Origin of the sequence: Streptomyces alboflavus (assembly GCF_000716675.1) — a bacterium.
Lineage (GTDB): Bacteria > Actinomycetota > Actinomycetes > Streptomycetales > Streptomycetaceae > Streptomyces > Streptomyces alboflavus.
The window spans coordinates 56,421-97,959 of sequence record NZ_JNXT01000026.1 but is presented as its reverse complement, the minus strand read 5'-3'; the positions used below and the strand labels follow the sequence as shown (position 1 = coordinate 97,959).

41 protein-coding genes and 1 riboswitch (1 of these 42 running past the window's edge) are annotated in these 41,539 nt (G+C 71.9%); of the genes, 21 read left to right on the top strand and 20 right to left on the bottom strand.

Going from position 1 to position 41,539, the window contains the following annotated elements:
- Window positions 1-235 precede the first annotated feature (235 nt).
- The gene (gene dprE2, locus OO63_RS21095; protein ID WP_030360800.1) at window positions 236-991 is read left to right on the top strand and encodes a decaprenylphospho-beta-D-erythro-pentofuranosid-2-ulose 2-reductase; all 756 of its coding nucleotides are present in this window, start codon (window positions 236-238) and stop codon (window positions 989-991) included.
- Between the two features lie 28 nt (window positions 992-1,019).
- On the opposite strand, the gene OO63_RS21090 is transcribed toward dprE2, so the two are convergent.
- The 3 genes from OO63_RS21090 to trpS all read right to left on the bottom strand — a co-directional run bounded on the left by OO63_RS21090 (window position 1,020) and on the right by trpS (window position 3,997).
- Window positions 1,020-2,198, bottom strand: coding sequence for a beta propeller repeat protein (locus OO63_RS21090; RefSeq protein WP_234311312.1), 1,179 nt, complete (start codon window positions 2,196-2,198; stop codon window positions 1,020-1,022).
- 91 nt (window positions 2,199-2,289) lie between these two features.
- Window positions 2,290-2,871 carry a 2'-5' RNA ligase family protein gene (locus tag OO63_RS21085; RefSeq protein WP_030360798.1) on the bottom strand — a complete coding sequence of 194 codons (582 nt, stop codon included), beginning with the start codon at window positions 2,869-2,871 and terminating at the stop codon, window positions 2,290-2,292.
- 88 nt (window positions 2,872-2,959) lie between these two features.
- Entirely contained in the window at window positions 2,960-3,997 is a 1,038-nt protein-coding gene (gene trpS, locus OO63_RS21080) for a tryptophan--tRNA ligase (protein ID WP_051811049.1), read from the bottom strand.
- Between the two features lie 146 nt (window positions 3,998-4,143).
- Here trpS and OO63_RS21075 point away from each other — a divergent pair, with 146 nt between their 5' ends.
- From OO63_RS21075 to OO63_RS21065, 3 genes are all read left to right on the top strand, one after another.
- The gene (locus tag OO63_RS21075; RefSeq protein ID WP_051811048.1) at window positions 4,144-4,722 is read left to right on the top strand and encodes an RNA polymerase sigma factor; all 579 of its coding nucleotides are present in this window, start codon (window positions 4,144-4,146) and stop codon (window positions 4,720-4,722) included.
- 5 nt (window positions 4,723-4,727) lie between these two features.
- The gene (locus tag OO63_RS21070; RefSeq protein WP_234311311.1) at window positions 4,728-5,678 is read left to right on the top strand and encodes a hypothetical protein; all 951 of its coding nucleotides are present in this window, start codon (window positions 4,728-4,730) and stop codon (window positions 5,676-5,678) included.
- 103 nt (window positions 5,679-5,781) lie between these two features.
- On the top strand, window positions 5,782-6,498 hold the full coding sequence (locus tag OO63_RS21065) for a hypothetical protein (protein ID WP_030360794.1): 717 nt from the start codon (window positions 5,782-5,784) through the stop codon (window positions 6,496-6,498).
- Between the two features lie 91 nt (window positions 6,499-6,589).
- Here OO63_RS21065 and OO63_RS21060 read toward each other — a convergent pair whose 3' ends face one another.
- Entirely contained in the window at window positions 6,590-7,885 is a 1,296-nt protein-coding gene (locus OO63_RS21060; RefSeq protein ID WP_030360793.1) for a serine hydroxymethyltransferase, read from the bottom strand.
- 41 nt (window positions 7,886-7,926) lie between these two features.
- A riboswitch (ZMP/ZTP riboswitch) is annotated at window positions 7,927-8,017 on the bottom strand.
- Between the two features lie 194 nt (window positions 8,018-8,211).
- Here OO63_RS21060 and rocD point away from each other — a divergent pair.
- A complete protein-coding gene (rocD, locus tag OO63_RS21055) occupies window positions 8,212-9,414 on the top strand; it encodes an ornithine--oxo-acid transaminase (protein ID WP_030360792.1) in 1,203 nt (400 codons plus the stop codon).
- A 68-nt stretch (window positions 9,415-9,482) separates the two neighbouring features.
- Here the strand turns inward: rocD and OO63_RS46855 are convergent, their stop codons facing one another.
- Window positions 9,483-13,304 (bottom strand): AfsR/SARP family transcriptional regulator, encoded by a 3,822-nt coding sequence (locus tag OO63_RS46855; protein ID WP_051811041.1) that lies wholly within the window; start codon window positions 13,302-13,304, stop codon window positions 9,483-9,485.
- A gap of 387 nt (window positions 13,305-13,691) precedes the next feature.
- Here OO63_RS46855 and OO63_RS21040 point away from each other — a divergent pair, with 387 nt between their 5' ends.
- Entirely contained in the window at window positions 13,692-14,711 is a 1,020-nt protein-coding gene (locus tag OO63_RS21040) for an NADP-dependent oxidoreductase (RefSeq protein WP_030360790.1), read from the top strand.
- A complete protein-coding gene (locus tag OO63_RS21035) occupies window positions 14,711-15,409 on the top strand; it encodes an NAD(P)H oxidoreductase (RefSeq protein ID WP_078619261.1) in 699 nt (232 codons plus the stop codon). The genes OO63_RS21040 and OO63_RS21035 overlap by 1 nt, the downstream gene beginning before the upstream one ends.
- Window positions 15,410-15,486: 77 nt before the next feature.
- On the opposite strand, the gene OO63_RS21030 is transcribed toward OO63_RS21035, so the two are convergent.
- Window positions 15,487-15,837 (bottom strand): hypothetical protein, encoded by a 351-nt coding sequence (locus OO63_RS21030; protein ID WP_030360788.1) that lies wholly within the window; start codon window positions 15,835-15,837, stop codon window positions 15,487-15,489.
- A gap of 390 nt (window positions 15,838-16,227) precedes the next feature.
- Here OO63_RS21030 and OO63_RS21025 point away from each other — a divergent pair, with 390 nt between their 5' ends.
- Complete coding sequence (locus OO63_RS21025; RefSeq protein WP_030360787.1) at window positions 16,228-17,637, top strand: condensation domain-containing protein; 1,410 nt, start codon at window positions 16,228-16,230, stop codon at window positions 17,635-17,637.
- A gap of 56 nt (window positions 17,638-17,693) precedes the next feature.
- On the opposite strand, the gene OO63_RS21020 is transcribed toward OO63_RS21025, so the two are convergent.
- Window positions 17,694-17,972 carry a YciI family protein gene (locus OO63_RS21020; RefSeq protein ID WP_030360786.1) on the bottom strand — a complete coding sequence of 93 codons (279 nt, stop codon included), beginning with the start codon at window positions 17,970-17,972 and terminating at the stop codon, window positions 17,694-17,696.
- Window positions 17,973-17,995: 23 nt separating this feature from the next.
- Between OO63_RS21020 and OO63_RS21015 the strand changes: the two genes are divergently transcribed.
- A complete protein-coding gene (locus OO63_RS21015; protein ID WP_078619260.1) occupies window positions 17,996-18,715 on the top strand; it encodes a Crp/Fnr family transcriptional regulator in 720 nt (239 codons plus the stop codon).
- 165 nt (window positions 18,716-18,880) lie between these two features.
- Window positions 18,881-19,213, top strand: coding sequence for a hypothetical protein (locus OO63_RS21010; protein ID WP_030360784.1), 333 nt, complete (start codon window positions 18,881-18,883; stop codon window positions 19,211-19,213).
- A gap of 31 nt (window positions 19,214-19,244) precedes the next feature.
- On the opposite strand, the gene OO63_RS21005 is transcribed toward OO63_RS21010, so the two are convergent.
- The gene (locus OO63_RS21005; RefSeq protein ID WP_030360783.1) at window positions 19,245-19,799 is read right to left on the bottom strand and encodes a mycothiol transferase; all 555 of its coding nucleotides are present in this window, start codon (window positions 19,797-19,799) and stop codon (window positions 19,245-19,247) included.
- 183 nt (window positions 19,800-19,982) lie between these two features.
- On the opposite strand from OO63_RS21005, the gene OO63_RS21000 reads away from it, so the two are divergent.
- Window positions 19,983-20,882: an SAM-dependent methyltransferase gene (locus OO63_RS21000; RefSeq protein WP_106983444.1), complete on the top strand. Its 900-nt coding sequence runs from the start codon at window positions 19,983-19,985 to the stop codon at window positions 20,880-20,882.
- Between the two features lie 96 nt (window positions 20,883-20,978).
- Here the strand turns inward: OO63_RS21000 and OO63_RS20995 are convergent, their stop codons facing one another.
- Entirely contained in the window at window positions 20,979-21,956 is a 978-nt protein-coding gene (locus OO63_RS20995) for an RNA polymerase sigma-70 factor (RefSeq protein WP_078619259.1), read from the bottom strand.
- A 231-nt stretch (window positions 21,957-22,187) separates the two neighbouring features.
- Here OO63_RS20995 and OO63_RS20990 point away from each other — a divergent pair, with 231 nt between their 5' ends.
- The gene (locus tag OO63_RS20990; protein WP_030360780.1) at window positions 22,188-22,673 is read left to right on the top strand and encodes a carboxymuconolactone decarboxylase family protein; all 486 of its coding nucleotides are present in this window, start codon (window positions 22,188-22,190) and stop codon (window positions 22,671-22,673) included.
- 41 nt (window positions 22,674-22,714) lie between these two features.
- Here OO63_RS20990 and OO63_RS20985 read toward each other — a convergent pair whose 3' ends face one another.
- Complete coding sequence (locus tag OO63_RS20985) at window positions 22,715-23,110, bottom strand: RidA family protein (RefSeq protein WP_030360779.1); 396 nt, start codon at window positions 23,108-23,110, stop codon at window positions 22,715-22,717.
- Window positions 23,111-23,279: 169 nt separating this feature from the next.
- On the opposite strand from OO63_RS20985, the gene OO63_RS20980 reads away from it, so the two are divergent.
- The gene (locus OO63_RS20980; protein WP_030360778.1) at window positions 23,280-24,254 is read left to right on the top strand and encodes a helix-turn-helix transcriptional regulator; all 975 of its coding nucleotides are present in this window, start codon (window positions 23,280-23,282) and stop codon (window positions 24,252-24,254) included.
- Between the two features lie 51 nt (window positions 24,255-24,305).
- Window positions 24,306-24,743, top strand: coding sequence for a helix-turn-helix domain-containing protein (locus OO63_RS43655; RefSeq protein WP_078619258.1), 438 nt, complete (start codon window positions 24,306-24,308; stop codon window positions 24,741-24,743).
- Here OO63_RS43655 and OO63_RS20975 read toward each other — a convergent pair.
- The 4 genes from OO63_RS20975 to OO63_RS20960 form a co-directional block, all read right to left on the bottom strand.
- Window positions 24,686-25,093: an SCO4402 family protein gene (locus tag OO63_RS20975; RefSeq protein WP_199819525.1), complete on the bottom strand. Its 408-nt coding sequence runs from the start codon at window positions 25,091-25,093 to the stop codon at window positions 24,686-24,688. The two genes, OO63_RS43655 and OO63_RS20975, sit on opposite strands and share 58 nt — an antisense overlap.
- On the bottom strand, window positions 25,090-26,451 hold the full coding sequence (locus OO63_RS43650; RefSeq protein ID WP_078619257.1) for a pre-toxin TG domain-containing protein: 1,362 nt from the start codon (window positions 26,449-26,451) through the stop codon (window positions 25,090-25,092). The genes OO63_RS20975 and OO63_RS43650 overlap by 4 nt, the downstream gene beginning before the upstream one ends.
- Window positions 26,452-26,571: 120 nt before the next feature.
- A complete protein-coding gene (locus tag OO63_RS20965; protein WP_428835930.1) occupies window positions 26,572-27,129 on the bottom strand; it encodes an IS630 family transposase in 558 nt (185 codons plus the stop codon).
- Between the two features lie 12 nt (window positions 27,130-27,141).
- On the bottom strand, window positions 27,142-27,903 hold the full coding sequence (locus OO63_RS20960) for a class I SAM-dependent methyltransferase (protein ID WP_030360774.1): 762 nt from the start codon (window positions 27,901-27,903) through the stop codon (window positions 27,142-27,144).
- A gap of 153 nt (window positions 27,904-28,056) precedes the next feature.
- On the opposite strand from OO63_RS20960, the gene OO63_RS20955 reads away from it, so the two are divergent.
- The gene (locus OO63_RS20955; RefSeq protein WP_030360773.1) at window positions 28,057-28,938 is read left to right on the top strand and encodes a hypothetical protein; all 882 of its coding nucleotides are present in this window, start codon (window positions 28,057-28,059) and stop codon (window positions 28,936-28,938) included.
- A gap of 83 nt (window positions 28,939-29,021) precedes the next feature.
- Here OO63_RS20955 and OO63_RS20950 read toward each other — a convergent pair whose 3' ends face one another.
- Both OO63_RS20950 and OO63_RS20945 read right to left on the bottom strand, forming a co-directional pair.
- Window positions 29,022-30,050 carry an SGNH/GDSL hydrolase family protein gene (locus OO63_RS20950; protein ID WP_030360772.1) on the bottom strand — a complete coding sequence of 343 codons (1,029 nt, stop codon included), beginning with the start codon at window positions 30,048-30,050 and terminating at the stop codon, window positions 29,022-29,024.
- A 393-nt stretch (window positions 30,051-30,443) separates the two neighbouring features.
- A complete protein-coding gene (locus OO63_RS20945) occupies window positions 30,444-30,881 on the bottom strand; it encodes an ATP-binding protein (protein ID WP_106983443.1) in 438 nt (145 codons plus the stop codon).
- A gap of 144 nt (window positions 30,882-31,025) precedes the next feature.
- On the opposite strand from OO63_RS20945, the gene OO63_RS20940 reads away from it, so the two are divergent.
- Window positions 31,026-31,862: a helix-turn-helix domain-containing protein gene (locus tag OO63_RS20940; RefSeq protein ID WP_030360770.1), complete on the top strand. Its 837-nt coding sequence runs from the start codon at window positions 31,026-31,028 to the stop codon at window positions 31,860-31,862.
- Window positions 31,859-32,086: a DUF397 domain-containing protein gene (locus tag OO63_RS20935; RefSeq protein WP_030360769.1), complete on the top strand. Its 228-nt coding sequence runs from the start codon at window positions 31,859-31,861 to the stop codon at window positions 32,084-32,086. The genes OO63_RS20940 and OO63_RS20935 overlap by 4 nt, the downstream gene beginning before the upstream one ends.
- Here OO63_RS20935 and OO63_RS20930 read toward each other — a convergent pair.
- Entirely contained in the window at window positions 32,073-33,527 is a 1,455-nt protein-coding gene (locus OO63_RS20930; protein WP_030360768.1) for an MFS transporter, read from the bottom strand. The genes OO63_RS20935 and OO63_RS20930 overlap by 14 nt on opposite strands.
- 125 nt (window positions 33,528-33,652) lie before the next feature.
- Between OO63_RS20930 and OO63_RS20925 the strand changes: the two genes are divergently transcribed.
- Together OO63_RS20925 and OO63_RS42320 are read left to right on the top strand one after the other, a co-directional pair.
- Complete coding sequence (locus tag OO63_RS20925) at window positions 33,653-34,219, top strand: TetR/AcrR family transcriptional regulator (protein ID WP_030360767.1); 567 nt, start codon at window positions 33,653-33,655, stop codon at window positions 34,217-34,219.
- Window positions 34,220-34,373: 154 nt separating this feature from the next.
- Window positions 34,374-35,258 (top strand): hypothetical protein, encoded by an 885-nt coding sequence (locus OO63_RS42320; RefSeq protein WP_051910162.1) that lies wholly within the window; start codon window positions 34,374-34,376, stop codon window positions 35,256-35,258.
- Window positions 35,259-35,597: 339 nt separating this feature from the next.
- On the opposite strand, the gene OO63_RS20915 is transcribed toward OO63_RS42320, so the two are convergent.
- Window positions 35,598-37,586, bottom strand: coding sequence for a tetratricopeptide repeat protein (locus OO63_RS20915; RefSeq protein ID WP_051811037.1), 1,989 nt, complete (start codon window positions 37,584-37,586; stop codon window positions 35,598-35,600).
- Complete coding sequence (locus OO63_RS20910; RefSeq protein WP_030360764.1) at window positions 37,583-37,960, bottom strand: hypothetical protein; 378 nt, start codon at window positions 37,958-37,960, stop codon at window positions 37,583-37,585. Before OO63_RS20910 ends, OO63_RS20915 begins: the two co-directional genes overlap by 4 nt.
- Before the next feature lie 378 nt (window positions 37,961-38,338).
- Here OO63_RS20910 and OO63_RS20905 point away from each other — a divergent pair, with 378 nt between their 5' ends.
- Window positions 38,339-38,773: a hypothetical protein gene (locus OO63_RS20905; RefSeq protein WP_030360763.1), complete on the top strand. Its 435-nt coding sequence runs from the start codon at window positions 38,339-38,341 to the stop codon at window positions 38,771-38,773.
- Between the two features lie 151 nt (window positions 38,774-38,924).
- Entirely contained in the window at window positions 38,925-39,794 is an 870-nt protein-coding gene (locus OO63_RS20900) for a polysaccharide deacetylase family protein (RefSeq protein ID WP_030360762.1), read from the top strand.
- A 25-nt stretch (window positions 39,795-39,819) separates the two neighbouring features.
- On the opposite strand, the gene OO63_RS20895 is transcribed toward OO63_RS20900, so the two are convergent.
- Window positions 39,820-41,539 carry the 3' portion of an MMPL family transporter gene (locus OO63_RS20895; protein WP_030360761.1) on the bottom strand. Its footprint extends 497 nt past the window's final position, so 1,720 of the gene's 2,217 nt are visible here — the last part of the coding sequence; the start codon falls outside the window, past its right edge — the gene reads right to left on this strand; the stop codon is at window positions 39,820-39,822.

Sequence of the window (41,539 nt, the reverse complement as noted above, 5' to 3'; positions counted from 1 at the left end):
AACTTGCACCACCTGACCAACAGCCCGGCACACCCCAGCCCGCCCGGCACGTTTCAGCCCGTCCGGCGCTTGAGGACGAGGCGCGAAGCGCCGATTCGAGGGCGGACCGTCCCACCCGAAGGGAACACCCACCCCCGGGGCCCAGGGGCGGAGCCCCGGTTTCGGGAAGGGGCGGGACTGGGGAATGCCCCGCAGGGCCCACCACCCCGCACCCGACACCCCCCCAAGGACCCCCATGAAAGACGCCTTCGGCACCCCCCAGTCCCTCCTGATCCTCGGCGGCACGTCCGAAATCGCCCTGGCCACAGCCACCCGCCTGGCAACCCGCAGAACCCGCAAGATCTGGCTGGCAGGCCGCCCCTCCCCCGCCTTGGAGAAGGCGGCCCAGCAACTCCGCGACCAGGGCGCGGACACCACCACGATCCCCTTCGACGCCCTGGACGCGGAGTCCCACGCCGACACCCTCGGCACCCTCTTCGCGGAGCACGACGTCGACATGGTCCTGCTGGCGTTCGGCATCCTGGGCGACCAGGCGAAGGACGAGGACAACCCCTTGGCGGCGGTCAGGGTCGCGCAGACGAACTACACGGGGGCGGTCTCAGCGGGCCTGGTCTGCGCCCGCGCCCTCCAGACGCAGGGCCACGGCTCCCTGGTGGTCCTGTCCTCCGTGGCGGGCGAACGCGCCCGCAGGGCCAACTTCATCTACGGCTCCAGCAAGGCGGGCCTGGACGCCTTCGCCCAGGGCCTGGGCGACGCCCTGCACGGCACGGGCGTGCACGTCATGGTCGTACGCCCCGGATTCGTACGGTCGAAGATGACGGCGGGCCTGGAGGAGGCGCCGATGGCGACGACGCCGGAGGCCGTGGCAGAGGCCATCGAGACGGGCCTGCGCCGCCGCTCGGAGACGGTGTGGGTCCCGGGGGCACTGCGCGTGGTGATGTCGGCACTGCGCCACGTACCGCGCCCGGTCTTCCGCCGCCTGCCGGTCTGAGACCTCACGCCCGAGGAACAACCCCGCCTCAGGGCTCGAACACAGCCACCACAGGCAGCACCAACGGATTTCCGCTCTGCATCACGTACACCTTCCCGCCGCCCACGAACCGCTTCGTCCCGGGCACCCGCACCACCCCCTCGAACCACAGCTGCTGCTTGCCGCCGGAGGTGACCGCGCCGGTGGCGGGCAGCCGCTGCCAGGGGACCTTGCGGCAGGAGCCGTCGGCGGTGCGGAAGCGGTGGCGTTCGAGGAGGAGGCCGCCCGCGCCGTCGTGCGCGACGGGCGGCCGGGACAGGCAGGGGTCGGTGTCGGCGTCCGGCTCCTGCCGCCAGCGGGCGCCGTCCCAGCGGAGCAGGACGCGCTCGGTGGCGGGCCCGGTCGGCGTCTCGCCGTGGTCGAAGGAGTGCACGCCGTACGCCCACACCTCGTCGCGGGACACGGCGAGCACCCCGTCGAGGGAGGCGCCGGGCTCCGGCGGGACGGGGTCGGGGAAGCGGAACGCGGGCGTCGGCGTGAGCTTCCAGGCGCGGGCGCGGGCGTCCCAGCGCATGGCGGCGGGCTGCGTCTGTTCGCCCCCGGCGCCGCCCACGCCGGGCCCGCTGTCGCGGTACCCGACGGCCCACACGTGGTCCCCGGAACTCCCGTCGAGCCTGTTGGCGACGGCGGGCAGCGAGGTGGCGGTCCAGCGGGCGCCGTCCCAGTGCGCGGCCCGGCCGCCGACGAGCGCCCACACGTCGTCGGGCGCGAAGGCCCTGAGGCTGCCGACGGCGCCCTCGACGGGCGGCTTCGGGACGGCGCGCCAGCGGGTGCCGTCCCAGCGGGCGATGCGGGAGCCGCCCGCGGGGGCGACGCCGTGGAGCCACACGTTGTCGGGCCCGGACGCGTCGAGCCGGGGCTGGGAGACGCGTCCGCCGAGTGCGGCGGGCAGCGGGGTGCGCCGCCACGTGGTGCCGTCGTAGCGCAGGAGGTAGGGGTCGGGCCGGGCCACGCCCTGGTCGGTGCCCGCGGCCCAGATGGCGTCGTCGGCGGCTGCCGCGACGGCCTCCACCGTGCCGCTGCCCCGCTTGTCGATGTGGACGATCTTCCAGGAGCCCTCGGCGGACCCGGTCCCGCCCGGGGCGCGCGAGCGGTCCGCGTCGCCCGCGGAGCCACCGCCGTCCCCGCCGCACCCGGCCAGGAGCAGCACCCCGGCGATCGCGCTCACCACGGCTCTGTACGCCTTCACCGAAGCCCCCCGTCCGGCACCACTCGGGTCCTTCCGGGTCGCTCCCGATGTCCTCCCGAGCCCCGCCCGGTCAGCGGGCGGGCAGCGTACCCCGCGCGGCGGGGGCGCCCGCCTGCGGGGGAACCGTCGTCCCTCCGAAGACGAATTCGCGCAGCTTGCGCCAGACGCCGTCGGCGCCCTGCTCGTACAGCGCGAAGCCGGTGCAGGGCCACTCGGCCTCGTACTCGGCGAGCTCTTCGTACGCCCGGTCCATGGCTTCTTCGGCGATGCCGTGGGCGACGGTGACATGCGGGTGGTACGGGAACTGCAGTTCCCGTACGAGCGGACCTGAGGTGTCGCGGACTCTCTCCTGGAGCCACGAGCAGGCCGAGCCGCCCTCGACGACCTGTACGAAGACAACGGGCGACAGCGGCCGGAAGGTTCCCGTCCCGGAGAGCCGCATCGGGAACGGCCGCCCGGCGGCGGCGACCGCCGTCAGGTGGTCCTCGATGGCGGGCAGCGCCCCGGACTCCACCTCGGTCGGCGGCACCAGCGTGACGTGCGTGGGGATGCCGTGGGCTGCGGGGTCCCCGAAGCCGGCGCGCAGCTCCTGGAGCAGGCTGCCGTGTGGCTCCGGGACCGCGATCGACACACCGATCGTTACGGTCCCCACGTCGTACTCCTGTCGTCGTGTGGTGGGCAGGGGTCGCCGCCGTGCCGGACGGCGGGGTCGTGCTCGGTCGGGTCGCTCCGGGTGGAGCTCAGTGCTTGGCGGGCAGGAAGCCCACCCTGTCGTACGCCTGGGCCAGGGTCTCCGCCGCGACGGCACGAGCCTTCTCCGCGCCCTTGGCCAGGATCGAGTCGAGCGTCTCCGGGTCGTCCAGGTACTCCTGGGTGCGGTCCCGGAAGGGGGTCACGAACTCGACCATGACCTCGGCGAGGTCGGTCTTCAGCGCACCGTAGCCCTTGCCGGTGTACTTCTGCTCAAGTTCCGCGATACCGGTGCCCGTGAGCGTGGAGTAGATGGTCAGGAGGTTGCTGACGCCCGGCTTGTCCACGGGGTCGTACTTGATCACCGTGTCGGTGTCGGTGACCGCGCTCTTGACCTTCTTCGCGGTGGCCTTGGGCTCGTCGAGCAGGTTGACGAGGCCCTTCGGCGTGGACGCCGACTTGCTCATCTTGATCGCCGGGTCCTGCAGGTCGTAGATCTTCGCCGTCTCCTTGAGAATGTACGGCGAGGGGACCGTGAACGTCTGCCCGAAGCGGCCGTTGAAGCGCTCCGCGAGGTCCCGGGTCAGCTCGATGTGCTGGCGCTGGTCCTCGCCGACCGGCACCTCGTTGGCCTGGTAGAGCAGGATGTCCGCGACCTGGAGGACCGGGTACGTGAACAGGCCCACCGACGCGCGGTCGGCGCCCTGCTTGGCCGACTTGTCCTTGAACTGCGTCATGCGGCTGGCCTCGCCGAAGCCGGTGAGGCAGTTCATGACCCAGGCGAGCTGGGCGTGCTCGGGGACGTGGCTCTGGACGAACAGCGTGCAGCGCTCGGGGTCGAGCCCGGCGGCGAGGAGCTGGGCGGCGGCGAGGCGGGTGTTCGCGCGCAGCTCGGCCGGGTCCTGCGGGACCGTGATCGCGTGCAGGTCCACGACCATGTAGAAGGCGTCGTGGGACTCCTGCAGGGCCACCCACTGGCGGACGGCGCCGAGGTAGTTGCCGAGGTGGAACGAGCCTGCGGTGGGCTGGATTCCGGAGAGCACGCGGGGTCGGTCACCGGCGGGGAGGCGGGGACGTTCAGAGGCCATGCTCAGCATTCTCTCAGGTGTCGCCCGTTGGTCGGGAACTGGTGCGTGACGGGTGGGAACCGATTCGGTCCGGGCGGTGTACCAAGAGTGTGAGTGCACGGGGGAAGGCTCTTCGGGAGGCTCCGGGGAGCCCGGAGGGGCGGGCGCTGGAGGGGGACGGCATCGGCGTCGACGAGGCGGCGGTCATCGCACGGGTGCGCGCCGGCGAGCCGGAGGCGTACGCCGAGCTGGTGCGCGCCTTCACTGGCGTGGCGCTGCGCGCGGCGGCGGCCCTCGGCGCGGGCTCGGACGCCGAGGACGTGGTGCAGCAGTCCTTCTTCAAGGCCTATTGCGCGCTGGGGCGGTTCCGGGACGGCTCGGCGTTCAAGCCGTGGCTGCTCGCGATCGTCGCCAATGAGACGAGGAACACAGTGCGTTCGGCGGCGCGACAGCGCTCGGTGGCGGGCCGCGAGGCCGCGCTGACGGAGCCCGAGCCACTGATAGCGGAGTCGGCGGACCCGGCCGTGGCGGCCCTGGAGCGGGAGCGCAGGGCGGCACTCCTGGCCGCCCTGGACCGCCTGGGCGAGGACCACCGCCTGGTCGTGACGTACCGCTATCTCCTGGAGATGGACGAGACGGAGACGGCCCAGGCCCTGGGCTGGCCGAGGGGCACGGTGAAGTCCCGGCTGAACCGGGCCCTGCGCAAGCTGGAGCGACTCCTTCCGGAAGGGGGTGAGGGGAGGTGAGGGGCATGGATGACGCGGACGGCACGGACGACGCCGAGGGCACGGACAACGCCGAGGGCGCTGAGGGCGCGGAGGGCGCTGAGGGCGCGGGGCGTTCCGGTGGCGCGGGGCTGCCTGCGGAGCTGCGGGCGCTGGGGCGTTCGCTGGACCGGCACGCGGGCGAGGAGACGATGGTCGAGCGGGTCCTCGCGCAGATATTGGCTGAGGGAGCCGCGGTCCCCGCGCCCGAGCCGCCGGGCCGGGGCGAGCGGATCCGCGAGGGCCTGCGGCGCGCGCGGCGGGGGCTGCGGGCCCGGTGGCGGGCGGTCGTCGCGTCCGTGTGCGGCCTGCTGACCGTGCTCGCGCTGACACCTCCCGTGCGGGCGGCGGTCTTCGACTGGTTCGACTTCGGCGGGGTCGAGGTGCGGTACGACCCTTCGCCGCCGCCGTCCGGAGCGCCCGTGCCGGAGTGCGGGGCGCCGTCGGTGTCCCTTGCGCGGGCCGAGCGGGAGGCCGGGTTCCGGCCGGTCGTGCCGGGGGCGCTCGGGGAGCCGGACGCGGTGGTGGTGACGCGGGAGCCCGCGGGGCGCTCCCTGATCACGCTGTGCTGGCGCGAGGGCGGCGGGACGGTCCGGCTGGACGAGTTCCCGGCCCCGCTCGACCCGGGCTTCACGAAGCTGGTGCCGGGCATGCCCGAGCGGATCGACCTCGGCCGCGGCACGGCCCTGTGGTTCGCCCGCCCGCACCGCCTTGAGCTGTGGCTCCTGGACCCGGACGGGGCGAGCTGGAAGCGGGCGGTGCGGCCCGCGGGCCCGACGCTGCTGTGGACGGACGACCGGCGGCTGACGCTGCGGCTCGAAGGGGTGGCGTCGAAGGCGCGGGCGGTGGAGATCGCGAAGTCGGTGCCGGGGAGCGGTGCGGGGACGGGGCCCGGGGCGAGGACAGGTTCCGAGGAGGGGACGGCGCCCGGGAATTAGTTCGGATCGGGTGGCCGTGGAGTGGAACCCGCGAGGGCCGGGCGGTGTACCAGAAGTGAGGCGGCGCGGAGGGACCGTGCCGGGGAGCCGCAGGGGGTCGGACATGCGAACGGCAAGGGGACTGACCGGGCTGGCCGCGGCGCTGGCCGTGGTGCTGTGGTGCGCGCCGTGGGCGGCGGCGGGCGGGCCGACGAGCGTGCTGCTCACATCGCCGGAGAGCGCCGAGACGGCGTCGTTGTACAGAGAGGGGAAAGAGGGGAAGCGCTATGCCGAGCTGGAGACCCTGCTCGGCCCCACGGCCGAGGGTGAGCGCGAGCAGCCGCCGGGCCTGAGCCTCGGCGCCACCCGCCAGATCAATGTGACCTGGCTGGTGCACGACGTGCGGCCGTGGCGGGTGGACCGGGTGTATCCGGAGCCGTCGGCGGCGAAGGACGCGGCGCTATGGATCCACACGTCGACGGACCCGGAGACGATGAACGGGTTCTGGCACAGGTCCCCGGACCCGTCGGCCCTGCGGTCCCTCCTCAAGGATCTGGGCCTGATGGCCAAGCTGTCCGAGCGGAATCACGCGGGCATCCGCCCGAGCGAGGCGGCGCCTGCGGTGCCCGAGAGCCCGGCACCGGCCAGGGCGGCGGCCCCGGACACGGACGGCGCGGGTAGTGCGGACGGCCGGGGCTCCGGCGGCGGGGACGGCTCGGCCTGGCACTGGGCGATACCGAGCGCGGCGGCGGGGGCGGCGGCCGGAGCCGCCGTGATGTACCGCCTCCGCCGCCGCGACCACGGGGAGGAGCCCCCGCGCCAGGAGCTGCTCGACGCCTGAGCCGTCCGCGCGCGGACCCGTCCCCCGCGCGGAGCCGTCCGCCGCCCGGGAGCCGCCCGCGCCGGGCCGGTCCGGCGGTGGGCAGGCCCGGTCAGGCCGTGGGCAGACCGGGGGCCGGGAAGGCGGTCATCAGCTCGGCGACCTCGCCGCGGATCTTCAGGAGGGCGTCCTCGTCGCCGGTCCCGGCGGCGCGGACCCCGCGGTCGATCCAGTCGGCGACGGCGGCCATGTGCTCGGTGCCGAGTCCGCGGGACGTCAGGGAGGGGGTGCCGATGCGGACGCCGGAGGGGTCGAACGGCTTCCTGGGGTCGTAGGGGACGGTGTTGTAGTTGACGACGATCCCGGCGCGGTCGAGGGCCTTCGCGGCGACCTTGCCGGGGACGTCCTTGGAGGTGAGGTCCATCAGGACGAGGTGGTTGTCGGTGCCGCCGGAGACGAGGTCGAAGCCGCGGGCGAGGAGGGCTTCGGCGAGGGCCTTGGCGTTGGCGACGACGGCGTGGGCGTAGCTGCGGAAGGAGGGTTGGGCGGCTTCGTGGAGGGCGACGGCGATGGCGGCGGTGGTCTGGTTGTGGGGGCCGCCCTGGAGGCCGGGGAAGACGGCCTTGTCGATGGCCTTGGCGTGTTCCTCGCGGGCCAGGAGCATGGCGCCGCGGGGGCCGCGCAGGGTCTTGTGGGTGGTCGTGGAGATCACGTCGGCGTACGGCACGGGTGAGGGGTGGGCGCCACCGGCGACGAGTCCGGCGATGTGGGCGATGTCGGCGACGAGGACGGCCCCGGACTCGCGGGCGATCTCGGCGAAGGCGGCGAAGTCGATGGTGCGGGGCAGGGCGGTGCCGCCGCAGAAGATCAGCTTGGGCCGTTCCTTCAGGGCGAGTTCACGGACGGCGTCGAAGTCGACGAGGCCGGTGTCCTGCCGCACGGCGTACTGCACGCCGCGGAACCACTTGCCGGTGGCGGAGACGCCCCAGCCGTGGGTGAGGTGGCCGCCCATCGGCAGGGCCATGCCCATGACGGTGTCGCCGGGCTCGGCGAAGGCGAGGTAGACGGCGAGGTTGGCCGGGGAGCCGGAGTAGGGCTGGACGTTGGCGTGGTCGGTGCCGAAGAGGGCCTTGGCGCGGGCGACGGCGAGGCGCTCGACCTGGTCGATGTTCTGCTGGCCCTCGTAGTAGCGGCGGCCCGGGTAGCCCTCGCTGTACTTGTTCTGCAGGACGGTGCCGGAGGCTTCGAGGACGGCGGTGGAGACGTAGTTCTCGCTGGGGATCAGGCGGAGGGTGTCGGCCTGGAGGCGTTCCTCGGCGGTGACGAGGGCGGCGAGTTCGGGGTCGGTGGCGGTGAGGGCGGGGTGCTGGTGGGCAGAGGTCTGCTGGTGGGCAGGGGTTTGCGTCATGGCGTCCTCCGGGGCGAGCGGTGAGATGTCCGGTCGTGGTCCCGGGGTGCCCAGGCGGGCGGCACCTCGAAGGGGTTGCCTCGCACGGCTTCCCCAGGGTCGTTTCCCTGTGCGCCAGTCGCCGTGCTGTGAAAAACCAGCCTATCGGGCACTCCACTGTGTCGTGGTCCTTCGTCCATGCCCTTCGTCGAGGATGCGAGCGACGATAGGACAGGACACGTACCTGTCCTGTCAGGTCCTGTCCCGTACCGGAAGAACGCGCACCGCGCCGTGAACAGCCGGAAGAAAGCGCACAACGACGTGCGCACGCGAGAAACGGAGCCCCCGTGACTGCTACGGAAGACCTCATCGCCTCGGCCGAAGCGCACAGTGCGCACAACTACCACCCGCTGCCCCTCGTGGTCGCCTCGGCGGAGGGCGCGTGGATGACGGACGTGGAGGGCCGTCGCTATCTGGACATGCTCGCCGGGTACTCGGCGCTGAACTTCGGGCACGGCAACCGCCGCCTGATCGAGGCGGCCAAGGAGCAGCTCGAGCGGGTGACGCTGACGTCGCGGGCGTTCCACCACGACCGGTTCGCGGAGTTCTGCACGCGCCTGGCCGAGCTGTGCGGCAAGGAGATGGTGCTGCCGATGAACACGGGCGCGGAGGCCGTGGAGACGGCGGTGAAGACGGCCCGGAAGTGGGGATACCGGATCAAGGGGGTGCCGGACGGCCGGGCCAGGATCGTGGTGGCGAGCGACAACTTCCACGGCCGTACGACGACGATCGTCAGCTTCTCCACGGACCCGGAGGCCCGCGCGGACTACGGCCCGTACACGCCGGGTTTCGACATCGTGCCGTACGGCGATCTGGACGCGCTGCGCGAGGCGGTCACGGACGACACGGTGGCGGTGCTCATCGAGCCGATCCAGGGCGAGGCGGGGGTCCTGGTGCCGCCGCCCGGTTATCTCCCCGGCGTCAGGGAGCTGACCAGCGACTACAACATCCTGTTCATCGCGGACGAGATCCAGTCGGGGCTCGGCAGGACGGGCCGGACGTTCGCGTGCGACCACGAGGGCGTGGTGCCGGACATGTACGTCCTCGGCAAGGCGCTCGGCGGCGGGGTGGTGCCGGTGTCGGCGGTGGTGGCGGACGCGGACGTGCTCGGGGTGTTCCGGCCGGGTGAGCACGGGTCGACGTTCGGCGGGAACCCGCTGGCGTGCGCGGTGGCCCTGGAGGTCGTCGCGATGCTGAACACCGGCGAGTTCCAGCAGCGGGCGACGGAGCTGGGCGACCATCTGCACGCCGAGCTGCGCCTCCTCGTGGGCTCCGGCAAGGTCACGCAGGTGCGCGGGCGCGGCCTGTGGGCGGGCGTCGACATCGACCCGGCGCACGGCACGGGCCGGGAGATCTCCGAGAAGCTGATGGACCTCGGGGTCCTGGTGAAGGACACGCACGGTTCGACGATCCGGATCGCGCCGCCGCTGGTGATCAGCAAGGAGGATCTGGACTGGGGTCTTGATCAGTTGCGGGCGGTGCTCGGGTAGTTCGGGGGCGGGTGGGGGCTCGGGTGCGGAGACCCCCACCTCAGCCCCGGGCTCCCCGGGGACGGGGGCTATCTGGCGGCCCCTGTGGTGCTCTTCTCGTACGCGGTCTCGTACGTCGCCTCGTACGCCGTCTTGTACGCCGTCTCGAAGGCCGTCGGGTCGAGGGCCGTGCGGGCGCGGGCGGCGGCGCGGTCGACGTCGGTGTGTTCGGCCGGGGGCAGTGGGGAGTTCTCGGCGGCGCGGAGGGCGGCGGCCTCGCCGAGGAGGGCGGCGGCGTGGAGGTGGTCGCCGGCCAGGGAGCGGGCGCCCGCGAGGCCTTCGAGGGCGAGGGCCACGGCCCGGTTGTCGCCGGTGCCGCGGGCGACGTCCAGGCCCTCGCGGTGCAGGGCCTCGGCGCGCGGGGCGTCGCCGCGCTGCTCGGCGACGTAGCCGAGCTGGGCGAGGATCAGCGCGTTGCCGGAGTCGACGCCGAAGCGGCGGTTGAAGTCGAGCCAGCGCAGCAGGTGGTGTTCGGCGGTGTCGAGGTCCCCGCGGCGGCGGGCGCCGAGGGCCAGGCCCACCTCGGCGAACTGCTGCGCGGGCCGGTGGGACTGGCGGACGGCGATGCGGGCGGCCCGTTCGTGGTACGCGGTGGCGCGGGTGTCGTCGCCGGTGAGGAGGGCGAGGCGGCCGAGGCGGGACAGGCGGAAGGAGACGTCGATCCAGAGTTCCAGCTCTTCGGCGATGGCCATGCCCTCGTGCTGGAGGCGGGCGGCCTCGTCGTAGTCGGCGGCGATCTCGGCGAGGATGCCGAGCTGTTCGGAGGACTGCAACTGCCCCCAGCGGTCACCGAGTTCCGCGAAGAGGGCGGCGCTGCGGGTGGCGTCGGCACGCAGGGCGGGCAGGTCGCCGGAGTACACGGCGCGGGTGGCGCGGACGCTGAGGGTGGCGGCCTCGCCCCAGCGGTCGCCCGCGGCGCGGAACTCGTCGAGCAGCGCGTCGACGCGGGCCGCCTCCTGCTCGGTGCGCTCGAAGCCGCAGCGGGCGAAGGCGAGCAGCCAGCGGGACCGGGGGGTGGCGCCATGCGCGGGCCCGCCGCCCTCGGGTGCGGCTCCCCCGGGGTCGCAGTCCGCGCCGTACGCGCAGGTCTCCTCGCCGGTGAGGAGGCTGAAGGCGCCGAGGGCGGCGGAGGCGGTGGCTCGGGCGCCGCTTCTGTACGGGGTGCGGTCGTCGTGCGGGGTGCCGTCCCCGTGGCGGGTGCCATCCCCGTGCCGGGTGCCATCCCCGTGCCGGGTCCCGTCCCCGTGCCGGGTGTCGTCGCTGAGCGGAGTCCCACCCCCGTGCCAGGTACCACCCCCGTACCGGGTCCCGTCGCTGTGCCGGGTGTCGTCGCTGTGCGGGGCCCCGTCCCCTTGCCGGGCCCCGCCTCCGTTCCGGGCGCGCTCAGGGTGCGGGCTGTGCTCCGGGTGCTGGCGCAGGGCAAGGCGGAGCCAGCGTTGGGCCTCGCTGAGGCGGCCGCGCAGGAACCAGTACCAGGTCAGGGAGTTGGCCAGGCGGAGGGTGAGGGCGGGGTCGGGGCGGGTGGTGGACCAGTCGAGGGCGGCGCGGAGGTTGACCGTCTCGGCGTCCAGGCGGCGCAGCCAGCGGCGCTGGTCGGGGCCCGTGAGGGCGGGGGCGGCGCGTTCGGCGAGGTCGGCGTAGTGGAGGGCGTGGCGGTGGCGCAGGTCGGCCGACTCGCCTGCCTCCGCGAGGCGTTCGAGGCTGTAGGCGGTGACGGACTCCAGCATGCGGTGGCGGAGGGTGCCGTCGGGGGCGGGGCCCGCGGGGGCGAGGAGGGAGCGGTCGGCGAGGCGGGTCACCAGGTCGAGGACGGAGGTGGTGGCCGGGGCGTCGGCCTGGGCGGTGGTGCCCGTGTCCCCGGTGTCGGGCAGGGCGAGGACGCCCAGACCACCGGAGTCGGCCCAGGCGGTGCCGTCCGAGTCCCGGGAGGCCACCGAGTCCCGGAAGGCTGCCGAGTCCCGGGAGGCCACCTCTTCGCCGAGTACGGCCTCCGCGCTCTCCAGGGTGAAGCCGCCGGAGAACACGGCGAGTCGGCGCAGGGCCAGGCGTTCCGGGGCGGTGAGGAGTTCCCAGCTCCAGTCGATCATCGCGCGCAGGGTGCGCTGGCGGGCGGGGGCGTCGCGGCGGACCTGGTTGAGGAGGCGGAAGCGGTCGTGCAGGCGGTCGGCGAGGGCGTGCACGCCGAGGGTGCGGACGCGGGTCGCGGCCAGTTCGACGGCCAGGGGGATGCCGTCCAGGCGGCGGCAGATGAGGGCCGCCGCCTCGCGGTTGTCGTCGTTCAGGGTGAAGTCGGGGGTGGTGGCCCGGGCTCGTTCCGTGAAGAGGCGCAGGGCCTCGTCCTCGGGGAGCGGGGCCACGGGTTCCAGGATTTCGGCGGTCAGGGCCAGGGGTTCCTGACTGGTGGTGAGGATGCGCAGGTGCGGGGCGGTGCGGAGGAGGTGGGTGACCAGGTCGGCGACGGGGTCGAGGAGGTGTTCGCAGTTGTCGAGGACGAGCAGGGCTTGGCGTTGCGCCAGCGCTTGGGCCAGGGGGTTGCCTTTCCGTGGGACGGCTTGCGTTGATCGGCCTTCGGCCTCGTCCTCAAACTCCCCCAAGCTCTTAAGGAGCAGGGAGGGGCCCCCACGACGGGCTGAAACACCCTCGGCCTCGGACGCCGCGTGGGCCGAGGCGTCCTCGCGGATTCCCAGTGCCGCCGCCACCGTCTCGGCCACACTCCCCTTCGTTCCCGCGAGTTCCACCAGCCAGGCGCCGTCGGGGAGTTCGTCGGCGTGGTCGGCGAGGAGCGTGCGGGCCGCCTCCAGGGCCAGGCGGGTCTTGCCGACTCCGCCGGGGCCCGTCAGGGTCACCAGACGCGTGGAGCGGACCAGGTCGCGTACGCGGGACACCTCGGCGTCGCGGCCGATGAGGTCGGTGATGTGGGCGGGCAGGTTGGTGCGGGGCTGGGCCGGGGGTGCGGAGGGCTGGGGGCGGGGCGTGGGCTGCGGCGCGGACGGGAGCGAGGACGGGGGTGCGAGGGACGGGTCCTGGCGAAGGATCGCCGCGTGCAGGGCGGTGATGTCGGGGCCCGGGTCGATGCCCAGGTCGTCGGCCAGGCGGTGGCGCAGGTCGTGGTAGGCGTCCAGGGCCTCGGTGGGGCGGCCTGCGCGGTAGAGGGCGCGCATGTGGGCCGCGCGGAGGCGTTCGCGCAGGGGTTCGCGGGCGACGAGGTCGGTGAGGTCGTCGGCGAGGAGGGTGTGTTCGCCGAGGTCGAGGCGGAGTTCGGCGAGGGTTTCCGTGGCGGTGAGGCGTTGCTCCTCCAGGCGGGTGGCTGCCGCCCGCGCGAATTCGGCGTCGCGGAAGTCGGCGTAGGCGGGGCCTTTCCAGAGTTCCAGGGCGGCGGTCAGGAGGGACGCTTTGGTACGGGGGTCCGTGGCGTCGGCGTCGGCTTGTCCGGCGGCGCCCACCTGCCTGTCGGCGCCCACCTGCCCGTCGGCGCCCGTCCGTCTCTCGGCGCCCGCACGCCCGTCTCCGTACGCCCGCGAGGTCAGCTCGACGAACCGGTCCGCGTCCGTCGCCCCCTCCGCCACGGCCAGGCGGTAGCCCGACGGGCCGTGGGCCACGAGTTCGCGGCCGCCCGGTCCGGCAGCCGCCAGGGCTCGGCGGAGTTGGGAGACCTTGGTCTGGAGGGAGTTGGCCGGGTTGGACGGGGGGCGCTCGCCCCATAGTTCGTCGATCAGTGTGTCCGGAAGGGCGGGGCGGCCTCCGCGTACGAGGAGTGCGGCCAGGAGTGTGCGGACCTTCGCCTCCGGGACGGGGATCGGCGTCCCGTCGCCTGCGCGCACCACCAGTGGGCCCAGCACCTCGAATCGCATGGGGCCACCGTATGTGGGGCCTCGCGGCGCGCCCCAGGCCCACCCCTTTCCCGAAACCGGGGGCTGCCGCCCCCGGGCCCCCGCCCGTCCTCATGGGGCTTCGCCCCTCTCCCCCTCATCGGCCTCCGGCCTCGTCCTCAAACGCCGGACGGGCTGAATTGGCCTCGTCCTCAAGGGGGCCCCATGACTGGCTGAGATGGCCTCGCCCCGGACGCAGAGAACCGCCCCCGTGCGTGAACCATCAGCGTTCCGTGCGCGCCCCCGGCCAACCTCTTCCTTGTCACCGCGACCCAGCGGAAACACAGAAACCCGGACACCCGAACCCCGAACCCGGAAACCCCGAGCCCCGAACCCGGAACCCGGAACCAGACAAGGAGAGCCCCCCCCATGCCGCAGTCCCGCGAAATCCGTCTCGCCGCCCGACCCACCGGTGAGCCCGTCCCGAGCGACTTCGCCCTCGCCACCACCGTCCTCCCCGACACCCCGGCCGCAGGCCAGATCCTGGTCCGAAACACGTGGATGTCGGTCGACCCGTACATGCGGGGCCGGATGGACGACGTGCCCTCGTACATCCCGCCGTTCGAGCTGGGGGCGCCGCTGGAGGGCGGGGCGGTCGGTGTGGTCGTCGCCTCGGGTGCCCCGGACGTGCCGGTCGGGGCGACCGTCTCGCACTTCGCCGGATGGCGCGAGTACGCCGTCCTGGACGCCGCCGCCGTGACGGTGGTCGACACGGGGATCGCCCCGGCGTCCGCCTACCTGGGCCCGCTCGGGACCACGGGGCTCACCGCGTACGCGGCGCTGACCCGGACCGCGCCCGTCAAGGAGGGGGACGTCGTGTTCGTGTCGGCCGCCGCCGGGGCCGTGGGCAGTGTCGCCGGGCAGGTGGCCCGTGCGCTCGGCGCGTCCCGGGTGATCGGGTCGGCGGGCGGTCCGGCGAAGACGAAGAAGCTGCTCGACACGTTCGGGTACGACGCGGCGATCGACTACCGCCAGGGCGACCTGGCCGGGCAGCTCGCCGAGGCGGCGCCCGACGGCGTCGACGTCTACCTCGACAACGTGGGCGGCGACCACCTCCAGGCCGCGATCGGCGCCCTCCGCCCGCAGGCCCGTGTCGCGCTGGTCGGCGCCATCAGCACGTACAACGACACGACGCCCGCTCCGGGCCCGGACAACCTCTTCCACGCCGCCAAGCAGGAGGCGACCCTGCGCGGCATGCTGGTCACCAGCCACCTGGACCTGTTCCCGGAGTGGATCGGGAAGGCGGCGGGGATGCTCGCCGACGGCACCCTGCGCACGGAGGAGACCGTCGTCGACGGCATCGAGCAGGCGCCGGAGGCCTTCCTCGGCGTGCTGCGCGGCGCCAACACCGGCAAGATGCTGGTCCGTCTGGACGGGGAGGCCAAGTGATGGCGACGCAGCCCGAGGCGCCGCAGGCAGAGGCCCCACAGCCCGAGACGCCGCAGGCAACCGCGCCGCAGGCAGCCGCGCCGCAGGCCGACCCCACCTCGGCGGCCCCCCAGTCCCACGTCCTCCTCGTCACCGGCCACCCCCGCCCCGACTCCCTCACCGCCCACCTCGTCCGCCGCGCCCAGGAACGCCTCACCGCCGAGGGCCACACCGTCGACCTCCTCGACCTCGTCGCCGAGGGGTTCGACCCCCGGATGACCCCCGCCGACGAGCCCGACTGGGACGACCCGGACAAGGAGTACTCGCCGGAGGTCCACGCGCACATGCGGCGCGTGGCGGCGGCGGACGCGATCGTGGTCGTCTTCCCGCTCTGGTGGTTCGGCCTGCCCGCCCTGCTCAAGGGCTGGATCGACCGGGTGTGGAACCACGGTTTCGCGTACGGGAACCGGCAGCAGCTCCTCGCCGGGACGCGGATGCTGTGGCTCGGCCTCGTCAGCTACGACGAGGCCCGGTTCGCGGAGCTCGGCTTCGCGGACGCGGTGACGCTGACGCTCGGCAAGGGCGTCTCCGAGTTCTGCGGGATGGCGCCGGAGCGGGTCGCGGTCCGGTACGTGTACGAGTCGCTGAGCGCGGGCGAGGGGGCGTTCAAGACGCTGGACTCGGCGCTGGACGAGCTGCTGCCGCGGCACGGCGGGTGAGTGCGCGAAGCCCCGCCCGCGCCCGGGTGGGGCGGGGGCGGGGCTCTGGACGGCGCTTCAGCGCCGGGAACCAGCCGTCAGGAGAAGAACACGACGGACCGGAGCTTCAGGCGCTCGCTGCCGTAGCCGGTGTGCGGCCGCAGGACGAAGGAGTCACCCGTGCAGTCCGGCTCCGTGAAGACCCGGGCCCTTTCGTCCGTCCTGTTGCGCGGCGAGTGGGCGGGCGAGCTGGAGCCCGGGTCCGCCACCTCCGGCAACGTGTGGCACTCCCCGCTGTCCGGGTCGTCGATGAAGCCGAGCCGCGGACTGCCGTCCACACCGACGTACGTGTACTGGAACTGCCCCTCGGCAGCGGCTGCCGACGTCGGCAGCGTGACGATCAGGGTCAGTGCACCCGCGGCGGCGGCCAGGGCGGTGCGGAAACGCATGGAGGTCCTTTCGGGGGGTTCAGAGGCTTCGGAGAAGCGGAGCGCAGATGCGCAACGAGGCTGTCGTTGCCCACCCCCTTGTCCGCATATGCACGGACACATACACCTCACCCGGACGAGCGAGCGCCCGCGCCGCGCACTCCGCGTGAGGCGCGTCCGGCACCCCGCGTGAAGAGGCGTCCGGCACCACCGCACGGAAGTGGCCAATGTGGCGCGAGAGGCGCGGTTGCGGCCGCACCGGCCGCGCCCGGAGGATGCCTCACCGGGCATGCCGGAACCAACGATCCAGGCTGGAACCAACGATCCAGGCCGGAACCAACGATCCAGGCCGGAACCAACGATCCAGGCCGGGACATCGCTCCATGCCGGGAACGGAGAGCCCCCGTGCGTATGACCGACATCCAGCGCTGCGAGATCCGCCCGGGGCGGGTCGTGGAGTGGACGCTGCACCCGAGGGCCGTCGAGGCGGCGGCCGGGCTGCCGGAGGACTCCCGGCCGCCCGCCTACGTCCAGGAGTCCCATGTGCGCACGGCCCGTTCGGTGCGGGACGACGGCCTGTTCGTGCCGACGTGGCTGGGCGCGGCCTTCGACCTCGCCGGGCCCGTCGACGTCGAGGCCCTGCAACGGGCCCTCGCGGCCTGGACCGTGCGGCACGAGACGCTGCGCAGCGGCCTGCGCTGGGACGACGGCGAACTGCGCCGCTTCACACTCACCGCCGACGACGTCGCCCTGCACCGCGAGGACTCCGGGACCTTCACCGACGCCACCACCCTCACCCGCTACCTGGAAGACCGCTTCGACACCGCCGCGAACGCCCTGTCCTGGCCCAACTTCATCTACGCGGCGGTGCTCAGGGAGGACGGCGCGAGCGTGTACGCCGCGTTCGACCACAGCAACGTGGACGCGTACTCGCTGTACCGCCTGCCCGCCGAGATCCACGACCTGTACGAGGCCGCCCGCGAGGGCCGCCCCGACCCGGCCCCGCCGGTCGCCAGCTACGTCGACTTCTGCGCCGTCGAGCGCGCCGACGCCGACCAGGTCGACGACACGCACGAAGTCGTCGCCCGCTGGCGCGAGTTCATCGCCAGGTGCGGCGGTACGCTGCCGAACTTCCCCGTCGACCTGGGCCTTGACCCCCAAGGCCAGCTGCCCACGCAGAAGTTGCTGTGCGCCCCGCTCGCCGACGACGCCGGCGCGGCGGCCTTCGAGGCGTACTGCCGCCCCTACGGAGGCAGCCTCGTCGGCGTCCTGGCCGCCACCGCGCTCGTCCTGCACGAGATGGGCGGGCAGCCCGTGTACCGCGCGGTCGTACCGTTCCACACCCGGGTGAAGTCGCGGTGGCAGGAGTCCCTGGGCTGGTACGTGGGCGGGGCGCCCATCGAGATCCCGCTCGCCGACGTGCCCGACTTCGACGGCGCGCTGCGCCTGGTCCGCGACGAGCTGCGCCGCACCAGGCCGCTGTCCCGCGTCCCCATCGCCCGCGTCCTGCGCCAACTCGGCGCCGACTTCCGGCCGACGTCCCCGGACCTGTACTCGATCGTGTCGTTCGTCGACACCCGGTCCGTGCCCGGCTCGGAACGCTGGCCGGACATGCGGGCCCACGGCCTGGTCCGGGTCTCCTACGGCGACAAGGTCTGCGCGTGGGTGGCCCGCTTCCACGACGGCCTGCACTTCTCCGCCCGCCACCCCGACACCGAGACGGCGCACAAGAACATGCGGCGGTACGTGGAGGGGGTGCGGGAGCGCGTCGCGGCGACGGCGCGCGTGGCGGTGCCCGGCGCCGCCCCGGGAGGCGGGTGACCCGCGCGCCCGCTCCGGCGAGGCCGGGTGATCCGCGCGTCCGCTCCGGGCCGGTCTCACGCGCCGCGCGCGGGCCCCACGAGCGGCGTCCACTCCCGGACGCCATGGACGCGTACGCCCGGAGTGCCGTAGTACGGGTCGGCGGCCATGATCTCCTCCAGTCCCGGCCGGTCGACGTCGAAGATCAGGACCGCGCCCGAGTCGTCCGCGAAGGGTCCGGCGGCCACCAGGCGGCCCTCGGCGTGCAGTCGGGTCAGGCGCTGCCGGTGGGCGGGGCGGGCCGCGAGCCGTTCCGGGGTGGCGTCGGCGGTGAAGGCGAGTTCGAGGATCAGCATGCGGGGGACGGTACGGTCGCGCTGTGACCAGGTCTGTATCGGCTGATACACGCGGGCGGTGGCGCTCGTTGGGCGATGTTCCGCTGCTCGGGGCCCTCCCGGACGACGTCCTGCGGGACCTGTGGCGGGCGTCCGTGCCGAAGGCGGTAGCGGCGGGGCAGGTCCTGCGGCACGAGGGCGACCCGGCCGCGCGGCTGCTGCTCCTCCTCGACGGCCGCGTCGCAGCCACGGCCACGACCGGTTCGGGCCGGGTGGTGCGCTTCGGGGAGTGGGCGGCGCCCTGCGCCCTCGACAAGATCGCCGTGATCGACGGCGGCGGGCACACGGCCACGCTCACCGCGCTCACGCCCTGCGTCGTGCGGAGTCTGCCCCGGGAGCCGTTCCTGGCCCTGGTCGACGACGAGTCGTCGGTGCGCCGCCATGTGCTGCGGGTGCTCGCGGGGAGCGCCCGCGAGAAGCAGGAGCGCCTGGCCCGCACGGCCACGCTGCCCGCCGGGGCACGGGTCGCGGTCTGGCTCCTGGAGCGGGCGGCCGCGCTGCCCGGCGGCGGCCCCGTGCCCCTGCCCGGCGGCACCCAGCAGGCCCTCGCCGAACTGCTCGGCGTGACCCGCGTGACCGTGAACCGCGCCCTGTCCCGGCTGCGGCGCGACGGCCTGATCGACGTACGGCGGCACGCCGTGACCGTCCTCGCCCCGGAGTTGCTGGAACTCCGCGTGCACGAGGCCGGGGCGGGCGTCCGGTAGCGCGTCGCCCGCGTGCGGCGGGCGTGTGCGGCGGGCGTGTGCGGCGGGCGTGTGCGGCTCGGTCGTACGGCGGAGCGTGCGGGGCGCGGCACCGGCGGGACACACCCCCGACACGCCCCCGCACTCCCTGTCGTCACCCGCCCCCGTCAGGAACCGTTGACGTTCATGAAGACCACGTACACCTCGAAAACCGCCCGCGCGGCCCTCGCCCTCGGCGCCGCCCTCGCCCTCTTCACCGCCCTGCCGACCAGCACGGCGTACGCCGCCAACGGCACGTTCTTCTACCACTCGCCGGAGTCGGGCGACCTGGAGATGGAGGACCCGGACAACGGCGAGTGCTACCTGCTCCTCCAGGGCGCGGACAGCGCATCGAACCAGACGGACACCAAGGCCACGCTGCACTTCGACCAGGGCTGCGAGGAGCCCGCGGGCACGCTGCTTCCCGGGCAGAGCAAGAGCTTCGGCGCGCCGATCCCGCACAGCGTGCAGTTCGGCTAGGCCGCCAAGGGGGCCGACCCGGCCAGGAGGGCTACTGCCCCACCCGACCGTCGACGCACTCCCGCAGCAGATCCGCGTGCCCGCAGTGCCGCGCGTACTCCTCGATCCGGTGCACCATCAACTCCCGGACCGAGGAGCCGTTCTTCAGCCGCTCCCCCAGGTCCGGGTGGGCGGCGAGGGCGGCGTCCGTCGCGGCCTGTTCGCGCGCCAGGTCGGCGTACGCGGCGTCGACCACGGCCTGGTCGGCGACGGCGCCCTCGAAGTCCGCGTCCTTCCTGCCGTACAGCTTCGGCAGGGACTCGCCCTCGATCCAGCCGCGCCAGTCCAGCTCGACCTCGGCGAGATGCCGGACGAGGCCGAGCAGGGACATCGTCGAGGGCGGGACGGAGCGGCGGGCCAGCTGCTCGGGGTCCAGGCCCTCGCACTTCATGCGCAGCGTCATGCGGTAGCCGGAGAGGAAGTCGAGCAGGGTCGGCAGCTCGCCGTCCGGGCTGGGTCCGTCGCTGTCGCGCGGGTCGTTGTCCGGATCCGCCCACATGTCGGGGTAGACGGTCGCCTCGGTCCAGCGTGCGAGTTGGTCGCTCATGCGGCCATGGTCGGCGGCGGGGCGCGGGCCCGCCACTGGTTTACGCGGGCGTCTTGTTTACGCGGGCGCCTTGCCCGTTGGCCGATCAGGCACTCTTGATCATCTCCGGCCGGGCCACCCACGCTTGCGGAGCCGTCGGCACGACGGCACGACGGCACGGCGAGCACCGAGGGGACAGCGCCCATGAACGAGAAGCAGACCGAGAACGCCACCCTGACCGAGAACGAGACCACCCTGACCGGGACCGAGACCACTCTGGCCGGCAACGAGGACGCCACCCGCACCTACTACGAATCCACCGACGTCGACCGCTTCTACGACATCGTCTGGGGCGGCGAGGACATCCACACCGGCATCTACGAGTACGACGCGGAGCCCGTCGCCGACGCCTCGCGCCGCACCGTCGAGCGCCTGGCCGACCGGCTCGCGGGCCGTCTCTCCCCCGGCCGGACGGTCCTCGACCTCGGCTCCGGCTACGGCGGCACGGCCCGCTACCTGGCCGACCGCTTCGGCTGCGACGTCGTCGCCCTCAACCTCAGCGAAGCGCAGAACGAGCGCCACCGCGCGGCCAACGCCAAGCGGGGCCTCGACCACCTCATCGAGGTCGTCACCGGCTCCTTCCACGAAGTGCCGTACGGGGAAGGGCACTTCGACGCCGTGTGCTCCCTGGAGGCGTTCTGCCACAGCGGCGACAGGTCCCGCGTCCTCAGCGAGGCCGCCCGTGTCCTGAAGCCCGGCGGCGCCCTCGCGTTCACCGACATCATGGCCGCCGACGACACCCCCGCCGAGGCCCTGCGCCCGGTCGTCTCGCGCCTCGGCGTGGACGCCCTCGCCACCCCCACGTTCTACTTGGACCAGCTCGCCGAACTGGGCCTGGCCCCTGTCGACTTCGACGACCACACCCCCCACATCGCCCGGCACTACGTCCGCCTGACCGCCGACACCCGCGCCCGCGAGGCCGACCTGCGCGCCGCCATCAGCCCCGCGTACGTCGACGGCCTCCTCGCCAACCTGCCCCTGTGGGTCGACGCCACCAGCGCGAACCGCCTGCGCTGGGGCATCTTCCACGGCCGCCGGGCCTGAGACCCGAGACCTGAAACCTGAGACCCGCGACCCGCAACCCGCAACCCGCAACCCGAGACCCGTTGCCGGGCCGTCCGGTGCCGGGCCGTCCGGGGATCAACGGGCCACCGCGGTCTCCTGGTCGACGCGTGACAGCTTCTCGGGGTTGCGGACGGCGTAGAGCCCGGTGATGAGGCCGTCCTCGACGCGGACCGCGAGGACGGTGTCGGGCTCGCCACCGGCGCGCAGGATCAGTGCAGGTTGGCCGTTGACCTGGGCCGGAAGGAAGTCCGCTGACGCGAGCCTGCTCAACACGTCGACCACCGCCCGGGCGCCCACGACGGGTTCCAGCGCGGCCCGGACGACTCCGCCGCCATCGGTCAGGAGCACGACGTCCGGCGCGATCATGTCGAGCAGGCGCCGCAGGTCCCCCGTCTCGACGGCCTGTTGGAAGGCCGCGAGCGCGCTGCGCGTCTGGGCCGGGGAGACGGCCGCGCGGGGTCGGCGCGCCGCGACGTGGTTCCGTGCGCGGTGGGCGATCTGCCGGACCGCGGCGGGGGTCTTGTCGACCGCCTGCGCGATCTCGTCGTACCCGAGGTCGAAGACGTCGCGCAGGACGAACACGGCCCGCTCGGTCGGCGTGAGCGTCTCCAGGACGAGCAGCATCGCCATGGAGACGCTGTCGGCCAGCTCGACGTCGTCGGCGACATCGGGCGCGGTGAGGAGGGGTTCGGGCAGCCAGGGGCCGACGTAGGACTCCTTGCGGCGACGCAGGGTGCGCAGCCGGGTCAGGGCCTGGCGTGTGGTGACGCGGACCAGGAAGGCGCGCGGGTCCCGCACCGTGGCGTGGTCGACGTCCGCCCAGCGCAGCCAGGTCTCCTGGAGGACGTCCTCGGCGTCGGCGGCGGAGCCGAGCATCTCGTAGGCGACGGTGAAGAGCAGATTGCGATGGGCGACGAACGCCTCGGTGGCGGCGTCCGTCCCGCCGGAGCGGGGGCTGTGTACCGTCACGCCGGAGCGGGGGCTGTGTCCCGTCACGCCGGAGCGGGAGCCGTGCCCCGTCCCGCCGGTGACCCGCTCGGTGTGCTCGCCCATCGTGGCTCCCGCCTGTCGCGTCCTGTGTCCCTGTCGCGTGTCCCCGTCGCGCACAAGACGCCGCTCCCCGCCTTCTTGTGACAAGGACACCCCCGTGGCCCTCGTCACACCACCGACCTGTCACAGCAGCGCGGCGACCGGCGCCTCATGAGCGTCAGGACGCCGGACGAGCGCCCGGACGCCGCGTGGACGATCCGCGCGGCACCCGACTCCACGAGCGAGGACGTTGTGATGGAACCCCGTATGAACCTGTTCGCCCACGAGATCGGCGCCAAGATCGGCAAGCGGATCTTCGCTGTGAGCCAGGTGATCCAGGAGTCGCCGCTGCCCAGGCCGACCCAGGAGTTGGTGCAGCTGCGCGCCAGCCAGATCAACGGCTGCGGCTTCTGCGTCGACATCCACGCCAAGGACGCCGCGGCCGCCGGTGAGGCCGCGACCCGGCTGAACCTGGTCGCCGCCTGGCGCCACGCCACGGTGTTCACCGACGCGGAGCGGGCCGCCCTGGCCCTCACCGAGGAGGGCACCCGCATCGCCGACGGCTACGAGGGCGTCTCCGACGAGACGTGGGCGCGGGTGCGCGAGCACTACGACGACGACCAGGCCATCGCGCTGGTCTCCCTGATCGCGATGATCAACGCGACCAACCGGCTCGGCGTGATCCTCAACAACCAGGGCGGCGCCTACGTACCCGGCGATCTCGCCACCATCGCCGTCTGAGCGGCACGCGCGCCTCTGGGCCGCACGCGCGCGTCTGGGCGTCACGCGACGGCGGTCCCCTCCAGCTCGACGAGCAGCGTGGGGATCGCCAGTCGCGTCACGCCGAGCATCGTGGTGGTCGGCGCGACGCGGGCCGCGCCGAGGCGGGCCGCGAGGATGCCGTAGTGCTGGAAGAGCAGGTCGACGTCGGTCGTGTGGACGTTGAGGCGGATCAGGTTCGCCAGGGTCATGTCGGCCTCGGCGAGGACGGCCTCCAGGTTGTCGAGGGCCAGCGCCAACTGCGCCGCCATGTCGCCGTCGTGCTGGGGCTTGCCGTCGTCGCTCATCGCGGTCTGTCCCGAGATGTACAGGGTGCGGGTGTGCCCGGAGACGACCTCGCCTTGGTTGAACCCCATGTCCACCGACCACGTGACCGGGTTGATCGCGGTGCGCTCCATTGCCGTAGCCATGGCCTCATCAGCTCCATTCGTCGGGTCCGACTTCCTGCTGAAGAGCCTGCCGCCCCAATCACGACACCCTTGGTCACGTATTCCGTACGTGATCGGACACGTGATCCGACACATGATCCGCCCCGTGCTCCGACAGGTGATCCGTTAGGGTCCCCGCATGCGCGCCGACCGGCTGGTTTCCCTGGTCCTGCTGCTGCGTCAGCGCGGCCGCCTCTCCGCCGCGACGCTGGCCCGCGAGCTGGAGGTGTCCACGCGCACGGTGCTCCGCGACATCGAGGCGCTGTCGGCGGCGGGCGTGCCCGTCTACGCCGAGCGCGGGCGGCACGGCGGCTTCGCCCTCCTGCCCGGTTTCCAGACGGAGCTGACGGGCCTGAACCACGACGAGGCCCTCGCCCTCCTGGTCGCCGGGTCCCGGCGCGGCGCGCAGGTCTTCGGCCTCGGCTCGGCCCTGGCCGCCGCCATGCTCAAGGTGGTCGACGCCCTGCCCGAGAGCCAGCGGGACACCGCCGCCGATGTCGCCGAGCGCCTGCTCATCGACCCGGAGACCGACCTCCTCTCGCGCCGCGTGACCACGGAGGAGATCCCCGACGCCGTCATGGCCGAGGTCCGCCGCGCGGTGCTCTCCGGCCACAAGCTGCGCATCCATTACGCGGCCACGGACCAGCCGCCCCGCTGGCGCACCGTCGACCCGGTCGGCCTGGTCACCGTCCGCGACCAGGGCTACCTGCTGGCCACCCGCTCCGGCGCCGACCGCACCTACCGGCTGTCCCGCGTCCGCGCCGCCGAGGAGCTTCCCGAACCGGCCGAGCGCGCCGACCGCGTCGACCTGGAGCGCGCCTGGCAGGAGCGCGGCACCCGGTTCCGTACCGGCGGCGACGACCAGGTCACCGTCCTCGTACGCCTCGACCCGGCACGCCGGGAGGACCTGGTCGCCACCGCGCTGGCCGTCCACGCCGAGGAGTCCGATACGGACGGGTGGCTGCGGCTCGAAGCCACCTTCCAGGACGCCCGGCACGCCGTATGGGCCCTGTGGCAGCTCGCCACCAGCGCGGAGGCGCTGGCCCCGGCGTGGCTGCGCACGTCCTTGCGCGAGCGGGCGGCGGCCCTCGCGACCCGCTACGAGAGCGGCTAATGCTGCGTTCCTGCCTCCTTGGGTAAAAGTGCTGTTGGCGGGTGTCTGGCGATGGTGTCGTGGGCGCGGCCCAGCCGCGATGGAACGGAGCGGAAGTTCGTGAATCGGCTGGTCGGGGCTCGGAAGGCCCCGGTTGATCTGGGGGTCCGGGCCCGGATGGTGCAGTTGAGTTGGTCTGGGCAGCGGGTGCCAGTGATCGCCGCGGTGTTGGGGTGTAGTCCCAAGACAGTGCGGTGCTGGCTGCACCGCTTCAACCGGGTCGGTGTTCGGGGAGCCCTCGCCACCAGAATTGTGAACGAAGACGCGCGCAGCTGGTGGGCCGCACGGAAGGGTCCGTACGGCCCACCAGCGCGTACCTCAGCCGTTCAGTACACGACCGCGGGCGGGCGAGGCGAACTCCTCGCGTCCTGCCCGTGTGGCGATCAGGGTGCTCAGGCCGACGGACCGTTGCGCAGCTCAGGCTCTCCGAGGGCAGCGAGGGCGGCCTGAGCCGCCGTCACGACCTGGGGCCACAGAGGGGACCGGAGGTACTCCGCGTCTGGTGCATCAGCGCCTGCGTCGTCCAGAGCAGCGTCAAGTGCGTGGGCCAACTCCTGCATGGCGCGCACCTCTTGCTCGGAGGCCAGCGTGTTCCCGAGGGCTGCCTCAGGTGACGCGAGGACGGTTGTGTCGTCGTACAGGATGTGCACGTTAAGGGTGAGGTCATCGTAGTAGTCCGGATGTGGGTACGTGCGGTCGATCCACACCCTTTGCTGGTGCTCGGGGGAGGCGAGGGCCTGGACCGCGCTGACTACTTCGGCGCGCATCTCGGGGAGTTTCACGACTTTCCTTGCGGTCACGGCTTGTTCCAGGCCTTCCACTTGACCCATTCGCTCACGGGAATGTGCGCGGCACGGGGGTTATCCTTGATCGAGCCGCCGATTGCTTTGCCGTCGCGCCCGATTATCTTCCCGCCGGAGTTGACCACGACGTGATCGACCTGCTGGTACTTCTGAGGGTTGCTCGCTTCACCCTTGTCGATTCGAACCCCGTTGCCCTTTCCGTCGTTCCATCGGTATCCGACCCCCTTCTTGTTGAGCGTCTCGAACTCTTTAAGGGAAGCCGGGATCTTGTCATAGGCTGACTTGGGGAGCCATCCGTCAACCTTCCCTGTCGCCTTTTCGGCCTTCATGGCCTTGGTCAGGTCCTCCGCTGTGATGACCTTCTTGCCTGCCTTCATCCAGCGCAGGAGCACCACGGACCCGAGAACGCGGTCCGTTCCACTGAGGCCCTTTCCGGTGATTTTATCCTTGCCGGTGATGCCCTCGAGGATCCCCTTCCCGTCACCGATCCCGGGCACCAGGTCCAGGAGGGTCGAGAGGCCGGCGCGAACGTTAGCGTTCTCCAGTGGCGATTTACCGGAAACGATACCCTTCAGGGTGATGGGGAAGTCGATGTGAACGCGGTCAGTGATCTTGTTGAGACCCTCGGCGGCCTTGACGAATTCAGGGATCACCTTCCTGAGGTCACCCATGGCTTTGTTTGCCTCGGTGATCCCCTTGTTGGTTTCGGTTAGGCCGGAGTTCGCCTTGTCGATGCCCTTGTTCATCTTCTTGAGGCCTCGATTGATCTGATCGACGCCCTTGTTCATCTTGTCGAGCGCGCCGCTCATCTTGTTGAAGCCCTTGTTGATGTCCTCAAGGTCCTTGTGAAGCCCAGGGTCGGAGATGAAGTCAGCGAAGCGGCTGACCGCAAGGGTTCCGTAGTAGACGGCCTTGCCGAGTGCCCACGCCTTCTTGCCGGAGTCCTCGACACCGAGAAGGAGATCCGTGAACTGCTTGTCGGCCTTGACTCTGAGGCGCTTAATCTCGGCCTTGGCCGTCGGCGAGCTTTCCTCAATGGCGGTGATGACCTTCAGGGTCTCCACGTACTGGCCTACGTGCTTCTTTATGTCGGCGCTGACGGCCTTGTCGCTGGCACCCCTGTCCTCTTCAGCCATGGCGTGGCCGATGATGAGGAGAGTAGGGATCGCATAGACGCTCACCCGGCCCATTTTCGACAGGCAGGAAATCCTCTCCGAGAGAGGGGTGTTATCGCACTTGGTCAGCGGCTTCTTCTTGGCTGCCGAAACTTCAGCCGCCGCCGCCGTTCCACCAGTGCAGGCAAGAGCCGCGGCGAGCGCGAGGGACGTCGCCTTGAGCTTCCATGGATGCGTCATACGTGCCTTCTTCTCGTCTGTAGGTACGCCGAGCAGAAGGACCTCGCAACTGCGCAGGGAATGCGCGCGCTTACCCAGCCCTCCCCCGGCGCGCCCGATTGATCCTATATGACCTATTGATCAGAAACTCATGGGGTTCTCGTCCTGGGCGTAGCGGACGTGTGGGCCACCGAAGTAGCCGCGGACGATGTGCGGCTGGCGCTGCCGTCGGCGGAAGAAGCGGCGGGTCTCGGCGGCGAGTTCGTCCTGATCTCGGGCCCGGTGCTGCTTGGGCAGACTGTGCTTGAGGTCGGCATTGGCCAGCTCGTCGGGGTTCAGCTCGGGCGAGTACGGCGGCAGGAAGTGCAGCTCGACATCGTCGGGATGGGCAGCGAGCCAGTCCCTGACCTTCTTCGAGCGATGCGCGGAGTGCCCGTCGACCACGAGATGCACCTTGCGGTCGAAGTGGCCGGCGAGCCGTTCCAGGAAGCGGCACATCACCTCGGCGGTGAAGGACTCGGTGAAGACCATGAAGTGCATCCGGCCCTTGGTGCTGATCGCCGACATCGCGTTCATCGAGAACCGGTTCCCGCTCCGCCGCAGGAAGGGCGCCGCGAACACGCTCGCTGCGCTGAAGTCGAAAGGTATCCGCTGGGGCGGCCGACCACTCGTCTCGGCAGCATGACCGCGCCGCCCCATTGCAGCACAACGTCAGGCGCGGAGCGCCACCAGAAGATCAACCACGTAGGTCTCTTCCACCTCCCCGCCAGGAAAGGACTTGCCCAGCCGCTCACGCTCATCGACGAGAAACGCATGACGGTCGGCCTCTTCCAGCACGAGGAATGCCGAGCGGCTGCCGATGTTGGCGAGATGCATGTCCAGAGAGACGGTGCGACTCCAGCGCAGTTGACGGCGCGTAACCCGTAGACCCGTCAGGCCCGCCAGCCGGATGGCATCGCTGTCCGAAGGGCGCACCGCAGACCTCGGCTTCACCCCGCAGTGGTGCGCGATGCGCTGGTGCTGCTCACGGAGCCACGGCACGTCGAAGGCCGTGGTGTTCCACCAGATCGCCAGCGCACCGCCCGCCCGCAGGACACGCATCGCCTCCGGGACGGACCGGCCGGGGTCGATCCACTGCCAGGACTGCGCATACGTGATGAGGTCGCAGGAAGCTTCGGCCAGCGGCAGAGCGTTCCCGTCACCCCTCACGATCGGCACGCCAGGGAGCGCCTGGTGGAGCGCACCGGCCATGGCCTCACCCGGCTCGACAGCGATCACATCGGCACCCCGCTCCCGCAGCAGCACGCTGGCGATTCCGGTGCCCGCGCCGACGTCGGCGACCCGGGCACCCGTCAGGCGACAGCCTGCGAACTCCTCGACGCAGTCGAAGAGCGCGGATGGGTAAGAAGGCCGATTGACCGCGTACTGAGCCGCGGCTACATCGAACGACTGGGCGCGAGGTCCGGCGGTCATGACCCTCATCATCGCCTCCCCGCAGCAAACCGGCTCACGCTCCAGGGGCACGCACCCCTCGGGAGCCCTCGGGCGTCCAGCTCGCTCCCGCCGCCTGGCCGAGGCGCGTCAGCCCCAGGAGTGACTTTCCCGGAATCTCCGGGTGCACCGGGCATGCCTGCCCTGCAGAAGCACCAGCACTCGGAGGACGAAGTGAAGCGGATCAGGATTCCCGTGATGGCGGCGGTCGCCGCCCTGACCCTCACCGCAGGAGTGGCCGAGGCCACCGGCCGGGCGGGCGGCGCACCCGCGCCTGCACCAGCCCCCGCGCCCAGGGCCGCGGCCCCCATGGACCACACGGGCCACCAGGGCCCCGAGCTGGTCATCCCGGCAGGCGTGTCCACGACCGTCTTCGCGTCGTGCCCGGCCGGCCGCCAGCCGAGCGGGGGCGGTGGCATCCGGTCCGGCAAGGGCCTGTTCATGTCCGGCTCGTCGCCCCGCAACAACGGGTGGGAGGTCAAGTTCACCAACAAGTCGGGCGCGGAGCGGCGCGGTTCGGCCTTCGCCGTCTGCACCCCTCAGTCCCACACGCGCGTGGCCGCCGCCAACCCCCTGACGGTGCCCGCCCACTCGCAGAGCGGCATCAGCGACGTCCGCTGCCCCGAGGGCCAGACTCCCAGCGGCGGCGGCTGGGAGGCGTCGAGCATCCAGGTCATCGGGATGCGCTTCTCCGCCTCGGTCGGGAACTACCACGCCGTCCTGTTCAACGACACGGACCAGACGCAGAGCTTCAACGCGGTCGCCCTGTGCTCGTCGGCCTTCCACGAGACCCGGATCGGCCCGCAGATCACCGTCCAGCCCGGCGCCGAGGGCGTCGCCACCGCCAAGTGCGGACCCGGCCAACGAACAAGCGGCGGCGGCTCCTACCCCAGCGGCCAGGCCTTCATCGGCGACTCCCGCCCCCTCCCCGACGGCACCGGATGGCGCATCACCGCCGAGAACACGACGGGCACGCCCCAGAAGGTGACGGCGGAGGCGACCTGCACGACGTCGTAGCCGCTCAGGTATGAACGAAGCCCCAGGACCAGCCACGGTCCTGGGGCTTCGTTCACGAGGGGGAACGGCGGCTGTGTCGCCGGTCAGCGGTTGAGGACTGCCTCGACCTTCGTGGCCACGTGCTTGGCCTGGATGTCACGGCCCTTCTCGTTGGGGTGTGCGTACCACGGGATCGGCTGGCCGATTTCGAGCTGGGAGTTCTCCAGGAGGCCGCCGATGCCCCGGTTGGCGCCGTCGCACGCCGTGGTGTTCCCGGTGCGGTCGTAGAGGTCCACGAAGTCTGCCTCGTCGTCGGCGGCGGCCTTCTTCATGACGTCGTTCAGCCGCTTCTGGACCTGGTCCAGGACCGGCAGCGCGTCCTTGGGGACGTCGGCGAAGGGCAGTTCCGTCTGGCCGGGGGCGGCGGTCAGGCACTTGGTCGTGTCCTTGGGTACGAGCCGGGGGTAGCCGACCAGGACGCGCGCGGCGTCCGGAGCGGAGTAGCTCACGCGCAGGAGCATCTCCTCCAGGTCCCCTTCGACCCGCTCGAACTGGTAGTCCAGCCACGCCTTTCCGTCGCCCGACTCGAAGAAGTCCCGGCACTCGCCCGCCGGTTGGTCCGGGTCCACCGGCCAGCCGGGCAGCAGCGCTCCCTCGCCTCCCCGGAGCTTGGCGGAGCACTGCTTGAGGATGCTGGTGAAGCCCAGCGTGTTGCCGCCCACACCGCCGACGACCAGCTGGGTGTCGTCCTTGAGCGCGTCCTGCTGCGCCGGGACCGTCCCCGCCCCGCCGAGCAGTTCCTGCTCCTTCCAGAAGTGTTCGACGAGGGCGCCTCCGCAGGAGACGTCCGACTGGACGTCGAGGGTGATGCCCTTGGCGGCGAGGCTCCGTGCGGCGACGGCGGGATAGTTCTCGGCGGCCTGGAAGCACAAGTACTTCTCGTTGTCCGGGTTGTTCACGGGGGCGATGCCGAAGTTGGCGGTGTAGGAGTCGCCGAAGAAGACGGTTCGCACCGGGTCGGCGGGGGCCGCGCCCGCGGGTGCCGCCGGGGCGGCGAGCGCCAGGAAACTGCCCAGCGCGACGGCCGCGGCGGCCAGCCGCCGCGCCTTGGTGGTGGTCGTCGTCTTACGCATGGCCGAAGACATGGCTGAAGCCCTTTCGTCGGGTTCCACGAGAAGAGGAGGAACGAGCGAGGGTCGTAACGCCATGCATTCATTCACAAGCGGAACGTGATGATCCAAGGGTGGTGAAGCGCAACCAGGCAATCTTGGCCAGCCACTTCACGCCGACTCGTCTCGCCTGCTCAGCAGGGGTGCCCCAGGCCCAGTGGCCGCCAAAACGGAGATCAATCACGAACCGAACGCGGGTTGCCGGTGCGGCCGTGGTGCGCGTACGGCCGCGCCTGCCGCGCGAGTGAGCGACCCTCGCAGAAAGACGCGACAGCCGACGCGGCCGTACGGCTCGAACCGACCAGAATTCGCCCGAGAGCGGTCACAGTCGCCCCACCCCGAGCGCCAGATGACCGACTAAGACACGACCCGGACGTCCAGCTCCGCCCACACCGTCTTCAGCGGCTCCGGACCCAGCTCCACGCCCCACCGGTCCGCGAGCGCCGCCACGATCATCAGCCCTCGGCCCGACTCGTCCTCCCCGTCCGGCTCCCGTACGACCGGCAGCCGGTCACCGCGCGTGTCCGCCACCTCGATCCGCAGCACGCCGTCCGGCGTCGCCGTCAGCTCGATCCTGAAGTCCCGCGCGGGTACGCGCCCGTACACCGCCGCGTTCGTCGCCAGCTCGGCGAGGATGTGGGCCGCCTCCTCGAACGGCAGTCCCCATGCTTGCAGTTGCTCGGTCGCGAGCAGCCTTGCCCTGCGGGCCCCGCGCCACGTGGCGGGCAGCTGAGCGCGGAAGCGGTGCACTGGCCGTGCGGCGGAACGCACGGTTCGGGTGATTTCTGGGTTCACGTAACTCAGCGTGGCGGCTGGCGCCTAGCCTGAACAGTGACGATTCCTGTACGTACGGTGGCTGTACGAGGGTGTCCCCACCTGTCCCGAACGTACCCGTGACCCCGGGAGGCGACCTTGGACGACAACGAGGGCAACGAGGGTATGGACGAGGTCGGTTGGGAGGTCGACTCCGATGACGAGTCCAGCGTGGTCGCGGAACTCATCGGGCGCCAGATCAAGTTCTGGCGGGAGGCCGCCGGGCTGCGGGTGGTGCAGTTCGGGGAGCTGATGGGGTACGGGGAGAACCTGATCCACAAGGTGGAGCGCGGGGCGCGGATTCCCAGGCCGGAGTTCCTGGACCGGGCCGATGAGGTCTTGAAGGCGGGCGGTCACCTCAAGGGCCTGAAGCCCGACGCGGAGAAGGTCAGGTACCCGAAGAAGGTGCGGGACTTGGCCAAGCTTGAGGCGCAGGCGCTTGAGCTGTGTACGTACAACAACTCCGTGATCCACGGGCTGTTGCAGACCAAGGAGTACGCCGAGGCCGAGGTCCGGAACCGGCAACCGCCCTTCCCGGAGGAGGAAGTGGAGCGGCGCGTAGCCGGTCGCATGTCGCGGCAGGGCATCGTCGACGACGCGTCAGGGCTGCCTGTTTTCGGCTTCGTGCAGTGCGAGTCGACATTGCGCCGCGCCAATGGGGGCAGACTGGTGATGCGCAGGCAGCTCGAACATCTGTTGGAGGTAGGGCAGTTGCGGAACGTGACCATTCAGGTCCTGCCGCTGGACCGCGAGGAGAACGCCGGGCTCGGCGGACCGCTCACCCTGTTCAAGCTCAAGAGCGGAACCACGTTCGGACACCTCGAAGTCCAGCTCATCAGCCGAGTGATCACGGATCCGCGAGAGCTCCAGATCCTCGAAATGCGCCATGGCATGATCCGGGCTCAGGCTCTCGGCCCCCGGGAGTCGCTGGACTTCATCGAGGAATTGCGGGGAAAGGCATGACACTGGAGTGGGTCAAGAGCAGCTACAGCACGGCCGACGGCCCCGAGTGCGTCGAAGTGGCCTGGCGCAAGAGCACTCACAGCACCGCCGACGAGCCCGAGTGTGTTGAAGTCGCCGCCACCCTAGAAGCCATCCTCATCCGCGACTCCAAGAACCCCGACGGCCCCCGCCTCACCCTCACCCCCGCCGCCTGGGCGGACTTCATACACCTCACCGCCGAGTAGCGACCGCGTCCGGCTCGGCGGAACGCTGCGCCGGGGCGGAGCCCTCCGCAGGCTTGGACTTGGCCAGCCACAGGCCGGTGAACACCGCAGTGGCCAACGTGATGACACCCGCCGTAACGAAGGCACTGTTGAGGCCGGTCTCGAACGAGGCCCCGCCGGACTGCCGGGCGCGGACGACGGCGCCGAGGACGGCCACGCCAAGCACCGCCCCGATCTGCCGAGTCGTGCTGCTGACGCCGGAGGCGAGCCCGCCCTCCTGCGGGCTGACGGCCTGGATGGCGGCTCCCGTCAGCGGGGACAGGGTCAGGGCGAAGCCGGTGCCGATGACCGCGAGGCGCCACCACACGTTCCCGTAGCCGGTGTCGGCGTGGACCATGCCGAGCGCGAGAAGGCCGAGCCCGGCCAGGGCCAGGCCGACGGTGACGACGACGCGAAAGCCGTACCGGGCGGCGAGCCGACCCGCGTACGGGCTGACGATCACCATGGCGAGGGAGACGGGCAGCGTCTGCAGGCCCGCGCGCAGGATCGAGCTGCCCTGGACGTACACGAAGAACTGGGAGAAGAAGAACGACGAACCCATGAGCGCGAACCCGACCACGACCATGGCGGTGTTCGACACGGTGAACAGCCGCTGCCGGAACAGCCCCAGCGGCAGCATCGGCGCGGAGCGCCGCGCCTCGACGGCGACGAAGGCGGCGAGGAGGACCGCCCCGGCGGCGAAGCTGCCCAGGATCACCGGCTCCGTCCAGCCACGGGCGCCGCCCTCGATCAGGCCGTAGGTCAGCGCCCCCACTCCGAGGACGGACAGCACCGTCCCGGGGATGTCGATGGCGGGGGCGCCCGGATTGCGGGACTCGCCGAGGTGGCGCAGGCCGAGCACCAACAGGACAGCGCCGATGGGCAGATTGACGAGGAAGATGGCGGGCCAGCCGAAGGCGTCCGTCAGCACGCCGCCCGCAACGGGCCCTGCGGCCAGGCCGATTCCGCTGAATCCGGCCCACAGGCCGATCGCCTTGACCCGTTCCTGCGGCACGGGGTAGGCGGCGACGAGCAGGGCCAGTGAGGCGGGGCTCAGCGCGGCGGCGCCGATGCCCTGGAGGACCCGGCCGCCGATCAGCCAGCCGAGCGAGGGCGCGAGGGCGCACAGCACCGACGCGGCGGTGAACACCACCACACCGGTCAGATACACCCGCTTGCGGCCGAACCGGTCGGCGAAGATCCCACCGGACAGCAGCAGCATGGCGACCAGCAGGACGTACGCGTCGACGATCCACTGCAGACCGGTCAGCTCCGTGTGCAGCCGGTGCTGCATGTCGGGCAGCGCCGCCCCGACGATCGTGTTGTCCAGCAGGACCATGAATTGGCCCAGGCAGGTCACCGTGAGCAGCACGGCCCGGTTCGACCGCCCCCTGCCTGCGGCCCCCGCGTGCGATGCAGCCATGGGATTCCTCTCCGTCTACGGGTCCGTCTACGGGCAAACGCCCTAACGCAGCCGACGACTGCGTTAGGCGACTGTAAGGAGAGTCCCCCCATAAACGCAAGTGCGACCTGCGTTAAGGTGGGGGCATGAGTGATCGAGAGCGAGCCCGGCGGCCCGGCGGGCGCAGCGCCCGTGTCGCGGCGGAGGTGCACCAGGCCGTAACGGACCTGATCAGCGAGCGCGGCTACGGCAACTTCACCGTCGGCGAGGTCGCGGCCCGCGCGGGGGTGGCCGACAGCAGCATCTACCGCCGGTGGGGCAACCTGGAGGCCCTGCTCACCGACGTGGCGCTCACCCGCCTCAACACGCGGTCACCGATGCCCGACACCGGGAGCCTGGACGGTGACCTGCGTACGTACGCGGCCCAGGTGGCCCGCGAGATCACCGGCCCCGACGGCCCCGCGGTGCTGCACCTGGCCGTAGCCCTGTCGAGCAGCGGCAAGCAGGGCCTGAAGGCGGGCTACGACCTCCGCGCCGAACGCACCCGCCAGCTCCAGTCGATGCTCGACCGCGCCCGCGAACGGGGCGAGCCCGCACCCGACGCGCTCGACGTCCTCGACCACGTCTTGGCCCCCATGTACATCCGCGTGCTCTTCGGCATGAGCCCGCTCACCCCGGAGTACGTCGACGGGCTGGTCGACCGGCTGCTGTGACCCCGCACCGTGAAGTGACGTTCCGTGCACGCGACTTGATGTACCGTAACCACAACTAAACGGCCCCCGTGCTGGCTGCAACCAGCGGCGAGGGCCTTCACTTCCAGTGCCTGCTATGGGAGCACCGAAAATGCATCGCCATGTTATCGCCCCCGTGCGTTTCTTCTCTCAGACGCCGAACGAGATCATCCGACATCCTCGGCTCGACTCGGACGCGGTCCGGCTTCTGACCTGGCAGCTCTCCCTCCCCGAAGGGGCGGACGAACCCCTCTCCGACACCGCGCGCAGCGCACGCATCGGGCGGACCCGGTTCAAGACGGCCAAGGCGGAGCTGAAGGCCGAGGGCTACCTCCACGAGTGGCGCGAGCAGCGCGAGCGGGGACGCTGGGCCACCTACCAACTCCTCTCGAACGTGCCGCTGGACGCGGAGCAGGCCGCCGCCTTACGGGACTCCGCTCCGAGTGACCGCTTTCCGGCGGTCGGTCAGCCGACCGACCGGGCCGTCGGCCGTCATCCAGACGCAACACCCCCGGAGAACACCCCCCAACCTCCCCCGCCAGCCGTCGACTTGCCGCAGGCCGACCTGATCGTGGAGGGCCTGCCAGACCTGGACCCCCGCCTGCGCGTGCCGCGCGGCATGCTGGCCCAGCTCACCGACCTCGCGGGGCAGTGGCTGGCCCTCGGCCACAGCCCCGACGCCGTACGGGACGAGATCCGGCGGGGCCTGCCGGGCGCACACCAGGTGATCCACAAGCCGGGCGGCCTGGTCCGCTCCCTGCTCAGGGACCCCGTGCCACCGCGCCCGGCACAGCCACAGGTCGCCGCACTACGGGAGTGCGCGGGGCCGCACGGGCGGCCGACGCTGTTCCGGCCGGTGGCCGGGGAGGACCAGTGCGGGGAGTGCCGCAGGGACCGGGCGGAGGCGGGCCGCAGCGGCGCGGGGGCCGGGTGGGCCGGGGCGGGTGCGGCGGCACGGGGCGCGCCCACGGTGCGGGCGGCACTGCGGGCGGGCCGCTCGGCGGTCAGAGCCCATATCTGAACCTTGCGCGCGGGCTGTTGGGGCTGATTGAGGCCGTGGTGGTGGGGTGCTCTGGCCTTAGGCTGCCGTGGATCTGTCACCGGAGGAAGGCTGCTGGGCAGGAAGCCGGGGTTCGTCGCTGGCGAAGTGGTACGGAGCTGGCCGAGGACATCGGGCTGAAGTTCAGCCCGGTGCGCAACGCGCTCGCCCAGGACGACGAGGTCGCGGCCCAGGTGACTGGTGATCCGCTGCGGCGACCGGAGGTGGCGACCAAATGCCGTCCGCCTGCCTCCGGTTGCTGCATCGCCCGGTCCACCCACGCCAACATCCTGGCTCGGCCAACGGAGGGCGCCACACCCGCTATGCGGACCGCGCCAGTTCCAGGTTCACACGCACCACCGCAATCATTGGATGCTTCGGGCTCAGCACTCGCTCGCAGTCCGCCAGGGTGCGTTCGTAGAGCGGGATTGCCCGGCCCAGATCCCCCGCCGACTCGTATGCGTACGCGAGGTTGTTGCGCGAGGCCAGCGTGTCGGGGTGATCGCCGCCCAAGACTCGCTCGCAGTCCGCCAGGGTGCGTTCGTACAGCGGGATTGCCCGGCCCAGATCCCCCGCCGACTTGTATGCGTACGCGAGGTTGTTCCGCGAAGTCAGCGTACTGGGGTGATCGCCGCCCAAGACCCGCTCCCGCTCCGCCAGGGTCCGCTCGTACAGCGGGATCGCCCGGCCCAGATCCCCCGCCGACCCGTATGCGTACGCGAGGTTGTTCCGCGAAGTCAGCGTACTGGGGTGATCGCCGCCCAAGACCCGCTCGTAGTCCGCCATCGCGTGTTCGTAGAGCGGGATTGCCCGGCCCAGATCCCCCGCCGACTCGTATGCGTACGCCAGGTTGTTGCGCGAAGTCAGCGTACTGGGGTGATCGCCGCCCAGCAGCCGTTCGTGGGTGGTGAGGGCGCGTTGGAGGGCGTGGATGGCCAGGGCGAGTGCGCCCTGGCCGATCCGGTAGGCGGCGGCGCGGTCGAGGGCGTAGGCGGTGTGGGTGGTGTCGTGGTCGGGGGTGTGGTGGCGGGTGAGGGCGTCGGTGTGTGGGAGGAGGGCCCTGCACTGGGGCCAGGTTTCGGGCTGTTTGCTGTCGGCAGGGAAGGTGTACGCGAGGAGTGCGGCGGCCTGGTCGCGGGCTTGGTCGACGGCTTCGGGGAGGCGGTGGGGGTCGTCGGGGTCGGGGGTGCGGGCGAGGGCCTGGAGGAGGCGGTGGATGGACAGGGTGCCGTCGTGGTTGTCGGTGATCATGTTGTAGGCGACGAGCTTGCCGACCGCGGTGGCGAGCTGGGGTGGTTCGGCGAGGCCGTGGAGCAGGGTGCGGGGGATGTTGTCGGGGGCATACCAGGCCAGGATCCGCAGGACGTCACCGGCCAGTGGGGTGTCGGTCAGGTGGTTGAGCGTGAGGTGCCAGATGCGGGCGATGGTGCGTTCGGAGTCGCCGCCCTCGGTACCGGCGGCGAACATGGTGGCGGGCCACCGGGCCAGCATGTCCAGGTAGTCGCGGGGGCTTGTGCCGGTCTCGGCGCAGTACGCGGCGGCCTGCTCCACGGCCAGGGCCAGGTGCCCGAGTTCCTCGCACACGGCTGCGGCGCCGTCGGTGTCGCGGGGGCCCGGGTGGGTGAGGATGCGGGTGAACAGGTCGACGGCTTCGGCCGGGTCGAACACGCCGAGGCGGATCGTGGTGGCCTGGTGGTGCCAGCCGGTCGCGCGGCGGGTGGTGACCAGCACCCGGCCGCCCGGCACGCGGTCCAGGAGTGGGCGGATGTGCCGGGGGTCCTCGACGTTGTCCAGCACGAGCAGCCATCCATCATGGCCGGCGAGCCAGGCCAGCGCGCGTTCGGTCTGCAACTCGGCGGGCAGCCCGGCCAGTCCGGGCCACAGGGCTCGCGCCAGCGAGGCCAGCCCCGCGTTGACCGCGGTCTCGGTGTCGGCGGTGATCCACCACCGCACCTTCTCGGGCCGACGGGCCGCCCAGCGCGCGGCGAGCGCCGACTTGCCTGCTCCCCCCAGCCCGTGCACCGCGTGCACGACGACCTCGCCGGGCCGGGCGAACGCCGCCTCCAGCGCCTCCAGTTCGTCGACGCGGCCGACAAACAGGCCGGTCCCGATGTTCGACACCCCGCCCGCCGCAGCGCTGTCGGGGATCGGCGCATACGCCTCCGGCGGCAGCGCGTACGCGGCGTGGACGGCTACGGGGTTGACCAGGTCTCGCCCGGCGGCATTGGACCCCGAGGTCGCCGAGACGCCCGCCGCCGTGGAGAGGATGTCGGCTTCGACAGGCCGCTTGCGGCGCTGCCAGGGGGTCACAGGCCGCGGTGTGCGGTCGGGTCCTCCATGTCCTGGCCCGCCGCGTTCGACCCGCCCGATGCGGACACCCCCGGCCTCGGAGTGGGCGGAGGCGCGGAGCCCACCCCGGTGTCACGAGCCCGCGGGCTGCGCATGTCGCGGCCCGCCGCGTTCGACCCACCGTCCGCCTGGACCGTCGCCGATGTCGACGAAGAACGCAGCAACGCCGCCACCGCCACCCAGGTCGCCACGACACCCACCACCGCACCCACCACGCTGGCCGCCGCGGCGGCCGTGTTGAGATCGGCGGCCAAAAGCACCACGACCAACCCCACTGCCGCCGCGACACCCACGACTGCGAGGACCACCAGACACGCCTTACGCCAGCTCGTCATACCCCATGGTCGCTCCGAAGACATGATCAAGTCTGTCCCTCCGCAACACCACCTGGAGTCATCTCCGGGCCCTGATCGCGTGGAACGGCTTCGCCTACGAGATGGCGGGCACGGCGCCCGACCTGGCCGCCGCTCGGCAGTGGGTGACCGAAGGGCCAGGCATCGAGGCCGAGGACGAGTAAGGGGACGAGTAAGGGGCACCGCGCGCGGGCCGCTCGGCGGTCACGACGTGACGTAACGCCCCCGGCTCACCCAAACAGGGTGTTTGTCGGTCACAGCCGCAAGTGCGGGCTGCGCGCGGCCGATTCTGATCTCTGGGTGCGGGCCGTCCGGCCTGCCCCCACGGATCCGTACCGACACGCACACCCTGGGGAAACCATGAAGCCGACGCACCGCACCGCCGTCCCGCTGGCCGCGGGCCTCTTCGTCCTGGCCGCGTTCGCCGCCACCGCCACTCCGGCGACCGCCCAGGTCGAGGCGCGGGCGGCGGCCGGGAGGGCCGTCCTGACGAACCTCGACCACGGCCGGACCGTCAGCGTCGCCACCGGGGACACCGTCGAGGTCAGGCTCACCGCGTACCGCGACGGGCACGTCACCTGGAAGTGGACCGCCCCGGACACCGACACCCCCGACGTGCTCCGCAAGACCGCGGGCAGCACCCTGCCGAACGGCGACGCCCGCGCCGACCTGCACGTGGACGGCGTCGGCACCGCCACCGCAACCGTCAGCGCGACCCGCAGCTGCGTCCCCGACCCCGGCTACGCCTGCCCGGCCGTCGTCCTGCCCTGGAAGGTCACCGTGGAAGTGAAGTAGGCGGAGAAGGGGGCGGCGACCGTTTGACCCTCACATCAGTGTGAACGTTTCAGGATGTCTGTCGTGGGCGGGACACCGCTCCCGCCCACGACAGACCGCTGACAGCAGCCCGCTGCCAGCGCACCGCAGCGAGCGTTCCGAGGTGAGTGTGATGGCCGACAACCAGCTCTACGACTACAGCCCCATAGTCGAGCGCGAGCCGATCCAGTGGCCGGGCGGCGCCAAGGTCGCCTTCTATGTGGGGCTCAACATCGAGCACTACGAGGTCGACAAGCCGTCGACGTCGACGTTCCCCGGCACCGCGCACCTCACCCCGGACCCGCTGAACTACGGGTGGCGGGACTACGGGCCGCGCGTCGGCTTCTGGCGGACGCTTGAGACCCTCGACAAGCACGGCGTGCGGGCCAGCGTGCTGCTCAACTCCGATGTGGGCGAACGCTATCCGCAGATCATCCGGGCGGGGCGCGAGCGCGACTGGGCCTGGCTCGCGCACGGCAAGAACAACTCGGTCTTCCAGGCGGACATGACGGAGGACGAGGAGCGGAAGTACCTGACGGACGTCGTCGAGACCATCGAGCGGACCACGGGGACGCGGCCGCGCGGGTGGATGGGGCCCGCCCTCACCGAGACGTTCCGGACGCCGCACCTCATCAAGGAACTCGGCCTCGACTACGTCCTCGACTGGACGAACGACGACCAGCCCTTCGACCTGAACGTCCCCGGCATGTTCGGCGTCCCGTACTCCGTCGAACTCAACGACATCAACCTCTTCGTCGGCCACAGCATGACCGGCCCCGACTTCGTCCAGATCGTCAAGGACCAGCTCGACCAGCTGCACGCCGACGCGGAGGCGGCGGACAGCGGGCGCGTGATGGCCCTCGCCCTGCACCCGTTCGTCATCGGGCAGGCGTTCCGCGCCAAGTACCTCGACCAGGCACTGGAGTACGTGGTGAACCACCCGGGCGTGTGGACCACCACGTCGGACGAGATCGCGGAGCACCACCGCGCGGGGCGGGGCTGACCGGCTCCCCCGCCCCGCGCCCCGGTCACACCTTGACGCGCGGCCCCGCGCCCACCGGCTCCCGCACCGGCGGCTCCGTCGCGAGCGCCTCGCCCTCCATGTCCACCCGGGGGACAACGCGCTCCCAGGACCGGGGGAACCACCACGCCGCCCGCCCCGCCAGGGCCATCGCCGCCGGTACGAGCGCCATCCGCACCACGAACGCGTCGACGAGGACACCCACGGCGAGGGCGAAGCCGATGGGCTGGATGATCGGGTCGTCGTCGAAGACGAAGCCCGCGAACACCGAGACCATGATGAGCGCGGCAGCGGTCACGACGCGGGCGCTGTGGCCGAAGCCGCGGACGACCGCGTCGCGGGGCGCGGCCCCGTGCACGTACTCCTCCTTCATCCGGGAGACCAGGAAGAGCTGGTAGTCCATGGCGAGGCCGAACAGCACGCTGATGAGGAGGATGGGCAGGAAGCTCACCACGGGCCCGGTCCTGGGTACGCCCACGAAGTCGGCGAGCCAGCCCCACTGGTAGACGGCGACGACCACGCCGGTGGACGCGGCGATGCTGAGCAGGAAGCCCGCGATGGCCTTCAGGGGGATGAGGACGGACCGGAAGGCGAGGGTGAGCAGGACGGCGGCGATGCCGACGATCACGGCCAGGAACGGCGGCAGGGCGTCCGTCAGCTTCTGGGAGACGTCGATGGCGGCGGCCGTGGTGCCGGTGACGGCGACGTCGGCGCCGGTGGTCTCCTTCCAGTCGGCGCGGTGGTCGCGCAGGTCGGACACGAGCTGCTTGGTGCGGGCGCTGTCGGGTCCGGTCTTCGGCAGCGCGGTGACGACGGCGGTGCCGCTGCGGGCGTCGTACGCGGGCGGCAGGGTCGCCGCGACGCCCGGCATCCGGCCGACCTCGGCGGTGACGCGGGCGACGGCCTGCTTCGGCTTCGGTGCACCGGAGGCGTCGACGACGACGGTGAGGGGGCCGTTGAAGCCCGGCCCGAAGCGTTCGGACACGAGGTCGTAGGCCTGCCGGGCGGAGGTGTGCTCGGCCTGTGAACCGGGGCTGGTCAGGCCGAGGCGCAGATCGGCGGCGGGTACGGCGAGGGCGCCGAGGCCCAGGAGGCCGAGGAGGAGGACGGCGACGGGGCGCCGGGTGACGAGCCGTGCCCAGCGGGTGCCGAAGGTCTCCCGGGGCGGCCGGTCGGCCTCCGGGCCCGTACCTGTACTTGTACCCGTCCTCGTACGACGCCGTCCGGCGATCCGCGTACCGGCGAATCCGAGCAGCGCCGGTACCAGCGTCACCGCGACGAGGACCGCGACGAGCACGGCCGCCGCCGAGGAGAGGCCCATCACCGTGAGGAACGGGATGCCGACGACGGAGAGCCCGGCGAGGGCCGCGACGACGGTGAGCCCGGCGAAGACGACGGCGCTGCCGGCGGTGCCGGTCGCGCGGGCCGCCGCCTCCTGCGGGACCATCCCCTCGGCCAGGTGCTGGCGGTGCCGGGACACGATGAACAGGGCGTAGTCGATGCCCACGGCGAGGCCGATCATCAGGGCGAGGACAGGCGCCGTCGAGATCAGCTCGAAGCTGCCGGAGAGCGCGAAGACGCCCGCGAGGCCGACGCCGACGCCGATCAGGGCCGTCAGGAGCGGCAGCCCGGCGGCGACCACGCTGCCGAAGGTGACGAGGAGGACGACGACGGCCACGCCGAGGCCGATCACCTCGCTGCTGCCCGCCGTCACCGGCGGCACGAAG

What these genes read in the sequence shown, in the direction of transcription:
- dprE2 (WP_030360800.1), top strand. Translation starts at nt 236, where the DNA reads ATGAAAGACGCCTTCGGCACCCCCCAGTCCCTCCTGATCCTCGGCGGC.
- trpS (WP_051811049.1), bottom strand. Translation starts at nt 3,997, where the DNA reads ATGGCCTCTGAACGTCCCCGCCTCCCCGCCGGTGACCGACCCCGCGTG.
- OO63_RS21070 (WP_234311311.1), top strand. Translation starts at nt 4,728, where the DNA reads ATGGATGACGCGGACGGCACGGACGACGCCGAGGGCACGGACAACGCC.
- OO63_RS21065 (WP_030360794.1), top strand. Translation starts at nt 5,782, where the DNA reads ATGCGAACGGCAAGGGGACTGACCGGGCTGGCCGCGGCGCTGGCCGTG.
- OO63_RS21060 (WP_030360793.1), bottom strand. Translation starts at nt 7,885, where the DNA reads ATGACGCAAACCCCTGCCCACCAGCAGACCTCTGCCCACCAGCACCCC.
- OO63_RS46855 (WP_051811041.1), bottom strand. Translation starts at nt 13,304, where the DNA reads ATGCGATTCGAGGTGCTGGGCCCACTGGTGGTGCGCGCAGGCGACGGG.
- OO63_RS21040 (WP_030360790.1), top strand. Translation starts at nt 13,692, where the DNA reads ATGCCGCAGTCCCGCGAAATCCGTCTCGCCGCCCGACCCACCGGTGAG.
- OO63_RS21035 (WP_078619261.1), top strand. Translation starts at nt 14,711, where the DNA reads ATGGCGACGCAGCCCGAGGCGCCGCAGGCAGAGGCCCCACAGCCCGAG.
- OO63_RS21030 (WP_030360788.1), bottom strand. Translation starts at nt 15,837, where the DNA reads ATGCGTTTCCGCACCGCCCTGGCCGCCGCCGCGGGTGCACTGACCCTG.
- OO63_RS21025 (WP_030360787.1), top strand. Translation starts at nt 16,228, where the DNA reads ATGACCGACATCCAGCGCTGCGAGATCCGCCCGGGGCGGGTCGTGGAG.
- OO63_RS21020 (WP_030360786.1), bottom strand. Translation starts at nt 17,972, where the DNA reads ATGCTGATCCTCGAACTCGCCTTCACCGCCGACGCCACCCCGGAACGG.
- OO63_RS21010 (WP_030360784.1), top strand. Translation starts at nt 18,881, where the DNA reads ATGAAGACCACGTACACCTCGAAAACCGCCCGCGCGGCCCTCGCCCTC.
- OO63_RS21005 (WP_030360783.1), bottom strand. Translation starts at nt 19,799, where the DNA reads ATGAGCGACCAACTCGCACGCTGGACCGAGGCGACCGTCTACCCCGAC.
- OO63_RS21000 (WP_106983444.1), top strand. Translation starts at nt 19,983, where the DNA reads ATGAACGAGAAGCAGACCGAGAACGCCACCCTGACCGAGAACGAGACC.
- OO63_RS20995 (WP_078619259.1), bottom strand. Translation starts at nt 21,956, where the DNA reads ATGGGCGAGCACACCGAGCGGGTCACCGGCGGGACGGGGCACGGCTCC.
- OO63_RS20990 (WP_030360780.1), top strand. Translation starts at nt 22,188, where the DNA reads ATGGAACCCCGTATGAACCTGTTCGCCCACGAGATCGGCGCCAAGATC.
- OO63_RS20985 (WP_030360779.1), bottom strand. Translation starts at nt 23,110, where the DNA reads ATGGAGCGCACCGCGATCAACCCGGTCACGTGGTCGGTGGACATGGGG.
- OO63_RS20980 (WP_030360778.1), top strand. Translation starts at nt 23,280, where the DNA reads ATGCGCGCCGACCGGCTGGTTTCCCTGGTCCTGCTGCTGCGTCAGCGC.
- OO63_RS43655 (WP_078619258.1), top strand. Translation starts at nt 24,306, where the DNA reads ATGGTGTCGTGGGCGCGGCCCAGCCGCGATGGAACGGAGCGGAAGTTC.
- OO63_RS43650 (WP_078619257.1), bottom strand. Translation starts at nt 26,451, where the DNA reads ATGACGCATCCATGGAAGCTCAAGGCGACGTCCCTCGCGCTCGCCGCG.
- OO63_RS20965 (WP_428835930.1), bottom strand. Translation starts at nt 27,129, where the DNA reads ATGGGGCGGCGCGGTCATGCTGCCGAGACGAGTGGTCGGCCGCCCCAG.
- OO63_RS20960 (WP_030360774.1), bottom strand. Translation starts at nt 27,903, where the DNA reads ATGACCGCCGGACCTCGCGCCCAGTCGTTCGATGTAGCCGCGGCTCAG.
- OO63_RS20955 (WP_030360773.1), top strand. Translation starts at nt 28,057, where the DNA reads ATGCCTGCCCTGCAGAAGCACCAGCACTCGGAGGACGAAGTGAAGCGG.
- OO63_RS20950 (WP_030360772.1), bottom strand. Translation starts at nt 30,050, where the DNA reads ATGCGTAAGACGACGACCACCACCAAGGCGCGGCGGCTGGCCGCCGCG.
- OO63_RS20940 (WP_030360770.1), top strand. Translation starts at nt 31,026, where the DNA reads ATGGACGAGGTCGGTTGGGAGGTCGACTCCGATGACGAGTCCAGCGTG.
- OO63_RS20935 (WP_030360769.1), top strand. Translation starts at nt 31,859, where the DNA reads ATGACACTGGAGTGGGTCAAGAGCAGCTACAGCACGGCCGACGGCCCC.
- OO63_RS20930 (WP_030360768.1), bottom strand. Translation starts at nt 33,527, where the DNA reads ATGGCTGCATCGCACGCGGGGGCCGCAGGCAGGGGGCGGTCGAACCGG.
- OO63_RS20925 (WP_030360767.1), top strand. Translation starts at nt 33,653, where the DNA reads ATGAGTGATCGAGAGCGAGCCCGGCGGCCCGGCGGGCGCAGCGCCCGT.
- OO63_RS20910 (WP_030360764.1), bottom strand. Translation starts at nt 37,960, where the DNA reads ATGACGAGCTGGCGTAAGGCGTGTCTGGTGGTCCTCGCAGTCGTGGGT.
- OO63_RS20905 (WP_030360763.1), top strand. Translation starts at nt 38,339, where the DNA reads ATGAAGCCGACGCACCGCACCGCCGTCCCGCTGGCCGCGGGCCTCTTC.
- OO63_RS20900 (WP_030360762.1), top strand. Translation starts at nt 38,925, where the DNA reads ATGGCCGACAACCAGCTCTACGACTACAGCCCCATAGTCGAGCGCGAG.